This is a genomic window from Hymenobacter sp. BT559, assembly GCF_016427535.1.
Classification (GTDB): Bacteria; Bacteroidota; Bacteroidia; order Cytophagales; family Hymenobacteraceae; genus Hymenobacter.
The window spans coordinates 922,747-979,191 of the sequence record NZ_JAELXV010000001.1; the positions used below are offsets into that span (position 1 = coordinate 922,747).

The following is a 56,445-nucleotide window of genomic DNA, read 5'->3' on the forward strand; positions in this document are numbered from 1 at the left end:
GGGGTGGCCGTGGTGGCGGGCGCAGCAGCGTCCGGAATGGTAGCGGGGGTAGTTTGGGCCACCACAATGGTAGCGGGGATGCTCAACGAAACAGCCAGTGCCAGGCGCGGCCAGCAGGAAATGCGATTGGAAATCATTCAGGAGAAATAAAAGCGGCGCAAGAAACGCCCGCGTACGGATAGACGGACGCGGGGCGGCGGGTGTTGCGCCCGGTGGGGATAGTCCGGTAATTTAGCGAGCTAGTGAAAAATTCAATTATGCGCGTATTTATCCTCGGTAGTATGGTTGGGCTATTGCTTATTGGTTGCGAAACTCGTCAGCCCGTGGCTACCAAACCCAAGCAGCTAGTGCCCTCTATGCTGCCTGCTTCATCAGTCGAACAGGTTCCCCGTCAGTTGCCGGCTTCTCCCATGCGCGCGCCGTGGATAGATACCGGTGATACCAGTGCTACTCGCAGGCTTATTTCCCTCGACGGGCAGCGTTGGTTAGTGCGCACTGCTGCCCTCCCCGATAGTGCTCGTCAGCTATCATTTCCGGTGCCAGCCGATAAAGAAAATCATTTAGCTGCCTACACGGAAAAGGGTGCGGATGTGCAGTATACTTTCCAACTGCTTGGCCCACAGGGTCAGCTTCGCTTTATTACACAGCTACACAAAGCCGATTTTGCTAGGGTCGTATATGGTAGCCTGCGCACGGTAGCGCGAGCCGCCCCGCCTGTCTTTTTAGCTTATTGGTCAGCTCGCCGGGCGTTGATATTCGAAACAAACTTCGTACGCGAGGATACTGATGAGGGTCTGAGTATATTGCTGTTGCTAGACCCCGTTACGGGCAAGGTGCTACACCTTAGCCCCGGCAAAGAGTATATGGGTAGTTGCGACTGTTGGCCAACTCTCACGCCCGATGGCCAGACACTGCTAACTGGTAAAGAAATCCTGCACGCCACCGGGCAGGTATTTTCGCTGGCACAGCCCCAGCGCGCCGTAGCCGGTACGCGCATCCTTAGCGACAGTACCTTCTTGGTAGCTTATGAAGGCGATAACCCTGAGCAGGCTAACAACGCGCACTTAGTCAATCGCAATGGACAAGTGAAGCGACGATTTACTTTTCATGGTACTGACAGCGGGATGAGCGGCGGCGGTTACAGCCTGGCAGAAGCCCTACTGCCTACTACTGGTACCCAATACTTATGGGATGGAGCCGCTCAACTTCTGACTCTTGTGCCAGTGCACCAGCCTGCAGCCTTGCGCCAGATACCGGCGGCGCAATTGGTTCCGTTTCGTGCCCCGCAGCGTCCTAGTGAGAGAAAGCTAGCGTTTGATTACAACGATATGCCCAGCAGCGTTTTGTATGTCGACACTCTCACGCAGCAGTTACGCTGTACTATCATCAAGACGGAATGAGTTAAAGCATTGGGTAATTACAGCCTAGGGTGCCGGTTACCCATCTTCTTACACTTCCACCACCTCGCCCGAGCCGAAGTAGTAAATAACCCCGCGCACATCGGCGTAACCCAATTCTCGAAATAGGCGGGCGTACTCACGCAACCGGATTTTGTGGATGTCCTGCGGCGGCGGCAGCTTAAAATCGAGCATGGTCACGGTTTGGGTAGCGCGGCTGGGGCCCTCGCCAAACACGATGCGGTCGGGCTTGTAGGCGCGGTGCGTGTGGCCGCCCACCAGTATTTCGCGCTCCGTTTCCACCGCCAGGCCATCGGCAAAGTAGGGGGCCAAGCGTGGGTCGGCCAGTAGCGCTTTTAAGTTGGTTTCGAGTTCGGGCCGCTCTTTTTGATTAATAACGCCCTCGGCTACCAGCTGGCGCAGTGAGCGCCCTAGGTCCTGGGCCGACAGCAGGCGCCGCAGAGCGTAGTGCAGCTTGCGGTTGAGCTCGCCTAGGTGCTCCTGCTCATCAAAATCAAACACGGTGGTGGCGTGGCGGCGCAACTTCAGCCGCTCACTCCAAGGCGTGGAGGCTAGGTTGTTGAGCGCAAAGTTGGTTTTGGGTTTTTGAGGCTTCGCGCTAGGGGCTTGAGCGGTGCCGGGATTGAGCACGAAGCTGGTGGTTTCGTCTTGCCAGCGGCCTAGGTGGCGCAGGTAGCCAGCCAGCAGGTCGGCCACATCGCGGGCTGGGCCCTGGGTGGCAGCGGGCTCGGGGGTGGCGGCCAGGGGTAGCTCGCCGGTGGTTTTGCGCGGCTCGGCCGGCGCCTTGCTGATTATATAGAGCCTGTGCCGCGGCCGGGTGAAGGACACGTACAGCGTGTTGAGGCCGTCGAGCAGCGTTTTTTCGCGTTCTTCGACATCCTGCTCGGCCAGGGGGGTGTAGGCCAAGCTTTTATTGAGCCGCACCACTGCCACGTCGGGCAAGTCGGGTAGGGGCTTATGGGCCGTTGCGAGGTAGCCCCACAGCATCGTGTCGGTGCGGGGTACCAGCGTCCAGTCAGCAAAGGGCACAATCACAATGCCGTAGGCTAAGCCTTTGGCCTTGTGCACGGTCGTGATGGTGATGGCATCGGTACCTCCCGGCGCATTGATACTGAGCGCGCCCTTGCGCTCGTCCCAATAGGTGAGGAAGCTCCCTAGGTTGTTGCCGTGCTTGAGGCTGAACTCCAGCGTCAAATCAAGAAAGCGAAACAGGTAGTCGCTCTCCGCATTGGCGCCCAGCAGCCCAAAAATGCCGAGCAGCCGCTCGGTTAGCTCATACAGCCCTAGGTTGCCCGTTTTGTGCTCCTCCACATCAAAGCCCAAGCTGCGCAACTCGTCAAAAAACGGCTTGCCGCTTTCCTTATCATTGGCCACCGCGGCAATGTGGCGGGCTCGCCCGGGGGTAGGGGGCTGGCGCCGCACCACCTTATCGACCAGCAGCAGCGCCTCGGCCCGCGCCAGGGTGTCGCTGCTTTGGTGCAGCACCCGCATGATGGCCACCAGCAGGTTCACCACCTCAGCAAATTGCAAGGCCAGCGAATCGGCCGAAATGATGGGAAAGCCGCGCTCTTTCAGGAATTTGGCTACCAGGCGGCTCTGCCAGCGCGTGCGGCACAGCACGGCCACCTCGCGCAGCTGGTGCCCATCGGACAAGGCCTGCTCAATGAGCTGTAAGGCCAGGTAGCAGGTGCTCTCGTTGTAGTCGAGCACCGCCTCGGCCGGGTAGCCCGGCAGGGGCTCGTCGAGGTACTGCCCTGTGGTGGGAACGTAGCGGCGGGCCGGGGCATCTTTCTGGGTGAATAGTAGTTCGACATGGCCCGCTGGCGCACCAGCGCCTAGGTCCGCATTACCGGCTAGCAGCGACCTAGGCGTTGCTTCTGGTACTTCCTGCTGAAATCCATCCTCAAAAATGCCGGCTACTAGCTCCCCCTCTACACTACGCTCGCGCACGTAGGTAAAGAACTCATTATTAAAGTCAATTATGGCCGGCTCGCTCCGAAAGTTGACCGCCAGCGAGCGTGGCTCCAGCGTGCTTTGCAGCGTGTAGTAGCGCTCGCTCAGCAGGCGCTGCATGTCCGCGTCGCGGGCCCGTGAGGCTAGGGCGCCCGTGTCGCGCTGGTAGAGGCGTAGAATCTGCTCTAGCTCGCCGCCCCGCCAGCGGTAAATGGCCTGTTTGGCGTCGCCCACAGCCAGCGACAAGCCACCGTTGGCCACGGCGTTTTCGACCAGGGGCAGCAAGTTATTCCATTGCAGTACCGATGTGTCTTGAAACTCGTCAATCAGCAAGTGGCGGTATTTCTCCCCTAGGCGCTCGTATAAAAAAGGCACCGGCTCGTTGAGCACAATGGCCGCAATGCGCCGATTAAATTCTGAAATCAGCACCACGTTGCGCTCGCGGCTGATTTCCTCCACCAGCTTGTTTAGCTCGCTCAGCAGCGAGGCGTGAAACAAGAACGGCTGCAACGCCTTTAACAGTAAGTAATTCGGTAAGTGGGTCAGGCGCAAATCTAGTAGCTCGCCAAAAGCCGCTTCCAGCTCTGGCTGCACGGCTTCTACGGCCGGTACCAAGCCAGCCTTCTTGGCTTTGTCGCTCCACCACTTGCCGCTGTCCACCACCTTGCGCGCCGTAGCCGTCGGAAAGTCGGCCTTGGCATCGGGGGCACCCAGCCAGCGCTCCCAGCTGCGGAAATGCCCGTGAATGCCATTGGCACCGCCCGCCAGGTGCTCGGCCTCAATACCCGCGCCGGCTAGCGCCGCCAGCGCCCGGTCAGTTTGGACCTGCACCGCTTCTTCCGTGTCGCGCAGCCGCTGGCGTATTTCCTGGTCGAGTGTGCGAAAGTCGGCCATCGTCTTTTGGCCCAGCTGTGCCACCGCCTCATGCACGCTCTCGTTGAATAAGTTGCGGCCGAAGTCTAGTAGCTCGTCGGGCAGCTTATTCCAGTTGCGGCCCTGCTCGGCTTGCCCTAGGGCATAGTCGGCCAGCGTTTGGCTCAACAGCTTGCTTTGCGGGTCGCGGTTCACCTTGTCGAGCAAGGCCGCCACGGCCGTGCGCAGCACACTGTCGGTATCCAGCTCCACCTCAAACGAGGCTGGCAGCCCCAACTCGCGAGTAAATGCCGTGACGATGCGCTGCACAAACGAGTCGATGGTGCTTACCGCAAAGTCGGCGTAGTGGTACAGCACCAGCTTGAAGGTGGCCGCTGCCCGGCGCCGCACTTCGCGTTGCCACTCGGCGGGCGTAGCTAGGTGCGGCGGAAACTGCTCTTCCTGCGCCAACTCGGCCGCTACTTCCGCTAGCAGCGCATCTGGTTTATCCTCTGCACCTTGTGCAAAGCGCCGCAGCGCCCCCACAATGCGCTCTTTCATCTCGCCGGCCGCATCGTTGGTAAATGTGATAGCCAGAATGCTCTTAAAATAGCTGGGATTGTAGCTGCGCTCGCCGGTGGGGTCGGCCGGCTGCGGGTACCCTAGGGCCAGCTTGAGGTATTCTTTTGTTAATTGATACGTTTTGCCGGAGCCGGCCGAGGCGGAATAGATGCGAAAAGGGGCGGGCATTACAAACCTTTATTACACGGAGAAGGCTCCGTACACTATGTTAAAATAAGTACTATGAGATACTCAGTCTTTGCCTTGCTAGTAGGAGTGCTTGCTGCTTGTTCACCAAATGCAGAAGATAATAAGGTCGTCAAGAAAGAGCTTTCAATAGCGGAGCGAAATGCCATTTATCGTAGAGTTGGCCGCACCATCAATCATGGTAAGTGCTACGAAAAAGACATTGATATAAGTCCAATTATTAAACTAACTGCGGATACAATCAGCAAAGGCGAAGCATTCTTAGGTAAGGCTTATTTTCCAACCTCCTATTTTAGTAGGCTAGCTAAATGCTACAATTTTGCTTATAAAGCAAAGTTGTCTGTTAGTACTATGCTGATGCCGATAGAAGCACAAGGTCAGCCTTACGACACGGTTTACTTCAAAATCAGTCCAGATTCCTTAAGTAGAGTTAAGCAAGGTAAAGTATTCGATGAATATGAGTTGAGAGCTAGACTACGAGCATCGTTTTCGGATGGTATTTCGGGATATGATACTACTGGGGCTGCAACAACTGTTAAACTATTTGTCAGCAAGCATTAAGCTTAGCTTATATCGGCATCAACCGCTTCGCCACTTCGCCTGGCACCCGCACGGGCCGGCCACTGCCCGCATCTAGCAGCACCCATTGTGTTTCGGCGGCGCACAGCAGTTGCCCATCGGCCACGCGCTCGATGCGAGTGCAGCGTTTCGAACTGGCGCCCTTCACGTCGGCCACCCAGGTGAGGGCGCGTAGCTCCTCGTCTGCATAGGCCGAGCGCAGGTAGCGTATCTGGTGCTCCTGCACTACCCACACCTGTGGCGGCTGCTCGGCGCTAGGTGGGTAGAGCGAGTGCCAGTGGGCTGCAGCCACCTCCTGCACCCAGCGTACATAGGCTACATTATTGGCGTGGCCGAGCTGGTCGATGTCGGAGGCTTCGACAGTGAAGGTGTACTGGAAGGCATGCGCAGGGGCGCTGGGTGTGTCCATAAACGCTAAGTAGAGGAGGGCGGGAAGTGGCCGGCTCGCGTGTGGGGGCAGTGTAGAATAACCGAAACCCCCTAGGTTAGTGCTGCTGGCCAGCTAAGTAGTACCGGCAAACTCGGTTGAAGTTTTTTTTGGCCGACGGGTGAAGTTCGGAAATTCTGTCTATCTTTGGCGCAACTCAAGGCTCTGTGTTGCTGTTCCGGTCCGCTCCGGTGTAGTTACATCTTAGGTCCCCAGCGTTACGCCGGGCGTTGACGACACCAATTTATTTTTTTTATCATGCCGACCGGAACGGTAAAATTCTTCAATGAGACCAAAGGCTTTGGTTTCATCAAAAACGACGAAACTGGCGAAGACATCTTCGTTCACGTCACGGACCTCGTAGATGCCAAGTCGCTGCGCGAGAAAGACAAAGTTCAGTACGAAGAAGCCCAAGGCCGTAAAGGCCCGAACGCTGTAAAAGTAGCGTTGCTCTAAGCTAACGACACTTTTAAGTGCTATAAAAAGCGCGTTTCCAACTCGGGGACGCGCTTTTTTATGATTAGGCCCGCCTTAGTTGGTGCCAGCACAAGTAGTGTTATTCTAGGTAGGCCCTGGCAATACACACGTATGAATAGCTAAATAGTAGCTTTTTTCAAATAAAATACGTACCTTTGCACCCGCATTTGAGAACGGCCCCATTTTAGTGGCCGGGGTGGCCTAGGTTAAGTAAGTGGCTGCCGAGTAGTTCCCGTTTAGTTCGGTCGTATTTTTTCCGCCTTGTCGTTGTCAGGAAAGGTTGAGGGGGAAGAAGCGCCGCCGCTGTTGAGCCGGCTGTTTTCAGAGCGTAGTCTCATTCCCCGCAATAAGCCACCAAGTAGGTTCTAAAGGAACCAAGTGGCTGCAAACTCCCTTTCTTTCCAACTTATGGAAAACCAAGTAGAAAAAGCCGTCGAAAAAGCCAAAGTGCGTTTTGATGAGCTCAACCTCTCGCCCGAACTCCAGCGCGCCATCACCGAGATGGGTTATGAAGAAGCGTCTCCGATTCAGTCGGCCGCTATTCCGGTGCTGCTCGAAGGCAAAGACGTAATCGGCCAGGCCCAGACGGGCACTGGCAAAACGGCCGCCTTCTCCATTCCGGCTATTGAGGGTGTAAACGGCGATAGCCGTGACGTACAAGTGATTGTGCTGTGCCCCACCCGCGAGCTCGCGGTGCAGGTATCGGGCGAAATCCAGAAACTAGGCAAGTATAAGCGTGGCCTGGCCGTAGTGCCCATCTACGGTGGCTCGTCGTACGACCGTCAGTTCCGCGCCCTTGAGCGCGGTGTGCAAATCGTAATCGGCACGCCCGGCCGCGTCATGGACCACATCGAGCGTGGCACGCTGAAGCTTGACAAAGCCACCAAAATCATCCTCGACGAAGCCGACGAAATGCTCGACATGGGCTTCCGCGACGATATCGAGTACGTGCTTAGCAAGATGCCCGAGAACCGCCAGACGGTGTTCTTCTCGGCCACGATGAGCAAGCCCATCCTGGAGATGACCAAAAAATACCAGCGCGACCCGCAGACGGTAAAGGTCAACCACAAGGAAATGACGGTATCGAACATCGAGCAGAGCTACTTCGAGGTGCGCGGCCCGCAGAAGAAGGACGTGCTCACGCGCGTGCTTGATATGTACAACCTCAAGTCAACCATCATTTTCGCGAACACCAAGCGGATGGTAGACGAGATTGTGTCTGACCTGCAAGCCAAAGGTTACTTTGCCGATGGCCTGCACGGCGACATGAGCCAGGCCCAGCGCCAAAACACGCTCGATAAATTCCGCAAGAGCACCCTTGAAATCCTAGTCGCTACCGACGTAGCCGCTCGTGGTATCGACGTAGACAACGTAGAAGCCGTATTTAACTACGACCTACCTGCCGACGAAGAATACTACGTGCACCGCATCGGCCGTACCGGCCGTGCTGGCAAGAGTGGCCGTGCCTTCACTTTCGTGAGCGGCCGCGATATTTACAAGCTGCGCGATATCATGCGCTTCACCAAGGCCGACATCAAGCTGGAGCAAGTACCCAGCTTCGCCGACGTGTCGGAGGTGAAGACTACGCTGTTCCTCAATCAAATCAAAGAAGTGATTGAGAAGGGCAACCTAGATAAGTACGTAGGCCGCGTGCAGCGCCTGCTCGACCAAAGCGAAGATGTAACGTCGCTTGATATTGCCGCTGCGCTGCTCAAGATGACGATGAAAGAGGACAAGCGTGCCGAGCAAAGCCTCGACGCTGGCCGCGAGCGCGGTGCTAGCCGCCCCGGCTACACGCGCCTCTTCATCAGCATGGGCAAAAAAGACCGTCTGCATCCCCGCGATGTAGTAGAATTGATTTCGGAGAACACCGCTCTGCAAGGCAATAAAGTAGGCGACATCGCACTCTACGATAAGTTTAGCTTTGTAGAGGTACCTGCTGAATATGCCGATGAGGTAGTGACCCAGCTAGGTCGCAGCAGCATTCAGGGCCAGCCGGTTACGTTCAGCATCGCTACGCCGGTGCAAGACGCCGCCGCTAAGGAAGAAGGCCAGAACCGCCCCGAGCGCCGGGGCTTCGGCGACGGTGAGCGTCGTGGTGGCTTTGGCGGCGACCGCCGCGAAGGTGGCCGTCCGCCCTACGGCAGCAACAACCGGGGTGGCAGCTACGGCGACCGCCGCGAAGGTGGCTATGGCGGTGGCTACAAAGGCAACCGCGATGGCGGCAGCAGCTACGGCGGCGGTAGCCGCGGGGGCTTTGGTGGCGGCAGCCGTGAAGGCGGCAGCTACCAGCGCGGCGGCTACAAAGGTGGCCAAGGTGGCGGTAGCTACGGTGGCAACCGCGGCGGCTACGGTGGCAAGCGCGAAAGCTTCGACGAATAAACCGCAGATTCGAACGGATTTGTCGGATTAAACGGATACGCTTGCTGCGCAAGCTGACTAACCGTCCTTACGTTGCGCTTATAGCAGCTTAAGTAGAAAAGGCCACCCTAGGGTGGCCTTTTTTGATGGCTTTGTCTTAAGTAATACCTAGGCCCAACTAGCTGCACTAGAAATAGGTAAATAGAAAAGGGAGCACCCGTAGGATGCTCCCTTTTAGTTTGCTTTCAAGAAGATAAAGAAGAGTAGCTGTCAGGACAGTCATCTTGCGCAGCAAGCGTATCCGACAAATTCGTTCGAATCTGCAATTTATTTGCTAGAGTCGCGTAGAGCTTTGATTTCGTTGTGGGCGGCTAGGACGCCTTGTGACTGCTTCTCGATAATCGATTTCAGTTCGCTGGGTAGGTCCTGCACCTTAGAAGCTTCTTCGTATGCCTTTTTGGCTACGTCCTCGCCACGCTCGCACTCGGCTAGAATAGCGTGGTTATCGTGGCCGGTTACGGCAGCTTTCAGGTCAATCCAAGCATGGTGGATAGCACCGGCAATCGACGAGCCTTCGTTGGTATCGGGCTTGAGGTCAAGCTTGAACATCTGGTCTTCCAGCTCGGTAACGTAGCTAGCGCGCTGGGCAGAATATTTCTTGAACAAGTCTTTCAGGTGCTGGTCCTTTACGTCGACCATGGCATCGGCGTAGCCTTTTTGGCCATCCTTAAGAACAGTGATGAGGGCGTTGAGGGCGGTCTGGGTTACTTTGGCTTCCATGACAGGAAAGAAATTTAAAGTGGGAGAGTGTGGCTGGGTTTACTAGCTCTACGCCCACAAGGTTGCGACCAGTGCCGAGATGCCCCTATTTTGTATCTTCCGCCACCGCCCTAGCTAGCCACCTGCGGCACTGTGGCTGCCGCCATGGCCTGCCCCGCCAAGAAACCCGTGGTCCAGGCCGCCTGGAAATTAAATCCACCCGTAATACCGTCTACGTCAAGTACTTCGCCAGCGAAGTAGAGACCTGGTACGCGGCGGCTTTCCATGGTTTTGAAGTTGACTTCGGCCAGCGGAATACCACCGCAGGTTACGAATTCTTCCTTATAAGTGGTTTTACCTTGCACTTGCAGCGGCGTGCGCAGCAACAATTCGAACAGGCGGTTCTGGGCCTTGGCTGGTACTTCGTTCCAGCGGGTTTCGGGACCTAGGCCGGATTGCTCGACCAGTGTGCGCCATAGGCGGGTGGGCAAGCCAAACTGTGGGTGGGCCGCCACTTGCTTTTTACCATTATCGAGGCGAAACTGCTGCACCCAGGGCCGCAGTGTTTCGTCAGTGTGGGTCGGTACCCAGTTGATGAGGGCCGTGCTATGATAGCCTAGCTCGTGCAGGCGGCGGGCGCCCCAGGCTGAGAGCTTGAGCACGGCTGGGCCGCTCACGCCCCAGTGCGTCACCAGCAGGGGGCCTTCGTATTGCAGCTTTTCGCCGGCTATTACCACGCGGGCGTGGGACACGCTCACGCCAGGTAGCTCGCGCAGGGGCGAGGCAGGCACATTAAATGTGAAGAGCGAAGGCACCGGCTCGGCCACGGCGTGGCCCAGCTCGCGCAGCCAGTCGTAGGCCCCCGATTTGGGATTGCCGCCGGTGGCTACCAGCAAGCGGCTCACCTGCAGCGTAGTACCTAGGGAGGCGCTACCTTCGCCACTGAGTGCAAGCGAAAAGCCACCGGCCGGTAGCGGTGTAATTTGCTCGGCGGCGGTGCGGGTGAAGATGCGCACGCCGGCCTGCCGGGCGGCATCTTCGAGGGCGCGGGCGATGGTTTCGCTGCTGTCAGTAGTCGGAAACATGCGGCCGTCGGCCTCAGTCTTGAGTGCGACGCCACGCTTTGCGAACCAGGCGATGGTATCGGCCACCCCAAACTTCTGAAAAGCCTCCTTGAGTTGCCGGCCGCCGCGCGGGTAGTGCTGAATAAGCTGGGCCGCCGACTCGCAGGCATGCGTGACATTGCAGCGCCCACCGCCCGAGATGCGCACCTTGCCTAGCAGCTTCGGGCTTTTTTCGAGCAGCAGCACCGGCTGGGCTGGGTAGGCCTCGGCGCAAGCAATGGCGCCAAAAAAGCCCGCTGCTCCGCCACCTAACACAACGATGGGCCCCGCTACCGGGCCCGGTGCTACTGGCGCAACAGGGGGCGAAGAATGTGACAACGGCATCTTACAAAGATACCGCCTGCCGCTTACGTTAAGCTACAATACGGAATGGCCGCCAGCACATCATCGTGCTGAAAGGTATAGGGCACCAGTGTGCGCAACAAGCTGCTGTCGATGGTTTTGCTGGTGCTGAACTCGGGGCGGAAAGTGGGAGGCGTAAGGCCTAGGTACTCGGCGGCGGCTACGTAAAACTCGCGGCGCGGCGGGTGCGAGGCAGCGCACACATTGAGGGTGTAGCCCCAGATATTTTCCTTGATGATAGTGCTAAGCACACCCACGGCATCGGTCAGGTGCAGCAGGTTGACGGGGGCATCGCCTTGTGCCAGGTTTTGGCGGCCAGCCAGGAAGCGGCCTGGCGCCCGGCCGGGGCCAATGAGGCCACCTAGGCGCACTACCGTGCTCTGCCACTGCCCATAGCGCGGCACAAAGTGGCCTTCGGTACGCAGCACATCAGACGAGGCATCGCGGGTGCTGATGGCATCTTGCTCGCGCATGAGCCGGGGCTCGTCGGGGTACACGCCGGTGGTCGAAACAAACAGCACCGCCTGCAGGCGGGCTGCGGCCACGGCCCGGTGCACCGGGCGCAACAGTTGCGGATAGCCGCCGGCTACCGCCGCGCGGGGTGGTATGTTGATAACTAGGATGTTAGCCTGGCGGAGGATGTCGGTCAGGCGAAGCTCGTCGTCCGCGCTGAAATCAGCGCCCAGCTGCAGTAAGTGCGGCTCGATGCCGGCGGCTGCGAGTACTGGCAGCTGCTCGGGGGTGGTAGTGGTGCCCAGTACGCGGTAGCCCTGAGTTTGGAGTGCAAGAGCCAGCGGCAGACCTAGCCAACCGCAGCCCAGCACCGCTACGGTAGCGCCCGTAGTAGCAGGGGAAAAAGGCATGAAATTTAGAACTAATGCTTAAATCTAAGCTTGGCTAATAAGTATGCAAGATGCACATAAATCTTAAAATAATACCGGAGCATTTCGTTGAAATGACGTTTTTGCCGGTTAAAAGCCCGACAATAGGCGTTCAGTATTTTTTAGGGGAGGAGAGTCATCTTTGTGGTGCATAAAAAACATCAACTACTCATGAATTCAGCCTTCACCCAACCTATGCTTCGCGACAACGCGCTAGCCGGCAAGACCATCATCGTAACGGGGGGCGGCACCGGCCTGGGCCGCGCCATGACGACATATTTTTTGCAATTAGGGGCAAATGTGACCATTACCAGTCGCAAGCTTGAGGTACTCGAAGCAACGGCTGCTGAACTGCGCCAGCAGACGGGGGGGAAGGTGCTGGCCGTGGCGTGTGACGTGCGCAAGTACGAAGCCGTGGAGACAATGATAGCGCGCACTTACGAAGAATTTGGCCGTGTGGATGTGCTGCTGAACAACGCGGCCGGAAATTTTATCAGTCCTACGGAGCGCTTAAGTCACAAAGCATTTGATGTTATCGTGGATATCGTGCTGAAAGGCAGCTACAACTGTACGCTAGCGATGGGTAAGCGTTGGATAGCTGAACAGCAGCCTGGTACTATTCTCAATATAGTAACTACTTACGCTTCGGTTGGTTCGGCGTTTGTGGTGCCTTCGGCTACAGCCAAGGCGGGGGTACTGGCCCTCACGCGCTCGCTGGCCGTGGAGTGGGCCAAGTACGGCATCCGCTCCAACGCCATTGCACCGGGGCCCTTCCCGACGGAGGGCGCTTGGAGCCGCCTCTTCCCCGAGCCTCTGGCGAGCCAACTCGACCCGGCCGCCAGCGTGCCGCTCAAGCGCGTGGGCCAATACCAGGAGTTGGCCAACTTGGCCGCCTACCTAGTGTCCGATTTTTCGGCTTACGTCAACGGAGAAGTCATTACCATCGACGGAGGCGAGTGGCTCAACGGCGCCGGCGAGTTTAACAAGCTAGGAGCCCTAACCCCAGCCATGTGGGACCAAATCGAAAAAACCATGCGCCGCTAAATCGCAGATTCGAACGGATTTTTAGGATGAAACGGATACGCCTGCCTCCGGCAGGCTGACTAACCGAACGCAGGAGTAGCTTCGCTAGCTCTCAAAGGGTAGAAGTCAGCCGAAGGCTACTCTGCGTTCGGTTTGTCAGCCTGCCGGAGGCAGGCGTATCCGTTTCATCCTAAAAATCCGTTCGAATCTGCGATTTAGAAGTGGTAGCCCTGGTAGGTTTTCGTGAATTCAGCCGGCGGGATGGGCTGGTTGGCTACTACGTTGGAGAACTCATATTTTTCGTAGAGGCCGCGGTCGTCGTACACTGCCACTGCGGTGGGCAAGAAGGTCTTAGGGTCAACCACCACGAGGGTGCGGCGGCCATACGCATTAGGTACTTGCACCACTTGGCCCTCGGTTAGCTTATCGCCCACATCGAGCTTGTTGCGTTCCAGAATGCGATACTCGCCGCAGCCGAAGCGGGCGGCCACAGTAGCGGGCGTTTCGTTTTTGCTGGCCTTATAGGCCACGTAGCGAAACTGCGGGTAGTCGGAGCGCAGAATGTAGTGCGGGCGGCCCTGCACGGTAGTGTCGCCCGCGTAGCGAAACGAACGGTTAAAGGACTTGTCGGGCCGACTGGCCGAGCCTTCGAGTAGGTCGGTAATAGTGCCGAAACCTGCCTGCAACACGGTATGGTGCTGACCCTTGCGCATGAGCGAGCCCTCAGGCGCCAGGCTGAGCGTGACGTAAGGAAACGCATTGGGATTAACCCAGGCGTCGTCGTTGTTTTGGCCCGCTAGGTACAGGACCTCCACGCCTTTGCCATTTTTGAGGTATACCCGCAGCGGATTGAAGGCGAGCTTCATCGTCGAACGGTCCTTGACGTACTTGGTGCCGATGCGCTCACTGGCATCGGCCGCACAGCGCAGAGTTTTTAGGTTTTGAATGGCCGCTGTGAGCTGGCTCATTAGTTGCGGCGTGGTGATGGGCGGCAGGGCGGGCGCGGTGGCCGGGTGGGCCGCTGCTTGCAACGCCAGCCAGGTAGCGGCACCTAGGAAACTAAAGCGTTTGGTGCGCGCGCGAGTAGCAATACGAAAAGACAAGGTGCAGAAGAAAGGGAAGCGAAAGAAAACTAATTGAGGCTGATGCGCGGAAAACGAGCGGCCTCGCTGTCAAAGATAAAAAGCTCGTCTATTTCGATGCGCTGCAGGTACTGGTAGAGCGGAAACTGCTCGACCACGGCGCGTACGGCTGCCGCACTCTCGCCATTCATCGTGACCCAGCCGCGGCTGCGGTCGGCGCTAATGGCGTAGGCCTCGATAATGTGGTCGGCAAGCAGGCGATTTATAAAATCCCGGTGCCTGGGAATGAGCGCGATAAAATCCTCGTCGAACGAGTCGGGTAAACGTAGGGTAACAACAAACGTAGGCATAGGCGGGCGGGCCACGTACGAGCCCGGCTCCTGGCTTAACGCCGCGGGTCGGCAGAAAGTTGGTGTCCGCCCGTGGCCTTTGGGTAGCCTAGGGCACTCGTTTCTCAGTTAAAAACCTCATGCACTTTACCGTTATTACGCCTACGCACCAGCGGGCAGACCTTTTACCCGAAGCCATTGCCAGCGTGCGCGCCACTGCTGCCGCCCCCCTCGATGTACAGTGGGAGCACCTACTCTACGAAACCGGCTCCTCAGACCAGACCGCCGAGGTGCTAGCCCAAGCGGCTACGCAGCCTGGCTCGGCCCTGCGCTACTGGCAGCACCCCGAGCTGCAGCGCCCCGGCTGGGGTCGCAATCAGCTCGTGGCCCAGGCCCAGGCCGATACCTGGATTGTGCCACTCGACGATGACGACATCATGTTGCAGCGCACCTTGTTCCATTACGCCGACGAAATACAGCGCCACCCCGGCCAGCCGTGGCTAGTGGCCGACTTCCTGCGCATGGATGAGCAGCGCCGCTACTTGCCCAATGAGGACTACTATGCCTGGCAGTTTGAGTCGCCCAAGCAGATGCTGCAAGCTATTTTTCGGGCCGAAAACTTCATTCAGGGCAACGTATGCTACAGCCGGGCGCTGTTTGATGAAGTAGGTGGCTACGACGCCGAGCTGGCCATGGCTGAAGACCTAGACCTCTATGTGCGCTTTTTACTGGCCGGGCACCTACCCGTGGTGTGCCCGCACATCAGCCACCTGCACCGCTTTCATACGCACAACGTGAGCATTGGCGTAGATGCCGACAAGCACCGCGCCGACCTGCAGGTGATATACGCTAAGTACGCCGACCAGCTGCAGCAGCTAGGTGTAGGCGAGCCCTAGGGGCTTGGTTTGGAGCGACAATGGCTAAGCGTGCGTTTCTTTGGCGCATGCTTACGCCTCTGCTTGCCGCCCGCTGGCACGCGCTCACTGCGCCTTTGCTACCCGATACCGCTCGCCGCGAAGCCGAGCTCCAGCGCTTGGCTGCCGCCTACGACGCGCCCGAGCGACACTACCACACCCTAGGGCACATCGAGAACCTGCTGACTAGGGTAGGGGCACACACCTTGCAAGACCCGGTAGCGGTGGAACTGGCCGTTTGGTACCACGATGCTGTGTACAACGCCTTGGGTTCTGATAACGAGGCAAAAAGTGCGGAGTGGGCCCTGGCTTTCCTACAAGAAACCAGCCTGGCACCCGCCCGCTGCGAGCGTGTGGCCGACCTCATCCGGCGCACCCAAGACCATACCCAGCCCCAGCCGCCCGCTGATACGGACTTACTGCTGTTCCTAGATGCCGACCTGAGCATCCTAGGTGCCTCAGAAATGGCCTATTGGGACTATGCCCGCCAGATACGCCGCGAGTATCAGCTGGTGCCAGAGGAGCCCTACCGCTCCGGCCGCTCCAAGGTGCTAGCCAAATTGCTCGCTGCCCCGGTGCTCTTTCATATGCCTGTTCTACGCGAGGAGCTAGACGCGCCTGCCCGGCGCAATTTGCAAGCCGAACTCGACGCCTGGGAGCAAGGTGGGTTGCCAGAGTTAGAGTAGTAGCCCGCGCTACAAAGTCCATGCTACGGCTCGTACCTTTGCCTTAGTCAAGTTCGGCTACCTAGGCCCAAGCTTGTTTTTATAAAGAGGCGCTGAGAGATAGGCTCTGCGACGCGCCGGCAACCCCCGCCCCGGCGGAACGGTGCCAACCGACCGGCCCCCAAACCATGGTGGCCCATATAAAAGCCCGTGGCTGTTTTCTATCGTTTCCCTGGTGTTTTTCACGTAGTTGGCTATGCGGCGCTATGCGCCGGCCGCTGTCGTTGTTGAGCCGGGGAGCATTCAGTAAGTATTTCATTTTTAAGGGTTGACTACGACTAGCCGGGCGCGGATGCGTACTGAGGTAGCACGGTCATTATCAAACGCGGGCTTGCGGAGCCGGCGATACATTTATGTTAAAAAAATCACTTGAACTGCTGCGGCAGGAAGCGGCCGAGTCGGGCACTGGCACGCTCAAGCGCAGCCTCAACGGTATCAGCCTCATTGCCCTAGGTATTGGGGTTATTATTGGGGCGGGCTTGTTCTCGCTCACGGGCCTTGCAGCAGCCAACCACGCTGGGCCAGCCGTGACGCTCTCTTTTGTGGTGGCGGCGGTGGGATGCGCGTTTTCGGCCCTGTGCTACGCCGAGTTTGCGGCGCTGGTGCCGGTGGCGGGCTCGGCCTATACCTACTCCTACGCTACCATGGGCGAGCTATTTGCCTGGATAATCGGCTGGGACCTGGTGCTCGAATACTCGGTGGGCGCGGCCACAGTGGCCATCAGCTGGTCGCAGTACCTGCTCAAGTTTCTGGATAAGTACGGCCTGCACCTGCCCGCTCAGCTTGTCATGTCGCCCTTCGAAACGGTGAAGCTGGCCAATGGTGCCGAGGTGCACGGCTACGCCAACCTGCCGGCCATGGCCGTGGTACTGGCCATTACGGCCATCATCATCCGGGGCACGTCGGGCTCGGCGTGGTTTAATGCGCTGGTAGTGGCCCTGAAGGTGGCCGTGGTGCTGGTCTTCATCGCCCTAGGGTGGAACTACATCGACCCAGCCAACTACCACCCCTATATCCCGACCAACACGGGTACCTTCGGCGAGTTTGGCTGGAGCGGTATTCTGCGCGGGGCGGGCGTCGTGTTCTTCGTGTTTATCGGCTTCGATATCGTGGCCACCATGGCCCAGGAAACCAAGAATCCGCAGCGTAATATGCCCATTGGCATTCTGGGCTCACTCATTGTCTGCACCATTCTGTTCGTGCTGTTTGGCTACGTGATGACTGGGCTCGCCAACTACAAAGAGTTCAAAGACAGCGCCGCGCCGGTAGCCATTGCCATTGAGAAAACGCCGTACGGCTGGCTCAGTGGCGCTATTATCGGGGCTATTCTCATTGGCTACACCTCGGTTATTCTGGTCGATTTGCTGGGGCAGTCGCGGGTGTTTTTCTCTATGTCGAAGGATGGCTTGCTGCCGCCGGCCTTCAGCAAAGTGCACCCCACATTTCGCACGCCAGTGCAGTCCAACCTGCTCCTAGGTGCCTTTATTGCGCTGTTTGCGGGCTTTGTGCCCATCTCGGTAGTGGGCGAAATGACGAGTATTGGCACGCTGCTGGCCTTCGTAATGGTGTGCCTAGGTGTGCTCATCATGCGCCGCACCAACCCCGATGCCCCGCGCAGCTTCCGCACGCCGTGGGTGCCGGTGGTGCCCATCTTAGGTATCGTGACATGTTTGGTAATGATGGTAAGCCTACCTTGGGAAACCTGGTTGCGCCTGGCCGTGTGGCTGGCGCTAGGCATGGCTATCTACTTTGGCTACGGTAAAAAGCACAGCAAGCTTGGGCAACAGGCCCGGGGCGAGCAGTAGCCCCGGTAGCGATAGCTGCCTCTTTTTCTGATTGTTTGACCTAGGTACTTTTTAGGTAAAAAATAGGGCGGTACCTTTGCATGATAGCGGCGCTTGGCTGCTATCTCTATTCTGAATAAGCAGCCCGCTGCTGCTCTGCTCTTATGACTCAGTATTTGCTCGATGTCAACTTACAGCAAGTGCCCGACCCCTACCTGCACGGTAGCTGGCGCGTGGTAGACCGTGTGCTCAGCCAGACTGACCCGACTACCCCACTGGCCCAGGCTACGCACCTGCACCTGCAGGATGGCCACTGGCACCTCGAAACGCCCGCTGCCCCGGCCAAAGGCCAGTGGACGGTGGAGCGTGATAGTCTGCTGAGCCGGCCCTACCTGCAGCTGCACCTGGCCTCCGAAATTGTGACGGCCCTCGTGACGCGCCTGCGCCGCACGGCCGATGGCGCTTACCGCACACTGGTACTGTACTTTCAGTCGGGCCTGGAGTTGTTTTTAGTTCATCCTTAGGTAGCTATAAATCGTGACAACTACCGATTTCGCTTCCTTCGAGCGCCTGCAAACGGCCGTGGACGCATCTGGCGTGGGTACCTGGGACTACGACCTTGTGGCCAATACCCTGACTTGGTCGCCCCGCTGCAAAGAGCTATTTGGCGTGCCCGCCGACCAGAATGTCACCTACGCTGACTTTGTGGAGCTAGTGCACCCCGACGACCGCGCCGCCACTGTGGCTGCTGTAGAGCAGGCCTTCGACCCGGCTGGCTCGGGTAGCTACGACATCGAGTATCGCACCCGCTGGCAGCAGCCAGGCCAGCCCGTGCTGTGGGCCCGGGCCACGGGCCGGGCATTTTTCGACGAAGCCCGCACAAAGGTTTACCGCTTTATCGGCACCATTTCTGACGTGACTCCCATGCGCCAGATGCAGGAGCAACTAACGCACTCCTACCAAGACCTAGAAGTGAAAGTGACCTTCCGTAACCTGGAGCTGGAGCGCGAAGTGCAGCAGTTGCGCGCTAAGTTGGCGGCCCTAGCGCCTACGGCCCGAGAGGCTAGCAACTAATCAAACTATAAAGAGTAACCGTGACGGGCAGGCGCAACGCGAACTTTCGCGTTGCGCCTGCCCGTCACGGTTTATCGGTTACCTACTAAGCTGCGCACCTTCTGCGCCACTGCCGATACCTCGGGCACCCAGCCGCTCAGCAACAGACCTAGGCCGTAGAGCACTGTAAGTACGCCACCACGCAGTAGCAGCGTCAGCCAAATGTTGGACAGCGCTGGCAGCGCCCAGGCTACTGCCCCTGCTCCCGCGGCTAGTCCCAGAATGTACACAATGCGCCGGTCGAACGGCTGCCAACCAAAGCTGCGCCACACAAACCACGTGCGCGCCAGATTGATGCTGGCCAGCGCCAGCGCGTTAGATAACGCCGCCCCCGTAAGGCCCAGGCGCGGTATCAGCAGCGCATTGAGCCCGATGATGAGGCCTGATAAACCCACGTTGAATAGCAAGTCGTAGCGATAGCGCGGCGACGTTACCACAATAATTCCGTTCACGCCCGTGATGCCGTCAGTGAGGCGGCCGGCCAGCAGTAGCAGCACTGCTACGGTGCCCGTGGCAAAAGCTGGCTTATGAATGAGGCCGTAAATGAAGGGTAGGTTGAGTCCGATACCTAGGGCCAGATAGGCGCCCAGCGCAGTAGTAAGGCGGGTGGTGCGTTGGTAAAAATCGAGCATTTTAGCGCTGGCGCCCTCCTTCCAATATTCCGCAATAAGCGGGTAGGCCGTTTTGTACAGCGCCCGAAACGGGATGGCCAGCGCCGTGCTGATATTAAGCGCAATGGCATAAATGCCCGCGTCGGTGAAGCTGCGCGAGCCCAGCATGAGCGAGTCGATAGTGACCAGCACCGTGCCCGAAATATTGCCCAGTAGTGCAAAGCTGCCAAACCGCAGCAGCTCGCTCATGGGGCGCACTTGCAGCACTGCCCGCGTGGGCCGCAGGTGCAGCTCGCCAATAAACCCTAGGTAGCCCAGCAGCAGCACCGCAATGGCCGCGTAGCTGCCTAGGTAGGCCAGCACAAAGCCGTCGAAAGTGAGGTAGCCCGCCCCGTAGAGCGCTGCCGACCCCACGATGAGCAGCCGTTGTAGAACATCAGTAAGAAACGAAGAAAACGAAGTGTGAAACAGCGACTTGGTATAGGCCTCCAGCAGATTGTAGAGCAAGATGCACAGCGCCAGTGCCAGCATAGCCCCGTAGTGCGGACCTAGGAGGGCCGCATCGTGGGCATACCAGCGCAGTACTAGCGGCCGGCCCAACCACAGCGCCAGCGCCACCAGCCCAAACACCCCCAGCGGCACTGCTAGCAGCAGCGGCAGGTAGCCCGAGTGCCCCGTTTCGCGATTGCGGAAATAAGGGAAATACCGAAGGGTAGTATTAGTGAAGCCCAGCGCCGACACCAACGCCCCAAGCGTAGCCAAGGATACCAGCACCTGCGTGAGGCCCAGCTGAGCCGGCTCCAGAAGCCTAGGTAGCACCAGCGTAGTATTGACGAAGCCAATACCTAGCCCGATGTAGGAAATAGCAGTGTTACGCAGCCCCTGCCGCCGAACGATACCCAAGTTGAGTTAGGAGTTTTGAGTTAAGAGTGTTGAGTGGGCGCAGCGGTAAATTCTTCCCAGATTTCGCGCCCGGTGCAAAAAGCCGCTCCCTGCGCCTGCAAATGCGCCATGATTTCGTGAAACTGGTGCGGGCCGTTCACTGTGTTGGCCGGGTCGAAGTTCTGGTTGTGCCACAGCACCGAGGCCACGCCCCCAAAGCGCTTTATCTCAGCAAAAACGGGCGCAAGCGCGGGTAGAATTTCGTTAGGTGCCAGTTGCAAGTAGTTGGGATGGTGCAGCGTGGCGTCCATCACGTTGAGGGGGATTTCGAGGAAATCGGTAGAGCGCCCTTTGGTAAAATCGAAAGGGTAAAACGGCAGGCAAAAAGAATTGCGGAAGCCGAAATGCTCGGCAAAGCCTAGTGTAGAGTCGTAGCCGAAGCAGCTCGAAGCATCCACGACGGTTGGTGTGCAGCGCGGTTCCCAACTCAGGTAGTGAAAGCGCAGACCGTTGCCCTCATACCATAAGCTATTTTCCATCTCCATTTCCAGGCGCGCGGCGTCCAGAGCCGTACCGATGCTGCCGTGCAGGCTAACCTCGCAGCCTTGTTTCTTGAGAAGCCGTAACCGGGGTTGTATCAGAGCTGATAGAGAATAGTCAGCATTAGGTGTGCCGTTAGCCGCTTTTCCTTTGGCTCCCAGCATAAAAAACGTGGACCTCGCGCCGTACTGTGCCGTTGCTGTCGCCACGGCTTCTAGGTTATCCCATGCATCATGCTGAGTCAGATGATGCCACAGCAGCTTGCCGAATTTTCTAAATTGCCGCTGCTGCAGCGCGGCCTTGGCGGGCGCTTTCCAAGCACTGTATAAGCTATCAACATCGTGCGAAATGAAGGCCGCAAAATCAGCCTGCTGCGGCCCCCAGCGGCGCGGTTGCAGTGGCTGTCCGGTCATGTGCTCCACGGCTGCCCGCAGCACATCGAAGTAATAATTGACCACTGGCAGTGTTACGAAGCCGTTTTTTTTCTGCACGCTCGCCGCGTAGGGAAAGCGTCCGTGCTGGTCGCGCTCGGTCGAGAAATATTCCTGCCAGCCGCTCAGCAGGTAAAACGCCGCCGAAATAATATCGGCCGAGATGATGACTTTATCCTCCTGAAAAAGAAGTGTTTTTTGGGTTGGGTCATCGAAGAAAAAGGGGATTTGCATCCCTTGCCACTCGCGCCAGTTAGGGGTAGTAGGATAAGGCTGCGTATCCCCAAAAAACGCCTCGCCCAACTCAGCAATTTCCACTAGGTGCCCCGTGGCCGTGTAGCCTATCACGCCGATAGGTGCGCCGGGATAGGCCAGCGCAAAATGCTCTAGCACGTAACGCAGCCGGGTTTCGGCCGAAACGGGTACGGCAGCCAGCGGTGGAAGCGGGAAAGTAGGCGTGGGCATGAGGGCCACAAAACTACGCCCTTGCGGTTGGGGCGGCCAGCCACTCGTTCAGCCGGCGCACGGCTAGTACACGGCTGTGGCCCTCGTCGGGGGTGCCTAGGGTGGCGTTGTAATAGGCGGCGCGGCGGTAGAGGTCGAGCGGTTTGTGCTGCGCCAGTCGGCCTATGGCCGCTGTTAATTCGGGCAGTGAATGCGCCCACTCACTAAGACCGTGGGCGGCGTAGCCGTAATAGTCGGCTAGGGTAGGCGTAGGCGAAAAGCGGTAGTACACGCTGGCCACGTTGAGCAGCGTGGCTTCGAGGTGGGTACTGGTGTCGGCAGCCACCAGCGCATCGTGCGCCTGCAAAAACTGAAAGACGTTTTCCTGGTGCGGGTCGCTCCACTGCAAGCCGGGCAGCGCTTGGCGCAGGGCGCCGAAGTCGCGCCCGTCGCCAGGGTGGGGTCGCAGAGTGAAGGTGAGGCCGGGCAGCTCGCGCAGCAGGTAGGCCAGCGTGTCGGCCAAGGCGGGCAGCTCATCGAGCAGGTTGCAGGCCACGGCCACGCGGCGCACCTGCGATGCGGTATTGCGCTGCGCCAGAAAGGCGTCGGCCTTAGGCATGCCCACCAGCTCGACACGCCCGCGCACCGGGCCGCACTGGCTGTATTTGTCGAGCGCGTCCTGGCCTTCGAGCAGGCTCAGGTCGAAGCCTAGGGGCGGGAAATTGGTGCTCACGCTGGCGTGCTGCACATAGGCGGTGGGCACGCCCTCGGCGCGGCAGGCCAGCAGCAGGGCGCGGGCGTCGTCGTTGTGGTCGTTGGCAAACACCACGGCCTGCGGCCGGTAGTGGCGCAGGGCCAGCCGATACACTTCGTAGTACCCTAAGGCGTAAAAAATGAGGTCAAAGAACCGTAGGGCCCGGCCGCCTAACTCACGTTTCAAACCAAGCAAAGCGGCTGGATATTGCCAGTAGTACAATATTTTACGGCGCAGCGATAGTCGATTTACGGCTCGGCCGTAGCGGCCGATGTTCTTGCCTTGGCCAGCCACCAGTACCGCATTGGGCCGGGCGTCTTTAATGAAGCTGAGCGCATCGTAGTTGTTGGCGCTCACTACGTAGAGCCACACCGCGCCACGTAACTGTTCGGGGCTGCGGATGGGCTGAAACAGGTGTCCCACCAACCGCAGCCCCGTGTAGCCGGCCACCCGCGCCAGCCGCTTGAGTGAGCTGGCGGGCGAAATGCTGGCCAGTACCGAAGCCGGCATGCCAGCAAATAAATCGGTGAAGCGCAGCTGTAAAATATCGCGCAGCCGGGCTACCTGGCTGCTCACGACTGCGACGCGGCTGGCTCGCCCAGTAGCGCGTCCCAGGTCAGCGGCGTGCCGGGCGTCAAAGCGCGGGCGGCGCGGCGGCCTAGCACCACGTCCCAATGGCGCGGCAGTAAGCCATCGCCGGGGCGAATAATGCGCAGATTATCAATGGTTAGCTCTTCGCCGGCTGCTACTGGCCGGGCCACGTAGATGCTACGCTTAAAGATGCGGCTTTTTTCCTCGCTGGCCTGTATGCACAGCTGCACGGTACCTAGGGCCTGCTGGGCGCGCTCGGTTTCCGTTACCAGCAGCGCCAATTCTTCCGGCTCGAGTGAAAAGGCTGAATCGACGCCGCCATCGGCGCGACGCAACGTAAAATGCTTTTCGATAACGCAGGCGCCCAGTGCCACGGCGGCCACACTGGCGCCTACGCCCATAGTATGGTCGCTGAGGCCCACCGGGCAGCCGAAGGTTTCGGCCAGCACCGGAATGGTGCGCAGGTTGGTGGTAGCCGGCGAGGCGGGGTAGGTGCTGGTGCATTTCAGCAGCACCAACTCGCGGCAGCCCGCGCCCCGCAGCACGCGCACGGCCTCGTCAATCTCACTGAGCGTGGCCGCGCCAGTGCTCACAATCACGGGCTTGCCGGTGGCAGCCACCCGGCGCAGTAGCGGCCAGTGCGCGTTCTCAAAAGAAGCAATTTTGTAGGCCGGTACATCGAGGCTTTCCAGAAAGTCTACCGCCGTTTCGTCGAATGGAGAGCTAAAGGCCAGCAGCCCGTGCTGCCGCGCCCGCTCGAAGATGGCGGCGTGCCACTCCCAAGGCGTATAAGCCTCTTTATAGAGCTGATACAAACTCTTGCCCTCCCATAGCGACTTGCCTTCTTCGCGAATCACGAAGCCGGTATCCATACTGATGGTATCGGCGGTGTAGGTCTGGAGCTTGAGAGCATCGACGCCCGCGGCGGCGGCGGCATCCACCAGGGCCAGCGCCCGGTCGAGGCTCTGGTTGTGGTTGCCCGACATCTCGGCGATGATAAACGGCTTGTGAGCGGGGCCAACGGGCCGGCCGCCAATCGTAATTTCCATGAGTAAAACCTGGGCTAGGCCACCGGGGCGGCTACCCAGGCAAAGGTACGGCTGCCCGCCGGCCCCGTGCCCGCCACCTCGCCAAAGCCCGCCCGCCGAAACGCCCGCACCGAGGCCACATTGTCGGCCTTGACCTCGCCCAGCACCCGCGCCACCTGCGGAAAGGCCGCCAGCAGCGCCCGCGTGCCCGCCAGCAGCAGCGGGGCCGCCCAGCCACGCCCCCGGTACGCCGGCCCGAGCGAGTAGCTCAGCGTGGCCTCACTACCAGATGCTTCGCTGGCAACGGCGAAGCGAATGAGGCCCACCGGCGCACCGGTATCGGCGGCTTCGGCCAGTAGTAGCAGGTAGCGCTCGGGCTGGGTGAGCTGGCCGGTCAGCCAGGCCTCGTGCCGCGCCAGCGGCACGGGCGCGGGGTCAAAGGACTGCTGCCGGGTGGCGGGGTCGTTGGTCCAGGTCAGGAGTTGGGCCGAGTCGCTGGCCTGCACGGGGCGCAGGCGCAGCGGCGCGGCTGGTACCTGCATAGCCGCAACTGCTTGCCGCAGCCGCAGACCTTGCTGCCCGTCGAAATAGCGGCGCTGGGCCTGCCGCAGTTGCTGGGCCAGGCGCTGGGCCTCGGCGGCCGTGAGTACGTTGGGCGCGGCGGGGTAGTGCAGGGCCAGGCCCGCCGCCCGCAAAAAACGGTCGAGGTCGCGCTGATTATCGGCCGTGGGCAGCGTCAGAAGCAGACCGCCGCCCGCCGCACAATACTCGTAGCTGATGGTGCTGGGTGAGAGCACGGCCGCCCCGCACCGCCGCATGAGAGCCGCTAACTGGCTGGCCGGTAGTGCCCGGTGCAGCGTGAGGCGCGGCACTTGCGCATCGGACCAGGCGCGCAGCTCGTCCCAGGCGGCGTAGGCGCTGCCCACCACGGCATGCACGTGCGCCACGCCCGGCAGCGCCAGCAGCTCGGCGGCCGTGGCGCGGGTCAGCTGGCGTGGGTCGGCCCCACCTAGGCACAGCAGCACGTGGCCGGGCGGCGCGGCTGGGGCACCCGGGCCAGACTGAAAATCGGCCCGCAGCGGAGCATACGCCGGGCCGGCCAGTAGCTGAGCGCCCGGCTGCCGCAGCTCGTACTGTGTGGCTTGCACGCCCCCAGCTGGGTTGATGACCAGGTCGGCGGCAAACGGGAAAGCGTGCAGGTCATCGAGGCAAACCAGGTGTGCTGCAAACGAGCGCACGGTAACCTGGTAGTCATATGTAAAGCCGTAGCCGTCGAGCACCAGCACATCGGTCGGGCGCAGCCAGTCGGCTAAGGCAGCCGCTTCGGCCAGAGGCGCACGGCCCGGCAAGTCGACTAGCGCAATGTCGGCCTGGCGCAGCAGCAGGCGAATAGCACTATCGGGCGCTTGGATGAGAAAGATAATCTCAGTAAAATCGGCCCGCAGCAGCTCGGCCAGGGCCAGCAGGCGCATCACGTGGCCTAGGCCAATTTGGCTATTGCCATCGGCCCGCAGCACGAGGCGCGGGGCCGGCGCGGGTACTTTCTCCAACCTATCAACCATACTGCAAAGAAACGGCCGCCGCTGTCCTGGGTGCTAGCGCTGCACGTTGTCGGCGTTAATGGCCGCCAGCCACGAGTGCCGTGTCAGCAGCTCGGGTAGCCCAGCCGGGCCGGTAAGCGAAAAATCGGGCCCTAGGTAGCCGAATAGCAGGCTGAGCAAGGCATAGTCGCTGGGGTAGTCTACCGTGAGGCGCAACGGGGCTACGGCGGGTGGCACGGTTAGCGCCAGGGTTTCGAGGCGAAATAGCTCGGGGTGACGGCGTAGGTAGGGTGTCACGTGTTCGCGCTCATCGGGCTGGGTAGCCTCGCGGTGGGCGCGTAGTAGCGCTTGAGTGCTGATAACCTCAATATTGGTACCTAGGGGCAGGCCGCTAGTGTAAGTGTAGTCAGCCCCGGTGGCCAGGTGGTGAGCCACAGCCGCGTCGATAAATGCCGGGTCAATGGCTGGGTTGTCGGCCGTAAGGCGCACGATGGTTTGGAAATCGCCCGCCTGCGCTAGCGCCCCAGCAAAGCGGCCAAGCACGTCCTGCTCATCGCCCCGAAACACGCCCACGCCCAGGCGAGCCGCCAAGGCAGTCAGCGGTTCGTCGAGCGGCTGGGTGGTGGTGGCTACGGCTACCTTTTGGATGCAGGCGGCCCGCCGAGCCCGGCTTACCACGTGGCCCAAGATGGTATTTTCGTCGCCCATGGCCGGTAGCGGCAGCGGCAGCATCGACTTGCCCGGCAGCCGCGACGACCCTAGGCGGGCTTGGATGAGGGCTAGTGTCATTGAGATGGGATTGTATACTGGGCAATAACGTTCGTCATGCAGCGCGCAGCGAAGCATCTCGCGTGCTGACGTTTGCGAGCGTCATTAATTACTGCACCACGCGAGATGCTTCGCTGCGCGCTGCATGACAATGCAAAAATCAACGGATAGTCCAGCCGCCATCCACAATCAGGTTGTGGCCAGTCACGAAATTTGAAGCGGCGGAGCTGAGGAATACGAAGGCCCCGGCTAAGTCCTGCGGCTCGCCCACGCGCTCTAGCGGGATGCGGCGGCGCAGCTCACCTTCGAAGCCCTCTTTTTCGCGCACCATGTCCGAAGGAAATGCGCCCGGCGATACGCAGTTGACCTGAATGTTTTCGGTCCCTAAGTACGAGGCGAAGTATTTAGTGAGCTGAATCATAGCGGCCTTGCCCGCGCCGTAGTGCGGCGGGTTCAGAAACTGCGGATACTCGTCGTAGGCTGCGAAGTCGGGGGCTACCACGCCGTACATGGAGGCCACGTTGATGATTTTGCCTGCGCCGCGCTCGCGCAGGTAGGGCAGCACCTCACGAAGGCAGCGGTAGGCCGCGCCCACCGAGCCATCAAGACCTAGGGCAAAATCGGCATCGGAAAGCGCATCGGGCTGCTGGCCGCGGGCGTAGTAGGCGTTGTTGATGAGTACACTGGGCGGGCCGTGCAGCTCCTGGCTGCGCCGAAAAGCCGCCCGCACGGAGTCGGCCGAGGCCACATCGCAAGCTAGGAAATGCAGCGTGTCGGGCCGCTCAGGAAAGGCAGCTTTGAATTTTTCTTCATCGCGCCCCAGCGCCACCACGTGCGCGCCGTGGGCCAGCAAGCCCGCCGCGATGGCCTGCCCTAGGTGGCCGTAGCCGCCCGTGAGCAGCACCACCTGCCCACTGAGGTCGAACATTGAGCGGTAAAAATCGTCGGTTAGGGGCGCGGCGGCCATGCGTAGGGGAGGATGAAAGTGTCGGTAGATTCAGCTAGCGCTAGCAAGGCTGGGCGTAAGGCTTCGGCAGCTTCGGCGTACTGCGCGGCGACCAGGTTTTCATGCAGATTTTCCACCGAGTCGACGCCCACCACGGCTCGCGCCACACCCGGCGCGTAGGCAGCAAATAGTAGCAACAGGGCCGGCAGTGGCACGTCCGCTTCGGCGGCCAGCGCTCGCAGCTGCGTAAGCTTGTGGGCTAGTGGGAGGAAGAAGTCGGGCAGCGCAGTTGGCTCTCGCAGCAGCAGGCCCTGCAAGAAGGCCGACCGCACATGCACCTCCACACCCTGCGCCGCCAGCCGTGGTAGGACGGCCGCAAAGCGCTGGTCGAGCACATTATATGGAACTTGTACCAGGTCAAGGTCGTAGCCCTCGGCCAGCAGCCACTCGGCCTCGTGCGGGTGGTAGAGCGACACGCCAATGCGCGCCACCTGCCCGGCAGCCCGCGCCGCTTGCAGTGCTTGCCAGGCGGCCGGCTGCTCTTGCAAGGGCTTGAAAGCGTGGAATAACACACCATACAACTTTTCGCGCCGCAGCCGACCTAGGGACTCGGCCAGTTGCTGCGCCACCTGCGCGGGCGGCCCGGCTGGTAGCTTGGTAATCAACTCAAAAGCCGAGTTTTGGCCTGCCAGCTCACCCAGCCGCGCCTCGCTGTTGCCGTAGGTGGCGGCGGTATCGAGCAGCGTGAGGCCCGCGGCCTGGGCAGCGGCCAGCACCTCGGCTACCGCTCCGGTGGATGGCTGCCCTGCTTGGTTATTCAGGCCGTAGGCTAGGCCAAACTGCGCGGTGCCCAGGGCTAGGCGCTGCGCGAAAAGCTGGGTCGTGGGCGCGGTACTCACGCGGGGTTGTGGGCTAGAAATTCCTGCACGCAGGCTACGACGTACGCCTGCTCCTCATCGGTGAGGGTGGGGTAGAGCGGCAGACTGAGGCAACGGCTGTAGTAAGCTTCGGCATGCGGAAAATCGCCGAATTTCCAGCCTAAGTTCTCATAGTAGGGCATGCGGTGTACGGGCACGTAATGCACCTGAGCTAGAATGTTTTTGGTACGCAAAAACTCGTAGAGGCCGCGCCGGTTTTCGACTTGAATGACGTACAAATGATAGGCATGGCCCGGCTGGCCGGGCGCTAGCACCTGCACGCCCGCTAGCTCTGCAAAGGCGGCGTCGTACTGCGTGGCTAGCTGGCGGCGGCGGGTTAGGCCTTCGTCGGCGCGGGCGAGCTGACTGGCACCTAGGGCGCAGTTGATGTCTGAAATGCGGTAGTTATAGCCCAGCTCCTGCATTTCCATGTACCAGCCGCCCTCGTCTTGGCGCAATAGGCCTGTCGCCTCGCGCTCAATGCCGTGAGTGCGCAGGCGGCGCAGGCGGCGGGCCAGCGCATCATCATTAGTGGTAATCATGCCGCCCTCACCAGTAGCAATGTGCTTGACGGGGTGGAAGCTGAAGATAGCCAGCTCGGCTAGCTGCCCGCTGCCGCAGCGGCGTTCGGCGCCCTGGCTATCCACAAAAAAGCCGCCCGGTGCGTGGCAGGCATCCTCGATTATCCAGAGGCCAAACTCGTCGGCCAGCGCGCGGGCTTCTTCTAGGTTCACAGCCAGGCCGGCAAAATCAACGGGAATTAAACCCGCAAAATGGCCTTTGGGGTGCGCTTCGAGCAGCTTTCTAACGGCTTCTAAATCGAGTAAGCCCGTGGCGGGGTCGATGTCGGCAAAGTACACCTCACCGCCACAGTAGCGCACGCAGTTGGCCGACGCGGCGAACGTGATGGGCGTCGTAATCACGCGCTGGCCAGGCTGCACATCCAGCGCCAGCGCGCACAGGTGCAAGGCGGCCGTGCCGTTGGTCACGGCCACGGCGTGCTTGGCCCCAACGTAGGCGGCGAAAGCAGTTTCAAACTCGGCTACTTTGGGGCCCTGGGTCAGAAAATCGGACCGCAGGGTTTCGACCACGGCCGCCACATCAGCGTCGCTGATGTGCTGGCGGCCGTAGGGCAGGGGATGGGAGGGAGGCGTGGGCATGGCCCACAAAAGTACGCTAGCCGGCCGGCGCGGGCTGGCACTTGGGGCAGATGTAGGTGGCCCGGCCGCCCACGTAAAATTTCTCGATTTTAGTGCGCGGATGGCGCGGACAAAAGGTGTGCGCGTCGGAGCCCGGCGTGGCCGAGTCGTCCCACTCGCGGGCATGAATGAGGAAGCTCGCCGGGAAGTACCGGTAATTGGCCTCGTGCCGGATAGCCGTGGTTAGCACCAGCTGAATGGCGTCATGCAGCGCTTGGGTCTCCTTCTCCTTGAGTGAGTTACCTAGGCGTTCAGGGTGGATTTTAGCCTGAAACAGCACCTCGTCTACTATCCAGTTGCCGAGGCCGGCCGTCAGGCTCTGGTCCAGCAGCAGCGGCTTCACAAATACCTTGCGGCGGCTCAGCTTCTGGTGCAGCTCAGCGGCCGTGATTTTTAAGGCATCGGGGCCCAGTTTTTTAGCTTTCTGGTACGCTTCGGCGCTGTCGGCCAGCCGAATGCGGCCAAACTTGCGCGGGTCGATAAAAGCCAGATTAAGCCCCGAGTCGGCCAGCTGCCAAGCCACGCGGGTGAAGCGCGGGGCGTCGGGCGCATCGCGGAACGCCCCGATGTCGCCGGTCATGCCGAAGTGTAGCACCAGCAGGCGGCTATTATCCAGCTCCAGAAAGCAATTTTTGCCCAGTCGGCCAGTGCCGGCGATGGTCCGGCCCACCACGGCGGCGCGCAACTCGTCTTCGGGCACGGCCAGCACGTGCGCGTCGCGCACCTCAAGGCCAGTAATCGTTTGGCCCACCGCTACCTCGTCAATAAAGCGGCGGTAGGTTTCGACCTCGGGTAGTTCGGGCATTTCTAGTAATGAGCAATTAGCAATGAACAAAAAGCAGCGGAGCCGAAAAAATAACGTCCGTCATGCTGAGCTTGTCGAAGCATCTCACTCGTTTCGTTGCTAACGCCTAGGTTAGTGCTCCACGCGAGATACTTCGACAAGCTCAGCATGACAGACGCTGCCAGCTGAGCTTGTCCTGCTTACGGCTAATCGTGGAGCTTAGCTACGCGCTGCCCAGCTTTGTTGTAGACATCACCGCGGGGCGTCACGAAAAGGGCGCGCTGCTGGCTGTCTTCGAGCACGTAGGGGAAGGCGGCGTTGCCAGTGCGGCGTAGGCGGCCCACTACCTCGGCGGCGCGCACGCGGCTGGCCTCATCGTCTTCGTCGCTGCTTTCATCGGCCAGGCGCACTACGCTCAGGGCACTGGTGAGGTAGAACGGCACCTCGGGGTTATCGCGGAACGTGAGCTGGCCCACCAGCCGCACGGGCGCATTGGACACCCCCCGCGCCAGCGCTTCGGTAGCGCTCGACGGGCGGCTGGTGCTTATTTCATCATCTTCGGCATCAGACGCTTGGGCCTGGGACGCCCTAGGTGCGAGCGCAATGGGCTGCGCCGATGGGGCGCTAGTCCCAGCTTTGGCCACGGCGGCCAGCTGGCTATTAGCCCGGTTCCAGCCTTGGCTGATGGCTGCCAGGCGCGGCGTGCGGCCCGGGTGGGTGCTAGAGCCCTCGTCGTCGGCCACGGTGGCCATAGCGGCTTGCGCCTGGGCTAGGCTGGCACCTAGGCGGCGCAGCACGAAGCCCGAAAACTCATCGGCCTCCAGCTCGTCCTGCGGCTGCGAGCCGCCGCTGCGCAAGGTGTGGCCGTTGAGGTGATGGCCCATTTCGTGGGCTAAGATGCTGATGCCGCCCCAGTCGGTGTGGCCGGCACGGTTCACGGCCGCCAGAAACTTGGGGTTGTAGAGCAGGTAGCGCTTGCCGTTGTAGGCCACGGCGGCGGCATTAGGCACCACGGTGGTAGCTCGCAGCTCGAAGCGCGGCTGCAAGCCCACCGCCTCCGTGATTTCGCGGATGATGCCGGCCGCCTGGCTGGCGGGCAGGTCGGGAGTAGCTTGGGCCTGGGCGGCGAGGGCCACTGTCAGCAGCCCTAGGGCCACCGCCAGTGGGCGGAAAAAGCGGGGAAGAAAGGGCATTTGTATAAGAGAAAATAAAGCGGATAGGGCCGCCTGTCGTCGCGAGCGCAGCCAAGCAAGAACAAGCGCAATTCTGACGCCAAAAAACTGAGCCAGCTGGCAGTTTTTAGCTATTTATACAACGCAAAAGCTACCCTTTTTCGTTTACTAAAAGCACGGCCACTACCGGCCGTGCTTTTGCGTTTTTTTGCCCCATGCCCCACGACCATTCTGCCGATACGCCCGCCGTGCGCGTGGCACCCGGCCAGCCCCTGCGCCTCGCCGATATCGCCCCCGATACTACCAAGCCCTTCAAGGATAAAAAGCACGCCAAAGAGCGCCTAAAAGAACTGCGTAAGCAGCTTAGCGACTTGCAGGAAAATCTTTATGCCGAGCACCGCCAGAGCTTACTGCTGGTGTTTCAAGCCATCGACACGGGCGGCAAGGACGGGGCTATTCGCAAGCTCCTCACGGGCCTGAACCCGGCCGGGGTGCAGGTGGCGGCTTTTAAGGCACCTAGCAAAGAGGAGCTAAACCACGACTTTTTGTGGCGCATTCACCAGCAAACGCCTGGTAAGGGACACATCGGGGTGTTCAACCGCTCGCACTACGAAGACGTGCTCGTGACCCGCGTGCACGACCTAATCGGCCCCGAAACGTGGCTGCCGCGGTACCAAGACATCAACAACTTCGAGCAGCTGCTGACCCGCGATGGCACCCGCGTTATCAAGTTCTTCTTGCACATTTCGAAAGAGGAGCAAGCCGAGCGCCTGCAAGCCCGCCTCGACGACCCGGCCAAGCGCTGGAAATTTGAGCCCGCCGACCTTAAGGAGCGCAAGCTGTGGGACAAGTACCAGGAGGCGTTTCAGGATGCCCTGGCGGCCTGCTCTACGCCCGATGCGCCGTGGTATGTCATCCCGGCCAACCACAAGTGGGCGCGCGACCTCGCCATTGCCGAAATTGTGGTGGCTGCCCTCACCGAAATGAACCCCCAGCCGCCAGCCGCTGACTTCGACGTGGCCGCGCAAGTGGTGGAGTAGGTAGCTAGTGTATAGAAGAGGGGGTACTGCTGTTCGCGCAATCTGAACAGCAGTACCCCCTCTTATAGTATTCAAATATGGGCTGATTAATTAAGCCACACGGTGGCCACTTCTTCGAAGCGGTGGGCGGCAAAAGCGCCGTAGGGACGCTCGGCGTGGAAGCCTAGCACGTGCACCTGGGGCTGGCCACTGCGCACGTGGGGCAGCACGCGCACCGGGTACACCCGGCCAGCCGTGGGCCAGTCGCCTACGTAGCCAGCGGGTGGGTTCGCATCGTTCACGCAGCGGGCAAATTGCTGCACCGGAAGGGGGGTAGGAAGCTGAGTCTTACGCATAGCCAAAGATACAAAATTTTTTCCGAAAGCTAAAAATATTAGGAAGCAAATGTGAGTCCAAATAAATACGCTAAGATGAAGATGAAAGGAAGCTATGAACCTTCCGGCCGCAGGCAGCAGGCCGCTTGGTAAACTGTTGATTATTAAAAACTGTCCTAGGTGGACATTAGAGCCATTTTAGTAGTTCATGACCCCTAGGTAGCAATGATTTTAAATGAAGTATTGGTGAAGATACGACAAAACCCCGCTTGCCGGATGTCCGGCAGGGCGGGGTCTTGTAAGTGACATTGCAAATGCTGGTAGCAGCGGAGCCCTAAGGCTAACGCTTGTTCAGGTCGAGGTACTGATAAGCGATGAGCAGGTCGGTGCGGGTGCCCGGCGGGCGGTAGTACACCAGTAGGTCGTATTGGTTTTCGGTCTCGGTGTGGGTGCCCTCAAAATAGATTTCGTCGGGTGGCGCGTTAGTGGCCCTAGGTGCCACGGCGTAGCTGTAGCTGTAGTAGCCCTGCTTGAGCAGCGCCCGGCCGGTGTAGCGCTGCTGCAAGCTGTCGTAGGTAAGCCGAAACTCGTCTTTGAGCTGCCAGTCGCTGAGGGCGCCGAGCACGTACACCGGGCCTGGCGCAGGTCGCTCGGCCCGCAGGTTGAAGGTGACCTGGGCATAGTCGCCGTTGATGGCACCCTCACCAAACTCGCGGTTTTCGAAGATGCGCTTGCCGTTGGCGTCCTCGTACTGGTTGTAGGCTTGGCCGTTGCGGGTGGCTTCGGGCAGCAGCTCTACCTGCACGGGGCTAGCCTGCCGACCTAGGCGCGCAATGCCGAGGCCATTGGCCTGCAAGGAGCGCATGTCGAAGTAGCGATACTCGCTGAGGCCCGGAAACGCGTTTTCGTAGTTGATATACTGGTATTCGAGCACCCGCTCGGCGTCGCGCACGAAGGTGGGGCGCAGGTTGTAGTGGGCATTGTCCCAGCGGAAGTTTTGGCGCAGCACCACCTTCACTTCCTGGGCGGGGTTCAGCAGCTCCACGGCGCTGTAGTTGATGCGAAAATTAAGCTGCTGGTAGGCGTAGCGCGCCTCCACGCCCCCGGCCAGAATGCCCGGCGCGAGGCTGGCCACCACCTGGTTTTCATACACCAGCAGGCGGCGCGAAATCAGCGGCGCCCCGCCCCGGCCCTGCACTACCAGCAGGTAGTTGCCGCTCAGCTTCACGCGGGGCACGGCCAGCGTGTAGTGGTAGTAGGGCACCTTGGTATTGACCGACGTGCGGTAGCTGTTGACATTAATCTCATTAATATCATCCAGAAACTGCAAGTCGGTGAGCGTGGAGGGCTGCCAGTTGATGTCGCAGTTGATGAGCTTGGCCGTGAGGCGCGGCGGCTGCTCGCCCAGTACGTCAAACTCCAGCGTGATGGGCTGCTCCTGGCTCAGGGGTACAATGGGCGGGCTCAGCACGGCCGTGGGGTTGGTGGCCAGGCCCGTGGTGGTGAGGGTAGAGGTGGTGCCGGTGCCCACGTAGCACTGCACGCTCTTCACGCTGGGGTCGTAGATGTAGTCGTAGTAGCGCAGCTGGGCGCTGGCGGCCGGGGCGCCCGCTCGCTGCTGGCTAGCCGGCAGGTCGGCATTGGTGATGGGGGTACCTAGGGGCACGCAGGCTGTGGCGAGCAGCAGAAGTGGGTAGGGTAGGTGGCGAAAGCGCATAGCGCGAAAGTACGGGCCAGCCAGCAGTGGGGCCCCCAGGGCCAACGGCGCTGCCCCAACGCCGCGCCCGCCCGGCCAGTACTGGCGTTTCGTGCTTTCTTTGGCAGATGAAGCTAAAAATAAATCGGTTGCAGCATATAGGCCTGCCCGTTACCAACCTAGGGGCCTCGCGGGTGTTTTATCAGCGCCTGGGGTTTGAGCCCGTGATGGAGGCCACCTTTCCGCATGATGGGGCCCAGGGTCAGGTAGCGATGATGCAGCGCGGCGAGCTGGTGCTAGAGCTGTACCAGATGCCCGAACCCGAACTCAGCCAGGTGCGGCAGCGCTCCGACGGCCGCATCGACCACATCGCTTTCGACGTCGATGACATCGACGAGGCCTACGCCACGCTGCAAGCCGAAGGCTTTGTGATGCTAGAGCCCCAGCCCAGCTTCCTCAATTTTTGGGCTAGAGGCTGCAAGTTCTTCAACATTGCCGGGCCCGATGGCGAGCGCCTAGAATTTTGCCAGATTCTGTAAGGCCGCTGGCCGTGCGGGCCGCAAACCGCAGCTCCATAATGCGGTTTAGGACACTACTGCTTAAGCTTAATCTGTAGAAGAGCCATGACCACTGTAGAAGTTAGCGAAGCTCCTGCCCAAGTGTGGGAGCAGGTGAGCGAGGGCGTCACTCGCACCATTTTGCGCGCCGAGCCCGGCGAAAAGCGCGTGCTCATCAAGATTGAGGCCGGGCGCACCTACCCCCACCACGCCCACGCCACCCCCGACGAGGTGTTTGTGGTAGCTGGTACCTACTGCGACCCCGGCGTGGAAAACGGCCGCTCGTTTGGAGCGGGTTCTTATCTCTACTACCCGCCCGGCACCGACCACTGCGCCAGCAGCCCGGCCGGCTCGGGCGGCTGCACCATCCTGGTCTGGAACGCAGGCACGCCTGCCAAGTAGGCCCCTAGGTGCGCCGGTAGCAGCCGCAAAGCCGCAGAGGATTGCTGCGTTAAAGTATAGGAGTTTGTATGAGTTCGGCCTAGGTAGTACATTGCCAGGCCGTTGAGCACCAATACACTAAATTATACCTTTTCCTGCAAGCAATAAGATGGAAGCAAGCCAAGCAGCCGACCAGCAACCCGACAACTACCTGTATCAGTATGCCGCCAACCTGCTGGCCAATGGCAAAAGCGGCACCGAAGTAGAGCGCCTGCTAATGCTAAAAGGCGTCGCGGCCGACGACGCCAGCACGATGGTGGGCGAACTAGAAAACCCCATTCAGGACGCCAAGAAGGCGCAAGCCAAAAAAGACATGCTGCACGGCGGTCTGTGGTGCCTCGGTGGCCTCGCCCTCACGCTGGCCGATGTGGGCTTCGTGTTTTGGGGTGCCATTCTATTCGGTGGCATCCAGTTCATTAAAGGCGTCACCAATTTGAAATAATTCCTACGCGTCTGCCTCCCATACAAACGCCCTGCTCGCAGTAAGTCGCTGCGAGCAGGGCGTTTGTGTGTGCAATGCAAGCGTGCCTTTCGGCTAGCATCTGCTTAGCTAGTCTGCTTAGTGAGCCGTCGAAAGGGGCTTATCGCCTAATGCCGTTTTGGCCAGCGTGAACGGTAGCGCAACCGTCGAGATTGCTGCCTAGGTGGCCTGGTGTGCTGAGTACTCATAGCCAGCTTGTCAGGGTTCTTGGCTGCTATCATTGGTAGTTGATAAGACAATACCGCACTAGTTGTGCGCGCTGCAAAGGCATGGATAACAACAAACTTGGTACAAAGCCGCATTATCAAATATTAGATGGGCTGCGAGGCGTGGCGGCTGTTATCGTAGTGTTCTTTCACTTGGCCGAGCCGCTCGCCAGTGGCCACCTCGACAACATTGTCAATCACGGCTACCTAGCGGTTGATTTTTTCTTTCTCCTGTCGGGCTTTGTAATAGGCTATGCCTACGACGACCGGTGGGACAAGCTGACCATCGGCGGCTTTCTGCGGCGCCGGGTCGAGCGGCTGCAACCGCTCGTGGTACTGGGCATGACACTCGGCGCCCTAGGCTTTTATTTTACCGATTCCACTATCTGGCCGCTCATCCATACGGTGCCGGTGTGGAAGCTACTCGTGGTCATGCTGATAGGCTACACGGTGCTGCCTATTCCGCTTTCGATGGATATCCGGGGCTGGCAAGAAATGCACCCGCTCAATAGCGTAGGCTGGTCGTTGTTTTTTGAGTACATAGCCAATATTCTCTACGCGCTCGGCATCCGCAAGCTATCCAATAAGGTATTGGCTGGCTTGGTGCTGGTGGCCGGGGCGGTGCTGACGCATTTTGCCGTTACGAACCCCAACGGCGACGTGGCTGGCGGCTGGACTCTAAACGCCGAGCACCTGCGCATTGGCATGACGCGCACGCTATTTCCGTTTTTTGCCGGGCTGCTTTTATCGCGGGTGGCTAAGCCCATTTATATCAAAAATGCTTTCTTATGGTGTAGCCTGCTAGTTGCCGCGGTGCTGCTGATGCCCAGAATAGGCGGGGCCGACCAGCTTTGGCTGAATGGATTGTACGAGGCCTTTTGCATTATCGTGCTATTCCCTTTCATTGTATACCTCGGGGCCAGCGGGGTGGTGCACAGTGAGGCAGAGAACAAAATCTGTAGCTTCCTCGGCAATCTTTCTTACCCCTTGTACATGACGCACTATGTACTGGTCTACTTCTACGTGGCGTGGGTAAGCAACCACAAAGGCATTACCCTAGGGCAGGCCTGGCCCTATGCCCTGCTCACGTTCGCAGGAGCTATCGTGCTGGCATACGCCAGCCTGAAGCTGTACGATGAGCCAGTGCGGGCTTGGCTGCGCAAAAAGCTGGGGTAGCGAAGCGTTCAGTTTTGCTCACCTAGGTTCATCGCCACCAAGACATACATCATAATCGCCAAGCGCTGAGCAATAAGGCCCAGACGCCAAAAAGCCCCGCCAGAAACGTGTAAGTTTTTAGCGGGGCTTTTGCTTTGGCCAGTTTACTACATCTCCGCTAGCATTTCCCAGCGGTCGTTGAGCTTCGCTAGCTCCTTCTTGACTTGCTCAAATTTCATCGTCGTATCCTTTAGCTGCGACGTGTTTTGATAAATCTTGGGGTCGGCCAGTTGCTTTTCGTACACCGCCATTTCCTTCTCCAGCTTGTCGATGTTGGCTTCTACTTCGGCCAGTTCTTTGAGCGCCTTTTTCTGGTCGGGCGACGAGGTTTTGTTTACCGTGGGCACGGGCTCGGCTACGGCAGCGGGCTTGGGAGCAGGCTTGGGCGCCGAGGGGCTGGGCAGGCCAGCTTTCTTGGCGGCTTTCTCGCGCTCATCTTGCCACTGCTCGTACTCGTGGTAGGTGCCGGGGTACTCTTTTAGCTGATAGTCCTCAATGTACCAGATTTTGGTGGCCACATTCTCCACGAAGTAGCGGTCGTGGCTAATGACAATGAACGTGCCCTCGTACTGCTCCAAGGCCTGAATGAGGATGTTGACCGACTGCATGTCCAAGTGGTTGGTCGGTTCGTCGAGCAGCAGGAAGTTGGCTTCCGAAATCAGGGTTTTGGCCAAGGCTACACGGCTTTTCTCGCCGCCGCTTAGCACCTTGATTTTCTTGTATACATCATCGCCCGTGAACAAAAACGAACCTAGGACGCTGCGCAGCTCCATCTCGTTGCGCTTCGAGCCGGCTTCGTTCATCTCCTGCAGTATCTCGTTGTCGATGGTCAGGCTTTCGAGCTGGTGCTGCGCATAAAAGGCCATAATCACGTTGTGGCCCAGCTGGTGCTTGCCGGCGGTGGGCGTTTCGGCCCCGGCTACTAGGCGCATCAAGGTCGATTTGCCTTTACCGTTGGCACCGATAAGCGCGATTTTGTCGCCCCGCTCGATGTGCACGTGCGTATCGCGGAAGATGAGCTTCTCGCCGTAGCTCTTGCCCACATGCTCCATGCGCAGGATGTGGCGGCCAGGCTGCTGCGAGAACGTAAACTTGAAGTTGACCCGGGCGGCGTCGGGCGCCACGGCCTCGATGCGCTCCAGTTTGTCCAGGGCCTTCACGCGGCTCTGGGCCTGCTTGGCCTTGCTGGCGCTGGCCTTAAAGCGCTCGATAAAGCGCTCGGCCTGCTTGATGGCGGCCTGCTGGTTGTCGTAGGCGCCCTGCTGAATTTCGGTACGCAGCACCTTCTCTTCCTGGTAGAACGAGTAGTTGCCGGCGTAGGGGTGCAGCTTGCCGCCGCTCACCTCCACGGTGGTGTTGGTAGTGCCGTTGAGAAATTCGCGGTCGTGGCTCACGATGATAACCGCGCCCTCGTAGCCCGCTAGGTAGTTTTCAATCCACTTGATAGAAGGCAAGTCCAAGTGGTTGGTGGGTTCGTCGAGCAGCAGCAGCGAGGGTTGTTGCAGCAGGATTTTGGCCAGCATCACGCGCATGCGCCAGCCGCCCGAAAAGGTCTTGAGCGGCTTCTGCAGGTCGTCGGTCGAGAAACCCAGGCCTTCCAGAATCTCTTCGGCCTTCGACTGCATGGTGTAGCCACCTAGGGCCTCAAAGCGCTCTTGCAGCGTGGCCAGCTTATCAACGAGGTCGTCGGTGTAGTCGGTCTCAAACTTGAGCAGAATCTCATCGATTTTCTTCTGCAGCTCCAGCGCTTCGGCAAAGGCCTGCATGGCCACGATGAGAATAGACTCGTGCGAGTCGTAGCTCAGCAAGTCCTGGTTCAGAAAGCCCAGGCTTACTTCCTTGCTCATCGAAATGGAGCCACCATCGGGCTTGTACTCGCCCACCAGCAGGCGCAGCAAGGTCGATTTGCCGGTGCCGTTGAGGCCCACCAAGCCGATTTTATCCTTGGGTTTGATATGCAGGCTGGCCCCGTCATAGAGGGTGCGCGAGCCGAAGTGAAAGTCTAGGTCGGAGATAGAAATCATTACGCAGCGGATATTCAGGCACAAAGGTACGGCGCGCAGCAGCGCGAACTTTGCAAGCAGTGTGACTGCGGGCGCATAAAAAAGGCCGTTCCAGCACTAGAACAGCCGCTTAGCTTAGTAAGTGCCCCCTAGGGTAGGCCTTGCCCGTAGCTGTGAGCGGTGCCCACTACCTAGGGCAGCGGCACGGTTTCGGTGCTCTGGCTGAGCTTCTGAGCTATTTTCTGGGGCACGCCCACACTGTGCAGGCCGCCGCTGATGAGACCCTGCCGCCAGGCCGTGAATACCGATGAGCGCAATTCGCGGCGGGCACTCATTTCGCCGGTCACGAAGCGGCCGCTGGGGCGCGGGTTGTTGTCGCGGATGACGAGGCCATTGAGCAGTCCGTTGAGGAAGCGCTTGAAAAGTGGCTTTTTCAGCTCGCCATCCTTGTACTTGTACATCGCGATTTTAAGGTCGGAATAATTAGCCCGCATGGTGCCTGCTACGCGTTGGCGGTCTACGTGCAGGTCAAAATTTATGCGTTGTACCGTGCCACTTTTAAACTCGATGAGCTTGGTGGGCAGCGTCATAGGGTTGAGAATGCTGAAGGGCGCGGCCCCGAAACTGCCCCAGAGATGGTGGCGGCCCTGGGGGTCGAGCATGGGCGCGTGCAGGTGTAGCACCACGTAGCAGCGGTTTTGCACGTAGCCGGTGGCCTCGCCCGTGAGGGGGTTGGCGAGCGTCTGCGTGCGCGGGTTGTTGCTGAGGTGGCGCAGCGTGATGTTCAGGCGGTTAAACGACATCGTGCCTACGCGGGGCGTTTCGGGGCTGCGATAGCGGGCCGCGATGGTACCGTTGTGCACGTCAAGGCGGCCCACTTCGAGGTGCAGGCGCAGCTTGCGCATGGCCTCGGGCGTGAGCACCGACTGGTTTTTGCCCATCGGGCCGCGCCCATCGCTGTTGAGGCCTAGCCAGGGTTTTTCGAGGCTAATGCGCGCCACTCGCACGTGGCTGTGGTCGGAGAGCAGGTTAAAATCGAAGCCCTGGGCCCGCAGCTCAGCCATGCGCACCCGCAACTGGGTAGATTGGTAGCCGGCGCGTCGGTTAAGCTGCGCCGGGCTGAAGATGGGGTCGAGGGCCAGCCCCGTTAGGCGAATGGTGCGAGCCCTGGTGTCGAGGGCGGCGCGCTCGATGCTGGTAGGGTATGCTGGGGGCTGAAACACGGCCGTGAGGCGGCCACTGTGCGCTTGCCAGCTGCGGGCGTACAAAATGCGCCCCTGGTTGGCTTGCCCACCCAGCGAATCGACGCGGATGGTGCGCCCCGTAGCGAAGAAATGGCGCATCACGGGCTGGTGCCGCAGCCCCGTAAAAGCCAAAAAGCCGTCCTCAATCACCAGCCGCCCTAGGTCGATGCGCCGGGCCAACGGGGCTACCAGCTGCCACAGTGGCGGCGGGGCCTGGGCAGGCGGCCGAAACGCTAGGCGCGGCTGCTGCACCAGGGCCGAGTCGGCGCGCAGGCGGTGCTGGTGCTGCCAGGCCGCCGCTTGGAGGCCCCGCACACGCAGCTGCGGCAGCAGCAGGGCCACCTGCTGGGCGCCGGGCTTACTCTGGCCCGGCGCGGGTGGCTCGATGCTAAGCGAGTCGAGCGTGAAGGCGCGCTGCTGCGTGGAGAAGGTAGCCGTGGCCAGCGTGAGCACGTGCCCCCCTAGGCGCCCCTGCGGGTAGCGCACTACGGCCTGCCAAGCTGCGGCACCCCCCAGGCGTTGGGTATCAGCCATACCGGCTTTCGTGAACAGCAGGTCACGGGCCAGCACCTCGGCCTGCGTGACTTGGATGGTGGGCTCGGCTTTGGGGCCGAAGGTGCCGCCTAGGTGCCGCAGGGCTAGGTAGCCTAGCCGCAGCGGCTGCTGCTCGTAGAGGGGCGGGGTAGGGTGGGGGGCGGGTTTTTTGGCCAGGGCCAGCACCTGCACCCGCAGCGAGTCGAGCACTAGGCTATCGAGCGGCACCGTGTGGCCGCGCAGCAGCGCCAGCAGGCCCACGCCCCGCAGGTCGAGGCGCCCTAGGTAGAGCGTGAGGCGCGGCAGGGTATCGGCCAGCGGGCGGGCGGTGGGGCGCAGCGCCACGCGGCGCAGGTGCAGCGCCCGCGGCCCTAAGTCGGTGCTAAGGCTGCCAATGGCGAGCTGATACTGGCCGTGAGTTTTCTTGGCTACTTGCTTTTCGAGGGTGCGGCGCAGCCACGGGTCGAGGCCCAGCCACACCGCCACTATTGCCAGCACTAGCAGCACCCCTAGTGCGGCGCCGGCCCGGAGGAGCCAGGTTTTCCAGGAAGAGGTAGGGGCGGAGGTAGACAAAACGCACAAGCGGCTACTAATGGGCCGGGTAGTGCCTAACGGCAAAGCCCGCTGGTAGGGTTGCGGTTAGCTGGTGAGTTAGCTCAACCTTCGGCCCCGAACTGCTCGTACAGGCGAAGAACTTTACCAATTCTTCATCAGTCACTACTCATGCGCTTTCCTTCCTCTTCGCTCCTGCTTCGCCTCAGCCTGGGCGGTACACTGCTGCTAGCTACAGCGGCTTGCGACAAAGACAACGATGTTGACGATGACGACCCCAGCCAGGTCACCTTTACGCAGGCCGGTCTCTACCCCGAGGGCACGCAGTATGACGATGACAACGACCGCTTTCTAGTGAGCTCCCAAACAGCGGGCCGCATCGGGCAGGTGAAAGACGACGGCACGTATTCACAGTTTGCCGACGATGCGCAGCTTGTGTCCACCATCGGCCTCCGGCTCGACCAGGCCAGCGGGCGCAACCGCCTGCTCGCGGCCGTGTCCGACCCTGGCTACAACACCGCGCGCACCACCGCCACTACCCGCCGCAAGCTGGCCGCCGTCGCCATCTTCAATGCGAATACCGGCGCCAAGACCGGCTACGTAGACCTAGGCGGCCTGCGGCCCAACGCAGCGGCCCACTTCGCTAACGACATAGCCGTGGATGGGGCTGGCAACGCCTACGTGACCGACAGCTTTGCACCCATCATCTACAAAATTGACGCTCAGGGCGTGGCTTCGGTGTTTTTAGAGAATGCGGCGTTGGCGGCGCCCTCCGGCGCGTTTGGTCTAAATGGCATCGTGTACCACCCCGATGGCTACCTGCTGGTGGCCAAGTCGGACGAGGGAGCAATTTTTAAGGTGCCGCTGGCCACGCCCAGCAGTTTCACCAAAGTAACTGCCACCGGCCTTACCCTCACCGGTGACGATGGCCTGCAGCTTACTGATAACAACACCTTGCTGGTGGTTTGTAATGCCCAGGGGCAGGTGTACCGCCTCAGCAGCACCGATAATTTTGGCAGCGTGAGCCGCACGGGCAGCTTTACCACTGGAGCCGTGTACCCCACCACCCTGGCCCGGCGCGATGGCCAGAGCTACGTGCTGTACTCATATCTCAATGCCTTGCAGCAAATGCAGAGCCCGCCGGTAGAGAAGTTCAGCCTCACCCGCGTGGCGTTCTAAAGCAGTTTTGCGCCCTCAACGTAGCTTTGAGGCCGGGGCCGCCGTAGGTAGCCCCGGCTTTTGGCTTCTATTGCTCCGGCTCCTTCGTTCATGCTCGCTATCACTTCCTTGCTGCCGTCGCCGGCTGCCGACCACATCAACACCCTCATTAAGAGCCTAGAAACTGAGTTTGGTCTGACCGATGTGCAGGCCACGCCCGAGCCGCACCTCACTTACCAATTGGTAGAGCCCATCGACCTAGACCAGCTAAAAGCCGGCCTGCGCGAGATTGCCGATACCACCGCGCCCTTTGTGGCGCACACTACGGGGCTGGGCATGTTTCCGGGCGAGCGGCCCGTCATTCATATTCCGGTGCTGCGCTCCGACTATCTCAACCAGCTGCACCACCGCATTTTGGAGGTGGCCACGCCCATGTGCAGCCGCACCGACAAGTACAGCGCCCCCGACCTGTGGCTGCCCCACGTGTCGCTGGCCCTGCACGATACCACGCCCGAGCTCCTAGGTCCGGTATTACAGTTTCTGAACAACCAAACCTTCAATCTAGAGCTGGACATCACTAACCTGGCCCTACTGCGCCCCGCGGGCGACTTTTTCGTGCGCGAGGAGGTGTTTGATTTTAAGGGTTAATGGTTAGTTGTTAATGGTTAATTATTGTTGGCACTCGCTGACGCGAGTTACGCTGCGCTAAACTTGCGCCAGCGTAACTATTACCTGTTCAGGATGGTGCGGTTGCGGTTCAGCTTTAGGTCCTGGAGCAGGCTGCTCTTGGCCGCAATGGTGAAGCTGTAGCCCCGCGTGACGCCCACGGGCATCCACATGCCCGTGATTTGCCAGCAGTGCAGGTCGCGGGTGAAGTTGATGACCGGATACACGAAGGAATTGGCGCGCAGGTCGTAGTTGAGCGTGCTGCTCAGGCGCAGGTTCTCAGTGAGCTTGACCGAGCCCGTGGCCGTGATGGAGTTATTGGCGAGCAGCGGCACCAAGTTGGCATAGGCTGCATTGCGGAAGGGCGCGGAGTTGGTGCTGTAGCTGGCCGTGTACTGCACGCTGGCTTCCCACGGAATATCAAAGTCGATGTAGTCGGCGTAGATGGCCACCGGCAGCGGCGAACCCAGCACGGGGTCGTTGGAGGGCGCCACGGCCCTAGGTATGTTGGCCGCGCTCTTGGGCCGCGCAGCGGGGTTAAACTGGTACCCTAAGCTCAAGTTGGCTGACGTGAGACGCGCTAGCTTGAAGTTGCGCTGGTTGAACAAGTATTCGTTGGTGTTACGACCAAGAGAGTCGCGCTGGTAGAAAGAAAAAGCGCTGCTTATTACCACATTCAGCTTCTTGGCTACTTGCACCCGATAATTCAGCGTCAGGGGCGAGAGTGCGGGTGTGAATTCATCAGCCGCGAAGTTGTAACCCACGGCCAAGTCGATGCCATCAGCCAGGCTTACTTTTTTAAACTCTTGGGTGCCCGTGGTGTCGTTTTTATTACGCACCTTCATCTCAATAGAGTTTTGCACCGAGAAGTTAAGGGCGCTCACCTTGGCGCTGGCTGTCTGCCCAAACAGGAACCCTTGATAGCGCGTGAAAGTAGTCGGGTCGAGGAGGCGCCCGCCGTTGTAGGCTAATCTGAGGTCAGTGTTTAGGGCGTCGAGGTCACCTTGCGAGATACCCCGGTACGCTGCCGAATTAGAGAGGTTAGGGGAGAAGGCATACGTCAGGCTGGGCGTAACCTTATGGCGAATGGCCTTGATATTCTTACTCCTAAAATTCAGCTGGCCGTAGAAAGTGGTGGTCGCCGACAAGTTGGCAGAGTACGAGTAAGCCCGGCTAAAGCCGCGCATCGTGTCCACGCGTATCGCCTGCGCCGCAGGTATGTATTCGTAGTTCAGCGCCTGCGGGTACCAAGTCTCGCCGTAGCTCACGGAGGGCTGCAGCTGAATGTGGCGAATGAGCGTGGCCGAGGGCAGCGTAATCTGGAACTGGTGCTGCGCCGCGCTCTGGGCATTACGCAGCAGCGGCCCTAGGTTCGATAGATTGAATGGAATGTTATACGCCGTGGTGCTGCCACCCAGCAGCGGCAGCCCCGAGCTAAGCGTGCGAGCCGCCACTTGGTTAGTCAGCTGGTTCTGGGCCACTAGGTTGTAGCTCACCGCAAACTGCTCGTACCACGCGCCGCGAGGCTTGATGCCTAGCCACTGGTAGGGGTACTGGCGCGCCACGCCCACGCTCAGGTTGGGCAGGGTAAAGGCCATGATGCCAGTTTGCGTATTCTGGCTTTGGCTGGCTTGGATGGCGTAGTTGATGGGCAAGTGCCGCATTTGCTTTGAGTAGCTCACCGTCGAGTTGAAGGCCGGGGTGAGGTAGCGCCGCGGGTCGAGCGTATTCACGCGGTTGTAGAATGAGCTACCCGCCTGCACACTGGCCGTGAAAACCCCGCCGCCCGGCGTGGGCGTAGGCGAGTGGCTCCAGGTTATCCAAAAGCTGTTTTGGGAGTTCGGAGCCAGGTACTCGGGGCTAGTGCTGGCCGCGCCCGTGCCCAAAATGGAATTAATGGGCCGGTTGGTAAACGAGATGCGGGCGCTGCCCCGGTAGCGGTAGCGCTTGTTGTACGTGAGCTCGGTGTTGACCCCGAAGCCCCCGAAGCGGTCGGAGTTGCCGGCGTAGAGGTCGCCGGTCACTCGCAGTCCTAAGTAGTCGTTGGGGGCCCAGTAGTAGCCACCGTTCGAGAGGTAATAGCCGCGGTCCTGGGCCTGCCCAAAGGTAGGGATAATGATGCCCGAGCCCCGCCCGCCGTGCTGCATGGGGAAGTAGCCAAACGGCAGACCTAGGGGCAGCGGCACATCGCCGATAACCATGTGAAATGGCCCCGTAATGATGGCCTTGCCCGGTATCACCTTGGCCTTGGCCGCCCTGATGTAAAAGTGCGGGTGCTCGAGGTTGCAGGTAGTGTAGGTGGTACCTAGGTTGTGTATGGTATTGTCGGGCTGGCGCTTGGCTATTTCCGAGTGCACATAGCCCTCGCCCTGCTGCGTAATAGCGCCCGCAATCAGGCCCCGTTTGCTCTTGAAGTTGTAGGAAATTTCGTCGGCCGTGTAGTTGCCGTTGCCGTCCTTGAACACCGGCTTGCCGATGGTCTTATTCTTGAGCGAGTCGCGGCGGCCGTTGGCCAGCACGGTGCTGCGGCCGTAGTCTACCGTGATGAGGTCGGCCTTCATGTTCATGGCCCCATAGTCCACATTGGCCTTGCTGTAGAGGCGGGCCACCTTCTTAGTCACGTCAAACTGAATCGAGTCGGTGGCCGAATATTTCACGGTCGTCTCGATGGGGCTTTTCCGCTTGAGGTCGGCCAAGCGAATAGAGTCCTCGCGGCGGCCGGCGCGGCTGGTGTCGCGCAGGGCCAAGCCGCTGCTATCGGGCGCAAGGGCCGGGGCAGGCTTGCGCGACACCGCGGGCACCTGCGGGCGGCCAGTGTTGGTTTGGCCGGGCGGGGGCGGGCTTTGGGGCTCGTTGGGGTCGGCCGAAATATTGCGCACCGGCTGGGTAGGGGCCGAGCCCGCCCGCCGCTTGCCCCGCGTAGCCGGGGCCGACGTCGAGTCGGCTTTGGTCTGAGCAAAGGCTGCCGGGCCGCTCACCAGCAGCAGAAAAAAGCACAGCCAAGCTGGCACCCAGCCAGCCCATAAGCAAGCGCGCCAGCCAGTGGCCGAAGGAAAGACAGAAGACAGCAAGTGAAAGGTAGCGCCGGGCGAATTACTTTTGGGGTTCCAGACAAACAAAGATAGCAGGCAGCCAACCTGCTGCGGCGGCATTCCCCAGTGCCGCCTTTTTCCCCCAACGAACGACGTGCGGATTATTGCTTCCCTAGCTGTTAGCTTTTGGCTCTTGGCTGCAGGCTTTTTTTCCGGCCCTTCCAAAACGACGGCCCAGGGCAGCCAAAACCCAGCCGGGCACAAGCCCTCGGCCGAGCAAAAGGCTGACAGCCAACTGCTGGAAGATACCAGCCCCGAAGAGGCCAACCGGTACCGCTTGCGCACGGTGGTGCTCGATGCGGGCCACGGCGGCAAAGACATTGGCTGCTCGGGCAAGTCGAATCACGAGGCCGATGTGGCGCTGGCTATTATTCTGGACCTAGGGCGCCGCATTAAGGAGGGCTATCCTGGCGTGCGGGTTATTTATACGCGCCGCACCAATGTATTTGTGGAGCTTGATGAGCGCGCCGCCATTGCTAACCGCAACCACGCCGACCTTTTTATTTCGGTGCACTGCAACGCCGGCCCGCACGCCTCGCACGGCACCGAGGTGTGGTGCATGGGCCCGCACAAGACTGAGGCCAACTTAGGTGTGGCCAAGCGCGAAAACGCGGTAATCTTGCAAGAGAAAGACTACCAGCGCCGCTACGACGGCTTCAATCCCAACTCGCCGCAGGGCAACATCCTCTTCTCGCTGTTTCAGAGCGCCTATATTACCAACTCGCTGCGCCTGGCCCAGCGCGTGGATAGGCATTTTCGTACCAGCGTGGGGCGCAGCTCGCGCGGAGTCAAGCAGGCGGGCTTCATCGTACTTTGGAAGTCTACCATGCCCTCGATACTGGTAGAATCGGGCTTCTTGACTAACCCGACCGAGGAAAATTATTTGGCCACGAAAGCTGGACAGCAAGCGATTGCGGGAGGCATTTACCGCGCTTTTCGCGAGTATAAGCACGACTTGGAAGGCGGACCGGCCGAGTAAGCCAGCAGTTTGGTTACGGGGGAGGTAAACATCCGGGCGGCGTTTACGTTAGGGAGCCCTAGGTGGCCTTGCTACTGGTGCACGGCCCCACCCTTCTTAATTCCCGTGAATCAGCTTTAATCTGCAATACTGTGTCTAAAGAAATCAAAGTGGGCCTATTGGCCGTGGTGGCATTAGTGGCGTTGGCGGTAGGTTTCAATTTTTTGCGCGGCAGCAACCTGCTGTCGAGCGACCGCACTTACTATGCCGTTTATCCGAAAGTAGATGGCCTCAACGTGGGCGCTCCGGTTATCCTAAATGGCATTAAGGTAGGCCAAGTAAAAAACCTGGAGCTACAGCCCGAGAACAACAACAGCGTGCGCGCCTCGATAGAGCTCGAAAAAGGCGTAACGGTAGGCGACTCGACCAAAGCTGGCCTCAGCGGCTCGCTGCTAGGCTCCAAAACCATTACGCTGGTGCTAGGAGCTGACTCTAAGAAGTATAGCGGCGGCGAAACGTTGAAAACGACTACTGCCGTGAGCCTTACCGATGTAGTGCAGGCTCGCGCTACGGTCCTGCTCGATACCGTAAACTCGACGTTGGCGCACCTCAACAGCTTTCTGAATAAGGACGCCCAAACCAACATTCAGGGTACGCTGGTGGGTGCCCGCCAAAGCACCGAGGCATTACAGCGTCTCATCACTGCTAACCAGGCCAACATCAACCAGATTACTCGTAACCTGGCCCAGATGAGCGCAGCCCTTAACAAGAGCACCTCGAAGCTCGACCGCATCGCTAACAACTTTACCCAGCTGTCGGACTCGCTGAAGTCGGCGCCAGTGGGCCCGGCCATGCGCAACCTCAATGCTACGCTCGTTGAGGCCCAAACTTCACTGAAAGGTGTGAGCACGGCCCTCAATGACAAAAACGGTACGCTGGGCAAGCTCATCAACGACTCGCTGCTTTACAACAACTTGAATTCTACGGCAGCCAGCGCCGACGCGCTACTGGCCGACATGAAGGCCAACCCGAAAGATTACGTGCACTTCTCAGTGTTTGGCGGCGGCAAGAAAAAAGTAAAGACGGAAACCACGACCAAGCCCGACGGTACTAAGAAAACCGAGAAGAAGGTGAGCACCGCCAGTGCGCTCACTAACCCCTAGGCTCCGTTCTCTCGGCTTTACCTTTGAAACCCGCCCCGCAAGGGGTGGGTTTTTTTGTAGCGCGGGCTTTCAGTCCGCGCCTACTTACCCTGGCATAGCTTACCACTCCGCAGACTGAAAGTCCGCGCTACCACACTTCCCATCCCACCCAATTAGTTATGAACGTCGAGTTCAACCGCAACGAAGACCACCTCCAGCAGCTCACGTACCAGCTGCGCAAAAAGCTCGAAAAAGTGGCCCTAGGGGGCGGCGAAAAGCGTATTGCCGCCCATAAGGCCAAGGGCAAGCTCACGGCCCGCGAGCGCATCAATTACCTGCTCGATAAGGGCGCGTCCCAGGTCGAAATTGGCGCCTTCGCCGGCGAGGGTATGTACCCCGAGGAGGGCGGCTGCCCCAGCGGCGGCGTGGTCGTGGTGATGGGCTACGTGCAGGGCCGCCAGTGCGTGGTAGTAGCCAACGACGCCACCGTGAAGGCCGGGGCCTGGTTTCCCATCACGGCCAAAAAGAACCTGCGAGCCCAGGAAATCAGCATCGAGAACAAGCTCCCCATCATCTACCTCGTCGATTCGGCGGGCGTGTACCTGCCCATGCAGGACGAGATTTTTCCGGATAAGGAGCACTTCGGCCGCATTTTCCGCAACAACGCCGTGATGTCCTCCATGGGCATCGTGCAGATTTCGGCCATCATGGGGCCCTGCGTGGCGGGCGGCGCCTACCTACCCATCATGAGCGATGAGGCCATGATAGTGAGCGGCACCGGCTCGGTGTTTCTGGCCGGCTCGTACTTGGTGAAGTCGGCAATCGGCGAAACCATCGACAACGAGGCCCTAGGTGGTGCGGCTATGCACTCGGAGGTATCGGGCGTGACCGACTACAAGTTTGACACCGATGAGGAGGCGCTCGACCACATCCGCAACATTTTCGATAAGCTGGGCGCGCAGCCTGCGGCCGGCTTCAGCCGCGCCGCGCCCGCCGCGCCTAGTTTGCCCGAGAAGGAGCTGTACGGCCTGCTGCCCGCCGACCGCGCCAAGCCCTACGACATGATGGAAATCATTAACCGGCTGGTTGATAACTCCGAGTTTGAGCCCTACAAAGACCTGTATGGCCAGACGCTCCTTTGCGGACTTGCGCGCATTGATGGCTGGGCGGTGGGTATCGTAGCCAACCAGCGCAAAATCGTGAAGAGCAAGAAAACCGGCATGCAGATGGGCGGCGTTATCTACTCCGACTCGGCCGACAAGGCCGCGCGCTTTATCATGAACTGCAACCAAAAGCGCATTCCGCTAGTGTTTCTGCATGACGTGTCGGGGTTTATGGTGGGCAGCCAGAGCGAGCAGGGCGGCATCATTAAGGACGGTGCCAAGATGGTGAATGCCATGAGCAACAGCGTAGTACCTAAGTTCACGGTGATAGTGGGTAATAGCTACGGCGCCGGCAACTACGCCATGTGTGGCAAGGCCTACGACCCGCGCCTCATCGTGGCCTGGCCCACTGCCCAGCTCGCCGTAATGAGCGGCGCGGCGGCGGCCAATACGCTCCTCCAGATTCAGGTAGCGAGCCTCAAAGCCAAGGGCGAGGTCATCACGCCCGAGGCTGAGAAGGAATTGCTCGACCGCATTAAGGCCCGCTATGACGAACAATTATCGCCCTACTACGCCGCCGCCCGCCTTTGGGTCGATGCCGTAATTGACCCGCTCGAAACCCGTAGGATTATCTCGGAGGGAATCAGCGCGGCTAATCACGCGCCGATTGAGAAGGCGTATAACGTGGGCGTTATTCAAGTATGATGACTATTCAGATAGAGAATAGCAATCAGCTTCGCTGGCAAACTGATTTTGAGCGGCTATTGGCTCCCATAAGGCAACAGATAGAGCCACTTAATTGGCTCATTACCGATTTGCGGTATCATTTTATTGATGACAAAGAACCGCAAGAAATCCCTGCCTGGGATATAGAATGGGGGACTGAGAGGCAGTTTGCCCTAGTATTAGGTAAAGAGCTTTGGGAGTCGGTAGCTAACCGGGATATTCAGGTAGTTTGGGGTGTTTTCTGCGGAATGATAGGAGAGGTACCAAGCATCCCCGATAATGAATTGCCTTATGCTGATGGAAACAAGCAAATGTGGACCGAACCTGAATCCTTTCAGCTTGCTAATAGTCAGATAGAAATAATATGCTGGGATAGTGCTCTTACTTGGATAAAATTTCAAAATGAAAATTTGGGTGCGCAATTTTTACTCTTGTTCCCGGAGGGTAAAATTTTGCTAAATCCTGATGCCACCGTGTAGCCATAGTAGGGCGAGTTTGGCGAAGTATAGTTCGTGCCGGACATAACGTGAGGGACTACACTGCCGCGTCAGTGGCAAATCGACTGTATACCTATTCTGACTATCTCGCGTGTAGCCAAGTTCTGGTGGGTCTGTAAAACGACTACGACCTGAAAGAAGCGCAACGCGCTCACGGCGCCGACTTCGACCGCTATTCCTGCCTTCACCCAAAAAGCCGCCGCCTAAGCGGCTTTTTGTTTGCCTAGCTACGTATACGCGCTCAAAAAGCCCGCCGCTTGCCGGCCCTACTTTTGGGAGCCTAAACCCAAGTAATGCAGACTAGCGGCTTCCAACGCGGCCCGCCAACGCAAAAATCACCCATGAACGGCGAAGACTTTCGGCTTATCGTCCAAACCTATATCTGCCCCATTCTGGCTGGCTCCGTTATCACACCGCAGCTGCTGGAGGCCGAGGGCAGCACGCACGCGCTAGCTGCTCTCAAAAGCAATGGGCAGGCCATGCACCTTAGCCCTAGTAAAAAGGCGGGCTACAAGGTTGAGATAACGCGCCACCAGCCTTTTAGCAGCGACGATACGAAGCTGATAGAAGCCATCATAACCCAAATTGCGGGCAATTTTGACAAAACGCTGGCCCTCTACCAGGAGCGGGTTATCAGCTATGCCATCGAGCTGGGGTTGTGTCGGTTTTTGTGCGCGCCCGAGTACGTGATGCTGGCGGGCATCTTGGATGGGTTCGCAAATTGGTCGGCGCGCACGTATGAGGGGCGCAAGCCCACGTTTACCATCGTGGTCGATTTTGAGGATAAGCAAGTAGTTGATAAGCAGCATCCGTCGATTCTAAACGTGTTGACGGAGGACTTCTTTGCCCCACTCTCGAACAGCGTGGAAAGCGGCATTCTGGTTTCCACGCAGGGCGCGCTGCTGGGCTACGTGTCATTTTTGGAAGGTGAACTGCAAAACAATTCCTACGCCCCGTCGCGGTTTATGTCGGTGGCCAATTATGCCGACAAGGAGCGGGCGTGCTTCACGCTGACCAATAACGGCGAGGTGTTGATTTTCAAGGATAAGAAGCTGTATTTTTCGAAGCGCAACGGCGGCTGGAGCTACTACAACCACGACTCGACCATGCGGATGATGGCCGGCAGCTCCACCGTCGTGAAGCGCGCCATGTACGAAACCATCCTCGACGTATCCTTCGCCCGCACCGGCGGCTGCCTGGCAGCCGTGGCACTAGCCCACGAGAAAAACCTGATAAAGGACGGTGGCCGCCACCCCGACAGCACAATCAAGGAAGCCGATTTGCTGGCCCATCCATCGTCGGTAAAAAGTCAGGCTATCAGGCAGCTAGTGCGGGGGCGAAAGTTTCAGCACATCAGCCGCACCCTGCGCAAAGAGCTGGTAGGCATCGACGGCGCTACCATTCTGAACTACCGGGGCGACATTCTGGCCGTGGGCGCGATTATCAAAATCAGTGGGGGTAGTACGGGCGGCGGCCGCCTGGCCGCCACCGAAACCCTGGCCCCGCATGGCACCGCCATCAAAATCTCGGCCGATGGCATGGTTAAGGCGTTCAACGCGGTGAAGGCTGGCGAGCCGGAAGTGGCGTTTAAATTATAAGGCCCTAGGTGGCACAGGCCTCTAGTTTTTGGCGCAAGCGCTCAAGAGAGGACAAGCGAAGCCAGTTACTCATTCGTAGCGCCTATATGAAAGTAAGCCGTATGAAAATACCTAAATTCATAGCTGCATTTCCACTGTTGCTTTCCCTATCGGCGTTTGGGCAAGGCAACGCATCGCTAACGGATGTGCAGCCAGCCCAAACGGGTCCCGCCCAGATGTTTTTTGCCTCCATGGTAGCGGGCTGCGGGGTGGCAGACTCATTGGCCAAGCTGGATATTAAGAAGCAGATGCCGTTTCTGCTGTTAAAAGGAGGTATTGCCTCAGTCGTTCACGTGCCCACCGACTCATTGGCAGAGCAAAAATTCCAGTTTCACTACTATGATTTTGGTTGCTCCGGGCCCGATGAGGCCTGCGTGCTGGGGTACAACCAGCGCATATTTGAGTACCTGACCAGCAAGTATGGCAAGCGGTGGCTGAAAGCAGTGAGGCGAGATGTGGTGGGGCTCAAAGAATGGAAGCGCACCCAGTAGGGGCGGGGCAAGTAGGGCCAGCACCTTAGCCCGACTGGTACATGAGCTATTGCTGGCGTGACGGCCATGTTTTTGGCTTCATCCTATAGATACCTTTGTGACGCAGCTGTTACCAAATAGGGCTGTTATTGTTACCACATGCGTATTTCTACTTTCGCGGGATTGCTGCTGGCGCTGGGAGCTGCCGGACGGGCCCATGCCCAAGCCCTTAACCCTGAGCAGCCTTGGGGCAGCTGGCTGGTGGGCACGGTACAGCTGCCGGGCACCGCTACTAGCCGCTGGGGAGGCTTTGCCGAAGTGCAGGTGCGTACCAACGCCGTTTTCCACGACTACTTCTACAACGAACTGAAGGCGGGCGGAAGCTTTGACATCGACCCCAACTTTACGGCGACCGTAGCGGGCGGCCGCTACACTACCTCCGATTACCAGGACCTAGGCGCCGGCCCGCTCAACAACGAGAAGCGGCTGTGGGAGCAGTTAGTACTCACGCAGTACTCGCACCGCCTCAAGCTCGAGCACCGCTACCGCATCGAGCAGCGGTGGTTTACGTTTCGCGATGACCGCACCGAGTTTCGGCAGCGCTTTCGCTACCGCCTCAATGCGTTTCTGCCCCTTGGTCACCAAAAGATTGAGCCCGGCACGGCCTTTCTGGTGGCTTACGACGAGGTTTTTCTTAACCCTAGGGGGCCAGTTTTTGAGCGTAACCGCGTGTATGGCGGCATAGGCTACCAGTTCAACAAGCACCTGTTTTTGCAGGTCGGCTACGTCAACCAGGCCAACTACAACTATACCGCCAGCCAGGGGCAGTTCATCTTGCAAAACACGGCCGCCAAAAATAATGTGGTGCTGAACGTGACTTACAAGATTTTGCATAAGAATGCCAAAGCGCAGCCCGTGGAAAAGTTGCCCTCGCAGCCCGACTAAGCGCTGGCCTACCTAGGCTAGTGTGGCGGCCTTGCTCATCCGAAAGCAGGCCGCAGTCGCGGGCAGCCAGGTAGTATAGTACTCTTATTGGAGCTTCCAAAAAATGCCCTAGATGGCATGTTTAGGCGCTTTTGTGCCATAGCCGCAGTAGCAGAAGGCAATACTTTGCCCGGGGAGTAAAAATAAATATGCAGCAAACGGTATCAATGTGGCGTAATGTGTCTACGTTTGTAGTGTACTAGTAATGTAGAACACTAAAGCGCCTTTCACATGGTCCGCATCCGCAACCTGCACTTTGGCTACTCCCGCCAAACGCTCCAACTCGAAAACCTGAATCTGGATTTGCAACGCGGCCGCATCTACGGCCTGCTGGGCAAGAATGGCGCGGGTAAGTCTACACTGCTCAAAAACATCGTAGGGCTAGCCTTTCCGCAGTCAGGCACCTGCGAGCTGGATGGCCACGCAGCCGCGCGGCGTCGGCCCGATACCCTGCAAGACCTGTTCTTTCTGCCCGAAGATGTGCAGGTGCCATCGGTGACAGCTACGCAGCTGGCTGCCAGCACGGGCGTGTTCTACCCGCGCTTCGACGAAGGCGCCTTTCACGAGTACCTGCGAGAGCTCGACGTGCCGTCGATGACGCAGCTCACGGCCCTCAGCTATGGCCAGCAGAAGAAGGTGCTGATTGCCTTTGCCCTAGCTACCAACACCAGCCTGCTAGTATTAGACGAGCCTACCAATGGCCTCGACATTCCGAGCAAGGCGCAGTTTCGCAAGCTGGTGGCGCGGGCGTTGGGGGAGGAGCGGTGCGTCATCATCTCCACGCACCAAGTGCGTGACCTCGATAGCCTCATCGACACGGTACTGGTGCTGCACGAGCGCCGCGTGGTGCTCAACAAAACCATCGACCAGCTCAGCGAGCAGCTCAGCTTTGGCACGGCGCCGGTGGGCACAGCCGCGGCCGATGCGCTGTATGCCGAAGTGGCGGCGCGGGGCCAGCAGGTCATTCGGCCCAACCACGCCGGGGCCTATAGTAAGGTCGATTTGGAATTGCTTTTTAATGCCTTAACCGGTCCGCAGTCGGCCGTGGCTTCCTACCTAACCCAGCGCCAACATGAACCAGTCCTTTAATCTCGCACGTTTTGGGCGCCTGCTGCGCAAGCACACCGCCGAGCACGTCATGAGCTATGCCCTAGGGGCGGGCGTGCTGCTGGGCGGCATGCTGGCAGTGATGGGGTTCTTGACCTACATGGGGGGCGGCCTCAGCCACGACCAGCAAGAAATCTTGTTTACGCTGTTCTTACTGGCGGCCGGCACCTTCTTCGCCACCACCGTGCTAGCTGAATACGGGACTGGCAGCCGCGCCGCGCTGGCGCTCATGCTGCCCGCGTCGCAGCTCGAGAAGTACTTGGTAGCCTGGGTATTCTCGCTACCAGTCTTCCTGGCAATATTCGTGGCCGACTTTTACCTGGTTGACTGGCTAATGATAAGCCTCAGTAGCGAGCCAGATACGGTAGCCAGTGTTTTTCATACCGAGATGCTGACCTCGCTGGGGGGAGTATTCTTAGTGGTGCACGGGGTAGCCTTGTTGGGGAGTATCTCGTTTCGGCGGCAGCAGTTTATCAAGACGGGCTTCTTACTGTTTGCCGCGATGGTAGTGCTTGTTGTTGTCAACTACCAAGTGTTGAGTGCGATGGTAGGGCCGGAGCTGCGAATGTCATTGCCCTTCACCAGCGTGAACCTGAACAATAGCCCCTCTGTGAGCTTACCGGAGGCAAAAAGCCGCCTGCTGCTTCTCCCATTGCTGGCCTTGGTGCCGCTGCTGTGGGCAGCCGCCTACGCCCGGCTTACCGAGAAGCAGCTCTAATCTGCCTTACTTATGGAATTCAATGATAATGAAGCTATTTACCTGCAAATAGCCGGGTATGTGGGCGAAAATATTCTGCGCCAGCAGTGGCCGCCCGACCAAAAGATACCATCGGTGCGCGACCTCGCGGCCGAGCTGCAAGTGAACCCCAACACCGTGATGCGCACCTACGAGTTTTTGCAGGGCCAGGGCGTGGTGTACAATAAGCGTGGCCTGGGCATGTTTGTGGCCCCCGACGCCAGCCAGAAAGTGCAGGCCTTCCGCCGCGAGCGGTTTTTGCAGCAGGAGCTGCCCGCTTTTTTCAATACCATTTCGCTGCTAGGCATCGGCTTTGAGGAGCTGGCTCAGCGCTACGAGCAGTTTAAGGCCGCGCAGGCCGTTACCC

51 protein-coding genes and 1 riboswitch (2 of these 52 cut by a window edge) are annotated in these 56,445 nt (G+C 59.5%); of the genes, 27 read left to right on the forward strand and 24 right to left on the reverse strand.

Going from position 1 to position 56,445, the window contains the following annotated elements:
- Positions 1–137 carry the start of a S8 family peptidase gene (locus tag JAO77_RS03790; protein ID WP_198988965.1) on the reverse strand. It extends 1,579 nt beyond the left edge of the window, so 137 of the gene's 1,716 nt are visible here — the first part of the coding sequence; the start codon lies at positions 135–137; its stop codon lies beyond the left edge, outside the window.
- A 120-nt stretch (positions 138–257) separates the two neighbouring features.
- Here JAO77_RS03790 and JAO77_RS03795 point away from each other — a divergent pair, with 120 nt between their 5' ends.
- Positions 258–1,400 carry a hypothetical protein gene (locus JAO77_RS03795; protein ID WP_198988966.1) on the forward strand — a complete coding sequence of 381 codons (1,143 nt, stop codon included), beginning with the start codon at positions 258–260 and terminating at the stop codon, positions 1,398–1,400.
- Positions 1,401–1,448: 48 nt separating this feature from the next.
- Here the strand turns inward: JAO77_RS03795 and JAO77_RS03800 are convergent, their stop codons facing one another.
- Positions 1,449–4,973, reverse strand: coding sequence for a UvrD-helicase domain-containing protein (locus JAO77_RS03800; RefSeq protein ID WP_198988967.1), 3,525 nt, complete (start codon positions 4,971–4,973; stop codon positions 1,449–1,451).
- 54 nt (positions 4,974–5,027) lie between these two features.
- On the opposite strand from JAO77_RS03800, the gene JAO77_RS03805 reads away from it, so the two are divergent.
- Positions 5,028–5,552, forward strand: coding sequence for a hypothetical protein (locus JAO77_RS03805; RefSeq protein WP_198988968.1), 525 nt, complete (start codon positions 5,028–5,030; stop codon positions 5,550–5,552).
- A 7-nt stretch (positions 5,553–5,559) separates the two neighbouring features.
- On the opposite strand, the gene JAO77_RS03810 is transcribed toward JAO77_RS03805, so the two are convergent.
- On the reverse strand, positions 5,560–5,979 hold the full coding sequence (locus JAO77_RS03810) for an acyl-CoA thioesterase (protein ID WP_198988969.1): 420 nt from the start codon (positions 5,977–5,979) through the stop codon (positions 5,560–5,562).
- A 276-nt stretch (positions 5,980–6,255) separates the two neighbouring features.
- On the opposite strand from JAO77_RS03810, the gene JAO77_RS03815 reads away from it, so the two are divergent.
- Both JAO77_RS03815 and JAO77_RS03820 read left to right on the forward strand, forming a co-directional pair.
- Positions 6,256–6,453, forward strand: a complete 198-nt coding sequence (locus JAO77_RS03815; RefSeq protein WP_157562185.1) for a cold-shock protein — start codon at positions 6,256–6,258, stop codon at positions 6,451–6,453.
- 429 nt (positions 6,454–6,882) lie between these two features.
- Positions 6,883–8,856, forward strand: a complete 1,974-nt coding sequence (locus JAO77_RS03820; RefSeq protein WP_198988970.1) for a DEAD/DEAH box helicase — start codon at positions 6,883–6,885, stop codon at positions 8,854–8,856.
- Positions 8,857–9,162: 306 nt separating this feature from the next.
- Here JAO77_RS03820 and JAO77_RS03825 read toward each other — a convergent pair whose 3' ends face one another.
- The 3 genes from JAO77_RS03825 to JAO77_RS03835 all read right to left on the reverse strand — a co-directional run bounded on the left by JAO77_RS03825 (position 9,163) and on the right by JAO77_RS03835 (position 11,923).
- The gene (locus JAO77_RS03825; RefSeq protein ID WP_198988971.1) at positions 9,163–9,615 is read right to left on the reverse strand and encodes a PA2169 family four-helix-bundle protein; all 453 of its coding nucleotides are present in this window, start codon (positions 9,613–9,615) and stop codon (positions 9,163–9,165) included.
- 110 nt (positions 9,616–9,725) lie between these two features.
- Positions 9,726–11,036: a BaiN/RdsA family NAD(P)/FAD-dependent oxidoreductase gene (locus JAO77_RS03830; RefSeq protein WP_235998197.1), complete on the reverse strand. Its 1,311-nt coding sequence runs from the start codon at positions 11,034–11,036 to the stop codon at positions 9,726–9,728.
- Positions 11,037–11,065: 29 nt separating this feature from the next.
- Positions 11,066–11,923: a Rossmann-fold NAD(P)-binding domain-containing protein gene (locus JAO77_RS03835; RefSeq protein ID WP_198988973.1), complete on the reverse strand. Its 858-nt coding sequence runs from the start codon at positions 11,921–11,923 to the stop codon at positions 11,066–11,068.
- A 213-nt stretch (positions 11,924–12,136) separates the two neighbouring features.
- Here JAO77_RS03835 and JAO77_RS03840 point away from each other — a divergent pair, with 213 nt between their 5' ends.
- The gene (locus JAO77_RS03840) at positions 12,137–12,985 is read left to right on the forward strand and encodes an SDR family oxidoreductase (RefSeq protein ID WP_235998198.1); all 849 of its coding nucleotides are present in this window, start codon (positions 12,137–12,139) and stop codon (positions 12,983–12,985) included.
- 194 nt (positions 12,986–13,179) lie between these two features.
- On the opposite strand, the gene JAO77_RS03845 is transcribed toward JAO77_RS03840, so the two are convergent.
- Both JAO77_RS03845 and JAO77_RS03850 read right to left on the reverse strand, forming a co-directional pair.
- Positions 13,180–14,067, reverse strand: a complete 888-nt coding sequence (locus tag JAO77_RS03845; RefSeq protein ID WP_198988975.1) for a LysM peptidoglycan-binding domain-containing protein — start codon at positions 14,065–14,067, stop codon at positions 13,180–13,182.
- 29 nt (positions 14,068–14,096) lie between these two features.
- Entirely contained in the window at positions 14,097–14,396 is a 300-nt protein-coding gene (locus JAO77_RS03850) for a YciI family protein (RefSeq protein ID WP_198988976.1), read from the reverse strand.
- A 119-nt stretch (positions 14,397–14,515) separates the two neighbouring features.
- Here JAO77_RS03850 and JAO77_RS03855 point away from each other — a divergent pair, with 119 nt between their 5' ends.
- From JAO77_RS03855 to JAO77_RS03875, 5 genes are all read left to right on the forward strand, one after another.
- Positions 14,516–15,271: a glycosyltransferase family 2 protein gene (locus tag JAO77_RS03855; RefSeq protein WP_198988977.1), complete on the forward strand. Its 756-nt coding sequence runs from the start codon at positions 14,516–14,518 to the stop codon at positions 15,269–15,271.
- Between the two features lie 47 nt (positions 15,272–15,318).
- A complete protein-coding gene (locus JAO77_RS03860; protein ID WP_198988978.1) occupies positions 15,319–15,975 on the forward strand; it encodes an HD domain-containing protein in 657 nt (218 codons plus the stop codon).
- A gap of 76 nt (positions 15,976–16,051) precedes the next feature.
- Positions 16,052–16,161, forward strand: a riboswitch (SAM riboswitch).
- 206 nt (positions 16,162–16,367) lie between these two features.
- Complete coding sequence (locus tag JAO77_RS03865; protein WP_198988979.1) at positions 16,368–17,819, forward strand: amino acid permease; 1,452 nt, start codon at positions 16,368–16,370, stop codon at positions 17,817–17,819.
- A 143-nt stretch (positions 17,820–17,962) separates the two neighbouring features.
- A complete protein-coding gene (locus tag JAO77_RS03870; RefSeq protein ID WP_198988980.1) occupies positions 17,963–18,322 on the forward strand; it encodes a hypothetical protein in 360 nt (119 codons plus the stop codon).
- Positions 18,323–18,335: 13 nt separating this feature from the next.
- Positions 18,336–18,872, forward strand: a complete 537-nt coding sequence (locus JAO77_RS03875) for a PAS domain-containing protein (protein ID WP_198988981.1) — start codon at positions 18,336–18,338, stop codon at positions 18,870–18,872.
- A gap of 71 nt (positions 18,873–18,943) precedes the next feature.
- On the opposite strand, the gene JAO77_RS03880 is transcribed toward JAO77_RS03875, so the two are convergent.
- From JAO77_RS03880 to JAO77_RS03930, 11 genes are all read right to left on the reverse strand, one after another.
- A complete protein-coding gene (locus JAO77_RS03880; protein WP_198988982.1) occupies positions 18,944–20,425 on the reverse strand; it encodes a lipopolysaccharide biosynthesis protein in 1,482 nt (493 codons plus the stop codon).
- Between the two features lie 20 nt (positions 20,426–20,445).
- Positions 20,446–21,840 (reverse strand): DUF7033 domain-containing protein, encoded by a 1,395-nt coding sequence (locus tag JAO77_RS03885; protein WP_198988983.1) that lies wholly within the window; start codon positions 21,838–21,840, stop codon positions 20,446–20,448.
- Positions 21,841–21,853: 13 nt separating this feature from the next.
- Entirely contained in the window at positions 21,854–23,149 is a 1,296-nt protein-coding gene (locus JAO77_RS03890) for a glycosyltransferase family protein (protein ID WP_370549624.1), read from the reverse strand.
- The gene (pseI, locus tag JAO77_RS03895) at positions 23,146–24,213 is read right to left on the reverse strand and encodes a pseudaminic acid synthase (protein ID WP_198988984.1); all 1,068 of its coding nucleotides are present in this window, start codon (positions 24,211–24,213) and stop codon (positions 23,146–23,148) included. Before pseI ends, JAO77_RS03890 begins: the two co-directional genes overlap by 4 nt.
- 14 nt (positions 24,214–24,227) lie before the next feature.
- Positions 24,228–25,754 (reverse strand): UDP-2,4-diacetamido-2,4,6-trideoxy-beta-L-altropyranose hydrolase, encoded by a 1,527-nt coding sequence (gene pseG, locus JAO77_RS03900; RefSeq protein ID WP_198988985.1) that lies wholly within the window; start codon positions 25,752–25,754, stop codon positions 24,228–24,230.
- A gap of 33 nt (positions 25,755–25,787) precedes the next feature.
- A complete protein-coding gene (locus tag JAO77_RS03905) occupies positions 25,788–26,522 on the reverse strand; it encodes a cytidylyltransferase domain-containing protein (RefSeq protein WP_198988986.1) in 735 nt (244 codons plus the stop codon).
- Between the two features lie 139 nt (positions 26,523–26,661).
- Complete coding sequence (locus tag JAO77_RS03910; RefSeq protein WP_235998199.1) at positions 26,662–27,468, reverse strand: SDR family NAD(P)-dependent oxidoreductase; 807 nt, start codon at positions 27,466–27,468, stop codon at positions 26,662–26,664.
- Complete coding sequence (locus JAO77_RS03915) at positions 27,450–28,346, reverse strand: aldo/keto reductase (protein WP_198988987.1); 897 nt, start codon at positions 28,344–28,346, stop codon at positions 27,450–27,452. The genes JAO77_RS03910 and JAO77_RS03915 overlap by 19 nt, the downstream gene beginning before the upstream one ends.
- Entirely contained in the window at positions 28,343–29,524 is a 1,182-nt protein-coding gene (gene pseC, locus JAO77_RS03920; protein WP_198988988.1) for a UDP-4-amino-4,6-dideoxy-N-acetyl-beta-L-altrosamine transaminase, read from the reverse strand. Before pseC ends, JAO77_RS03915 begins: the two co-directional genes overlap by 4 nt.
- Before the next feature lie 16 nt (positions 29,525–29,540).
- Positions 29,541–30,368 carry a DNA-formamidopyrimidine glycosylase gene (mutM, locus tag JAO77_RS03925; protein WP_198988989.1) on the reverse strand — a complete coding sequence of 276 codons (828 nt, stop codon included), beginning with the start codon at positions 30,366–30,368 and terminating at the stop codon, positions 29,541–29,543.
- A 185-nt stretch (positions 30,369–30,553) separates the two neighbouring features.
- The gene (locus JAO77_RS03930) at positions 30,554–31,540 is read right to left on the reverse strand and encodes a M48 family metalloprotease (RefSeq protein ID WP_198988990.1); all 987 of its coding nucleotides are present in this window, start codon (positions 31,538–31,540) and stop codon (positions 30,554–30,556) included.
- Between the two features lie 194 nt (positions 31,541–31,734).
- On the opposite strand from JAO77_RS03930, the gene JAO77_RS03935 reads away from it, so the two are divergent.
- Positions 31,735–32,559, forward strand: a complete 825-nt coding sequence (locus JAO77_RS03935) for a polyphosphate kinase 2 family protein (RefSeq protein WP_198988991.1) — start codon at positions 31,735–31,737, stop codon at positions 32,557–32,559.
- A gap of 86 nt (positions 32,560–32,645) precedes the next feature.
- Here the strand turns inward: JAO77_RS03935 and JAO77_RS03940 are convergent, their stop codons facing one another.
- Complete coding sequence (locus JAO77_RS03940) at positions 32,646–32,894, reverse strand: hypothetical protein (RefSeq protein ID WP_198988992.1); 249 nt, start codon at positions 32,892–32,894, stop codon at positions 32,646–32,648.
- 319 nt (positions 32,895–33,213) lie between these two features.
- Positions 33,214–34,590 (reverse strand): type IX secretion system plug protein, encoded by a 1,377-nt coding sequence (locus tag JAO77_RS03945; protein WP_198988993.1) that lies wholly within the window; start codon positions 34,588–34,590, stop codon positions 33,214–33,216.
- A 107-nt stretch (positions 34,591–34,697) separates the two neighbouring features.
- Here JAO77_RS03945 and JAO77_RS03950 point away from each other — a divergent pair, with 107 nt between their 5' ends.
- From JAO77_RS03950 to JAO77_RS03965, 4 genes are all read left to right on the forward strand, one after another.
- Positions 34,698–35,108, forward strand: a complete 411-nt coding sequence (locus JAO77_RS03950; RefSeq protein WP_198988994.1) for a VOC family protein — start codon at positions 34,698–34,700, stop codon at positions 35,106–35,108.
- An 84-nt stretch (positions 35,109–35,192) separates the two neighbouring features.
- Complete coding sequence (locus JAO77_RS03955) at positions 35,193–35,528, forward strand: cupin domain-containing protein (RefSeq protein ID WP_198988995.1); 336 nt, start codon at positions 35,193–35,195, stop codon at positions 35,526–35,528.
- Between the two features lie 148 nt (positions 35,529–35,676).
- Positions 35,677–36,009, forward strand: a complete 333-nt coding sequence (locus JAO77_RS03960) for a hypothetical protein (protein ID WP_198988996.1) — start codon at positions 35,677–35,679, stop codon at positions 36,007–36,009.
- Between the two features lie 308 nt (positions 36,010–36,317).
- On the forward strand, positions 36,318–37,430 hold the full coding sequence (locus tag JAO77_RS03965; protein WP_198988997.1) for an acyltransferase family protein: 1,113 nt from the start codon (positions 36,318–36,320) through the stop codon (positions 37,428–37,430).
- 146 nt (positions 37,431–37,576) lie between these two features.
- Here JAO77_RS03965 and JAO77_RS03970 read toward each other — a convergent pair whose 3' ends face one another.
- Together JAO77_RS03970 and JAO77_RS03975 are read right to left on the reverse strand one after the other, a co-directional pair.
- Positions 37,577–39,493, reverse strand: a complete 1,917-nt coding sequence (locus JAO77_RS03970) for an ABC-F family ATP-binding cassette domain-containing protein (protein WP_198988998.1) — start codon at positions 39,491–39,493, stop codon at positions 37,577–37,579.
- 170 nt (positions 39,494–39,663) lie between these two features.
- Positions 39,664–41,823, reverse strand: a complete 2,160-nt coding sequence (locus JAO77_RS03975; protein ID WP_198988999.1) for an AsmA family protein — start codon at positions 41,821–41,823, stop codon at positions 39,664–39,666.
- Between the two features lie 150 nt (positions 41,824–41,973).
- On the opposite strand from JAO77_RS03975, the gene JAO77_RS03980 reads away from it, so the two are divergent.
- Positions 41,974–42,981, forward strand: a complete 1,008-nt coding sequence (locus JAO77_RS03980; RefSeq protein WP_198989000.1) for an SMP-30/gluconolactonase/LRE family protein — start codon at positions 41,974–41,976, stop codon at positions 42,979–42,981.
- A gap of 90 nt (positions 42,982–43,071) precedes the next feature.
- The gene (locus JAO77_RS03985) at positions 43,072–43,608 is read left to right on the forward strand and encodes a 2'-5' RNA ligase family protein (RefSeq protein WP_213019312.1); all 537 of its coding nucleotides are present in this window, start codon (positions 43,072–43,074) and stop codon (positions 43,606–43,608) included.
- Positions 43,609–43,688: 80 nt separating this feature from the next.
- Here the strand turns inward: JAO77_RS03985 and JAO77_RS03990 are convergent, their stop codons facing one another.
- The gene (locus tag JAO77_RS03990; protein WP_198989002.1) at positions 43,689–46,745 is read right to left on the reverse strand and encodes a putative LPS assembly protein LptD; all 3,057 of its coding nucleotides are present in this window, start codon (positions 46,743–46,745) and stop codon (positions 43,689–43,691) included.
- Between the two features lie 106 nt (positions 46,746–46,851).
- Here JAO77_RS03990 and JAO77_RS03995 point away from each other — a divergent pair, with 106 nt between their 5' ends.
- The 10 genes from JAO77_RS03995 to JAO77_RS04040 all read left to right on the forward strand — a co-directional run.
- The gene (locus tag JAO77_RS03995; protein ID WP_235998200.1) at positions 46,852–47,697 is read left to right on the forward strand and encodes an N-acetylmuramoyl-L-alanine amidase family protein; all 846 of its coding nucleotides are present in this window, start codon (positions 46,852–46,854) and stop codon (positions 47,695–47,697) included.
- 131 nt (positions 47,698–47,828) lie between these two features.
- Entirely contained in the window at positions 47,829–48,839 is a 1,011-nt protein-coding gene (locus JAO77_RS04000; protein WP_198989003.1) for an MlaD family protein, read from the forward strand.
- Positions 48,840–48,997: 158 nt separating this feature from the next.
- Positions 48,998–50,626, forward strand: a complete 1,629-nt coding sequence (locus JAO77_RS04005; RefSeq protein ID WP_198989004.1) for an acyl-CoA carboxylase subunit beta — start codon at positions 48,998–49,000, stop codon at positions 50,624–50,626.
- Positions 50,623–51,126: a hypothetical protein gene (locus JAO77_RS04010; RefSeq protein WP_198989005.1), complete on the forward strand. Its 504-nt coding sequence runs from the start codon at positions 50,623–50,625 to the stop codon at positions 51,124–51,126. The genes JAO77_RS04005 and JAO77_RS04010 overlap by 4 nt, the downstream gene beginning before the upstream one ends.
- A 359-nt stretch (positions 51,127–51,485) precedes the next feature.
- On the forward strand, positions 51,486–52,742 hold the full coding sequence (locus JAO77_RS04015) for a hypothetical protein (RefSeq protein ID WP_198989006.1): 1,257 nt from the start codon (positions 51,486–51,488) through the stop codon (positions 52,740–52,742).
- Positions 52,743–52,843: 101 nt separating this feature from the next.
- A complete protein-coding gene (locus tag JAO77_RS04020; protein WP_198989007.1) occupies positions 52,844–53,272 on the forward strand; it encodes an FEKKY domain-containing protein in 429 nt (142 codons plus the stop codon).
- Between the two features lie 138 nt (positions 53,273–53,410).
- On the forward strand, positions 53,411–54,196 hold the full coding sequence (locus tag JAO77_RS04025; RefSeq protein ID WP_198989008.1) for a DUF2490 domain-containing protein: 786 nt from the start codon (positions 53,411–53,413) through the stop codon (positions 54,194–54,196).
- A gap of 270 nt (positions 54,197–54,466) precedes the next feature.
- Positions 54,467–55,324, forward strand: coding sequence for an ABC transporter ATP-binding protein (locus tag JAO77_RS04030; protein WP_198989009.1), 858 nt, complete (start codon positions 54,467–54,469; stop codon positions 55,322–55,324).
- On the forward strand, positions 55,308–56,060 hold the full coding sequence (locus tag JAO77_RS04035) for a hypothetical protein (RefSeq protein ID WP_198989010.1): 753 nt from the start codon (positions 55,308–55,310) through the stop codon (positions 56,058–56,060). The genes JAO77_RS04030 and JAO77_RS04035 overlap by 17 nt, the downstream gene beginning before the upstream one ends.
- 12 nt (positions 56,061–56,072) lie before the next feature.
- A protein-coding gene (locus tag JAO77_RS04040; RefSeq protein ID WP_198989011.1) for a GntR family transcriptional regulator crosses the window boundary here: on the forward strand, positions 56,073–56,445 show its 5' portion. The gene runs 29 nt beyond the window's last position; 373 of the gene's 402 nt are visible here — the first part of the coding sequence; it begins with the start codon at positions 56,073–56,075; its stop codon lies beyond the right edge, outside the window.

What these genes read in the sequence shown, in the direction of transcription:
- JAO77_RS03795 (WP_198988966.1), top strand. Translation starts at nt 258, where the DNA reads ATGCGCGTATTTATCCTCGGTAGTATGGTTGGGCTATTGCTTATTGGT.
- JAO77_RS03800 (WP_198988967.1), bottom strand. Translation starts at nt 4,973, where the DNA reads ATGCCCGCCCCTTTTCGCATCTATTCCGCCTCGGCCGGCTCCGGCAAA.
- JAO77_RS03805 (WP_198988968.1), top strand. Translation starts at nt 5,028, where the DNA reads ATGAGATACTCAGTCTTTGCCTTGCTAGTAGGAGTGCTTGCTGCTTGT.
- JAO77_RS03810 (WP_198988969.1), bottom strand. Translation starts at nt 5,979, where the DNA reads ATGGACACACCCAGCGCCCCTGCGCATGCCTTCCAGTACACCTTCACT.
- JAO77_RS03815 (WP_157562185.1), top strand. Translation starts at nt 6,256, where the DNA reads ATGCCGACCGGAACGGTAAAATTCTTCAATGAGACCAAAGGCTTTGGT.
- JAO77_RS03820 (WP_198988970.1), top strand. Translation starts at nt 6,883, where the DNA reads ATGGAAAACCAAGTAGAAAAAGCCGTCGAAAAAGCCAAAGTGCGTTTT.
- JAO77_RS03825 (WP_198988971.1), bottom strand. Translation starts at nt 9,615, where the DNA reads ATGGAAGCCAAAGTAACCCAGACCGCCCTCAACGCCCTCATCACTGTT.
- JAO77_RS03835 (WP_198988973.1), bottom strand. Translation starts at nt 11,923, where the DNA reads ATGCCTTTTTCCCCTGCTACTACGGGCGCTACCGTAGCGGTGCTGGGC.
- JAO77_RS03840 (WP_235998198.1), top strand. Translation starts at nt 12,137, where the DNA reads ATGCTTCGCGACAACGCGCTAGCCGGCAAGACCATCATCGTAACGGGG.
- JAO77_RS03850 (WP_198988976.1), bottom strand. Translation starts at nt 14,396, where the DNA reads ATGCCTACGTTTGTTGTTACCCTACGTTTACCCGACTCGTTCGACGAG.
- JAO77_RS03855 (WP_198988977.1), top strand. Translation starts at nt 14,516, where the DNA reads ATGCACTTTACCGTTATTACGCCTACGCACCAGCGGGCAGACCTTTTA.
- JAO77_RS03860 (WP_198988978.1), top strand. Translation starts at nt 15,319, where the DNA reads ATGCTTACGCCTCTGCTTGCCGCCCGCTGGCACGCGCTCACTGCGCCT.
- JAO77_RS03865 (WP_198988979.1), top strand. Translation starts at nt 16,368, where the DNA reads ATGTTAAAAAAATCACTTGAACTGCTGCGGCAGGAAGCGGCCGAGTCG.
- JAO77_RS03870 (WP_198988980.1), top strand. Translation starts at nt 17,963, where the DNA reads ATGACTCAGTATTTGCTCGATGTCAACTTACAGCAAGTGCCCGACCCC.
- JAO77_RS03885 (WP_198988983.1), bottom strand. Translation starts at nt 21,840, where the DNA reads ATGCCCACGCCTACTTTCCCGCTTCCACCGCTGGCTGCCGTACCCGTT.
- pseI (WP_198988984.1), bottom strand. Translation starts at nt 24,213, where the DNA reads ATGGAAATTACGATTGGCGGCCGGCCCGTTGGCCCCGCTCACAAGCCG.
- pseG (WP_198988985.1), bottom strand. Translation starts at nt 25,754, where the DNA reads ATGGTTGATAGGTTGGAGAAAGTACCCGCGCCGGCCCCGCGCCTCGTG.
- JAO77_RS03905 (WP_198988986.1), bottom strand. Translation starts at nt 26,522, where the DNA reads ATGACACTAGCCCTCATCCAAGCCCGCCTAGGGTCGTCGCGGCTGCCG.
- JAO77_RS03910 (WP_235998199.1), bottom strand. Translation starts at nt 27,468, where the DNA reads ATGGCCGCCGCGCCCCTAACCGACGATTTTTACCGCTCAATGTTCGAC.
- pseC (WP_198988988.1), bottom strand. Translation starts at nt 29,524, where the DNA reads ATGCCCACGCCTCCCTCCCATCCCCTGCCCTACGGCCGCCAGCACATC.
- mutM (WP_198988989.1), bottom strand. Translation starts at nt 30,368, where the DNA reads ATGCCCGAACTACCCGAGGTCGAAACCTACCGCCGCTTTATTGACGAG.
- JAO77_RS03930 (WP_198988990.1), bottom strand. Translation starts at nt 31,540, where the DNA reads ATGCCCTTTCTTCCCCGCTTTTTCCGCCCACTGGCGGTGGCCCTAGGG.
- JAO77_RS03935 (WP_198988991.1), top strand. Translation starts at nt 31,735, where the DNA reads ATGCCCCACGACCATTCTGCCGATACGCCCGCCGTGCGCGTGGCACCC.
- JAO77_RS03940 (WP_198988992.1), bottom strand. Translation starts at nt 32,894, where the DNA reads ATGCGTAAGACTCAGCTTCCTACCCCCCTTCCGGTGCAGCAATTTGCC.
- JAO77_RS03945 (WP_198988993.1), bottom strand. Translation starts at nt 34,590, where the DNA reads ATGCGCTTTCGCCACCTACCCTACCCACTTCTGCTGCTCGCCACAGCC.
- JAO77_RS03950 (WP_198988994.1), top strand. Translation starts at nt 34,698, where the DNA reads ATGAAGCTAAAAATAAATCGGTTGCAGCATATAGGCCTGCCCGTTACC.
- JAO77_RS03955 (WP_198988995.1), top strand. Translation starts at nt 35,193, where the DNA reads ATGACCACTGTAGAAGTTAGCGAAGCTCCTGCCCAAGTGTGGGAGCAG.
- JAO77_RS03960 (WP_198988996.1), top strand. Translation starts at nt 35,677, where the DNA reads ATGGAAGCAAGCCAAGCAGCCGACCAGCAACCCGACAACTACCTGTAT.
- JAO77_RS03965 (WP_198988997.1), top strand. Translation starts at nt 36,318, where the DNA reads ATGGATAACAACAAACTTGGTACAAAGCCGCATTATCAAATATTAGAT.
- JAO77_RS03970 (WP_198988998.1), bottom strand. Translation starts at nt 39,493, where the DNA reads ATGATTTCTATCTCCGACCTAGACTTTCACTTCGGCTCGCGCACCCTC.
- JAO77_RS03980 (WP_198989000.1), top strand. Translation starts at nt 41,974, where the DNA reads ATGCGCTTTCCTTCCTCTTCGCTCCTGCTTCGCCTCAGCCTGGGCGGT.
- JAO77_RS03985 (WP_213019312.1), top strand. Translation starts at nt 43,072, where the DNA reads ATGCTCGCTATCACTTCCTTGCTGCCGTCGCCGGCTGCCGACCACATC.
- JAO77_RS04005 (WP_198989004.1), top strand. Translation starts at nt 48,998, where the DNA reads ATGAACGTCGAGTTCAACCGCAACGAAGACCACCTCCAGCAGCTCACG.
- JAO77_RS04010 (WP_198989005.1), top strand. Translation starts at nt 50,623, where the DNA reads ATGATGACTATTCAGATAGAGAATAGCAATCAGCTTCGCTGGCAAACT.
- JAO77_RS04015 (WP_198989006.1), top strand. Translation starts at nt 51,486, where the DNA reads ATGAACGGCGAAGACTTTCGGCTTATCGTCCAAACCTATATCTGCCCC.
- JAO77_RS04020 (WP_198989007.1), top strand. Translation starts at nt 52,844, where the DNA reads ATGAAAATACCTAAATTCATAGCTGCATTTCCACTGTTGCTTTCCCTA.
- JAO77_RS04025 (WP_198989008.1), top strand. Translation starts at nt 53,411, where the DNA reads ATGCGTATTTCTACTTTCGCGGGATTGCTGCTGGCGCTGGGAGCTGCC.
- JAO77_RS04030 (WP_198989009.1), top strand. Translation starts at nt 54,467, where the DNA reads ATGGTCCGCATCCGCAACCTGCACTTTGGCTACTCCCGCCAAACGCTC.
- JAO77_RS04035 (WP_198989010.1), top strand. Translation starts at nt 55,308, where the DNA reads ATGAACCAGTCCTTTAATCTCGCACGTTTTGGGCGCCTGCTGCGCAAG.